61 protein-coding genes, 1 pseudogene and 1 riboswitch (1 of these 63 running past the window's edge) are annotated in these 57,671 nt (G+C 30.7%); of the genes and pseudogenes, 5 read left to right on the forward strand and 57 right to left on the reverse strand.

Features of this window, described 5'->3' with window-relative positions:
• The 3 genes from LGK95_RS10315 to LGK95_RS22385 all read left to right on the forward strand — a co-directional run.
• On the forward strand, window positions 1–1,459 hold a 1,459-nt coding region (locus LGK95_RS10315), incomplete at its 5' end, for an SH3 domain-containing protein (protein ID WP_226124707.1).
• Between the two features lie 36 nt (window positions 1,460–1,495).
• The gene (locus LGK95_RS10320) at window positions 1,496–1,696 is read left to right on the forward strand and encodes a hypothetical protein (RefSeq protein WP_226124708.1); all 201 of its coding nucleotides are present in this window, start codon (window positions 1,496–1,498) and stop codon (window positions 1,694–1,696) included.
• A gap of 287 nt (window positions 1,697–1,983) precedes the next feature.
• Window positions 1,984–2,115 carry a hypothetical protein gene (locus LGK95_RS22385; protein WP_264174526.1) on the forward strand — a complete coding sequence of 44 codons (132 nt, stop codon included), beginning with the start codon at window positions 1,984–1,986 and terminating at the stop codon, window positions 2,113–2,115.
• A 198-nt stretch (window positions 2,116–2,313) separates the two neighbouring features.
• Here LGK95_RS22385 and dprA read toward each other — a convergent pair whose 3' ends face one another.
• The 3 genes from dprA to LGK95_RS10335 are packed head-to-tail and all read right to left on the reverse strand — an operon-like array spanning window position 2,314 to window position 5,525.
• Window positions 2,314–3,411: a DNA-processing protein DprA gene (dprA, locus tag LGK95_RS10325; RefSeq protein ID WP_226124710.1), complete on the reverse strand. Its 1,098-nt coding sequence runs from the start codon at window positions 3,409–3,411 to the stop codon at window positions 2,314–2,316.
• Between the two features lies 1 nt (window position 3,412).
• Window positions 3,413–4,951, reverse strand: a complete 1,539-nt coding sequence (locus tag LGK95_RS10330) for a YifB family Mg chelatase-like AAA ATPase (RefSeq protein WP_226124711.1) — start codon at window positions 4,949–4,951, stop codon at window positions 3,413–3,415.
• Window positions 4,935–5,525, reverse strand: a complete 591-nt coding sequence (locus LGK95_RS10335) for an REP-associated tyrosine transposase (protein WP_226124712.1) — start codon at window positions 5,523–5,525, stop codon at window positions 4,935–4,937. Before LGK95_RS10335 ends, LGK95_RS10330 begins: the two co-directional genes overlap by 17 nt.
• Window positions 5,526–6,160: 635 nt before the next feature.
• On the opposite strand from LGK95_RS10335, the gene LGK95_RS22390 reads away from it, so the two are divergent.
• Window positions 6,161–6,292, forward strand: coding sequence for a hypothetical protein (locus tag LGK95_RS22390; RefSeq protein ID WP_264174527.1), 132 nt, complete (start codon window positions 6,161–6,163; stop codon window positions 6,290–6,292).
• Window positions 6,293–6,487: 195 nt separating this feature from the next.
• On the opposite strand, the gene LGK95_RS22395 is transcribed toward LGK95_RS22390, so the two are convergent.
• The 24 genes and pseudogenes from LGK95_RS22395 to LGK95_RS10455 all read right to left on the reverse strand — a co-directional run bounded on the left by LGK95_RS22395 (window position 6,488) and on the right by LGK95_RS10455 (window position 26,090).
• Window positions 6,488–6,898 carry a DNA-processing protein DprA gene (locus LGK95_RS22395; RefSeq protein ID WP_319001915.1) on the reverse strand — a complete coding sequence of 137 codons (411 nt, stop codon included), beginning with the start codon at window positions 6,896–6,898 and terminating at the stop codon, window positions 6,488–6,490.
• Window positions 6,876–7,268 (reverse strand): annotated as a pseudogene (locus tag LGK95_RS22400) (DNA-processing protein DprA); the annotation flags it as partial. The gene LGK95_RS22395 and the pseudogene LGK95_RS22400, both read right to left, overlap by 23 nt.
• Window positions 7,269–7,337: 69 nt before the next feature.
• Window positions 7,338–7,508, reverse strand: coding sequence for a magnesium chelatase subunit ChlI family protein (locus tag LGK95_RS10345; protein ID WP_226124713.1), 171 nt, complete (start codon window positions 7,506–7,508; stop codon window positions 7,338–7,340).
• Window positions 7,457–8,041, reverse strand: coding sequence for a magnesium chelatase domain-containing protein (locus LGK95_RS10350; protein WP_226124714.1), 585 nt, complete (start codon window positions 8,039–8,041; stop codon window positions 7,457–7,459). The genes LGK95_RS10345 and LGK95_RS10350 overlap by 52 nt, the downstream gene beginning before the upstream one ends.
• Complete coding sequence (locus LGK95_RS10355) at window positions 8,025–8,252, reverse strand: hypothetical protein (RefSeq protein ID WP_226124715.1); 228 nt, start codon at window positions 8,250–8,252, stop codon at window positions 8,025–8,027. The genes LGK95_RS10350 and LGK95_RS10355 overlap by 17 nt, the downstream gene beginning before the upstream one ends.
• Window positions 8,253–8,566: 314 nt before the next feature.
• Window positions 8,567–8,752, reverse strand: coding sequence for a hypothetical protein (locus LGK95_RS10360; RefSeq protein ID WP_226124716.1), 186 nt, complete (start codon window positions 8,750–8,752; stop codon window positions 8,567–8,569).
• Window positions 8,753–8,901: 149 nt separating this feature from the next.
• Window positions 8,902–9,084 carry a hypothetical protein gene (locus LGK95_RS10365; protein ID WP_226124717.1) on the reverse strand — a complete coding sequence of 61 codons (183 nt, stop codon included), beginning with the start codon at window positions 9,082–9,084 and terminating at the stop codon, window positions 8,902–8,904.
• A 98-nt stretch (window positions 9,085–9,182) separates the two neighbouring features.
• On the reverse strand, window positions 9,183–10,601 hold the full coding sequence (locus LGK95_RS10370; RefSeq protein WP_226124718.1) for a lipopolysaccharide biosynthesis protein: 1,419 nt from the start codon (window positions 10,599–10,601) through the stop codon (window positions 9,183–9,185).
• Between the two features lie 14 nt (window positions 10,602–10,615).
• Window positions 10,616–11,248 carry a CatB-related O-acetyltransferase gene (locus LGK95_RS22405; RefSeq protein ID WP_264174528.1) on the reverse strand — a complete coding sequence of 211 codons (633 nt, stop codon included), beginning with the start codon at window positions 11,246–11,248 and terminating at the stop codon, window positions 10,616–10,618.
• A 75-nt stretch (window positions 11,249–11,323) separates the two neighbouring features.
• A complete protein-coding gene (locus tag LGK95_RS22815; protein ID WP_449727678.1) occupies window positions 11,324–11,431 on the reverse strand; it encodes a hypothetical protein in 108 nt (35 codons plus the stop codon).
• 86 nt (window positions 11,432–11,517) lie between these two features.
• Window positions 11,518–11,739 (reverse strand): hypothetical protein, encoded by a 222-nt coding sequence (locus tag LGK95_RS10385; RefSeq protein ID WP_226124719.1) that lies wholly within the window; start codon window positions 11,737–11,739, stop codon window positions 11,518–11,520.
• 124 nt (window positions 11,740–11,863) lie between these two features.
• Window positions 11,864–12,784 (reverse strand): glycosyltransferase, encoded by a 921-nt coding sequence (locus tag LGK95_RS10390; RefSeq protein ID WP_226124720.1) that lies wholly within the window; start codon window positions 12,782–12,784, stop codon window positions 11,864–11,866.
• Between the two features lie 144 nt (window positions 12,785–12,928).
• Window positions 12,929–14,122 (reverse strand): Coenzyme F420 hydrogenase/dehydrogenase, beta subunit C-terminal domain, encoded by a 1,194-nt coding sequence (locus LGK95_RS10395; protein WP_226124721.1) that lies wholly within the window; start codon window positions 14,120–14,122, stop codon window positions 12,929–12,931.
• A gap of 112 nt (window positions 14,123–14,234) precedes the next feature.
• Window positions 14,235–15,296, reverse strand: coding sequence for a polysaccharide pyruvyl transferase family protein (locus LGK95_RS10400; protein WP_226124722.1), 1,062 nt, complete (start codon window positions 15,294–15,296; stop codon window positions 14,235–14,237).
• Window positions 15,297–15,321: 25 nt separating this feature from the next.
• Window positions 15,322–16,305 carry a DUF6625 family protein gene (locus LGK95_RS10405; protein ID WP_226124723.1) on the reverse strand — a complete coding sequence of 328 codons (984 nt, stop codon included), beginning with the start codon at window positions 16,303–16,305 and terminating at the stop codon, window positions 15,322–15,324.
• Window positions 16,306–16,319: 14 nt separating this feature from the next.
• A complete protein-coding gene (locus LGK95_RS10410) occupies window positions 16,320–17,525 on the reverse strand; it encodes a hypothetical protein (protein WP_226124724.1) in 1,206 nt (401 codons plus the stop codon).
• Complete coding sequence (locus LGK95_RS10415; RefSeq protein WP_226124725.1) at window positions 17,522–18,646, reverse strand: glycosyltransferase; 1,125 nt, start codon at window positions 18,644–18,646, stop codon at window positions 17,522–17,524. The genes LGK95_RS10410 and LGK95_RS10415 overlap by 4 nt, the downstream gene beginning before the upstream one ends.
• A 120-nt stretch (window positions 18,647–18,766) precedes the next feature.
• Window positions 18,767–19,369: a DapH/DapD/GlmU-related protein gene (locus tag LGK95_RS22660; RefSeq protein ID WP_319001916.1), complete on the reverse strand. Its 603-nt coding sequence runs from the start codon at window positions 19,367–19,369 to the stop codon at window positions 18,767–18,769.
• Window positions 19,370–20,494 (reverse strand): glycosyltransferase, encoded by a 1,125-nt coding sequence (locus LGK95_RS10430; protein ID WP_226124726.1) that lies wholly within the window; start codon window positions 20,492–20,494, stop codon window positions 19,370–19,372.
• On the reverse strand, window positions 20,491–21,483 hold the full coding sequence (locus LGK95_RS10435) for an NAD-dependent epimerase/dehydratase family protein (protein ID WP_226124727.1): 993 nt from the start codon (window positions 21,481–21,483) through the stop codon (window positions 20,491–20,493). Before LGK95_RS10435 ends, LGK95_RS10430 begins: the two co-directional genes overlap by 4 nt.
• Window positions 21,484–21,505: 22 nt before the next feature.
• Window positions 21,506–23,371, reverse strand: a complete 1,866-nt coding sequence (locus LGK95_RS10440) for a nucleoside-diphosphate sugar epimerase/dehydratase (RefSeq protein ID WP_226124728.1) — start codon at window positions 23,369–23,371, stop codon at window positions 21,506–21,508.
• Window positions 23,372–23,860: 489 nt separating this feature from the next.
• Entirely contained in the window at window positions 23,861–24,532 is a 672-nt protein-coding gene (locus LGK95_RS10445) for a CpsD/CapB family tyrosine-protein kinase (RefSeq protein WP_226124796.1), read from the reverse strand.
• An 86-nt stretch (window positions 24,533–24,618) separates the two neighbouring features.
• Window positions 24,619–25,386, reverse strand: coding sequence for a tyrosine-protein phosphatase (locus LGK95_RS10450; RefSeq protein ID WP_226124729.1), 768 nt, complete (start codon window positions 25,384–25,386; stop codon window positions 24,619–24,621).
• An 11-nt stretch (window positions 25,387–25,397) separates the two neighbouring features.
• A complete protein-coding gene (locus LGK95_RS10455) occupies window positions 25,398–26,090 on the reverse strand; it encodes a YveK family protein (protein WP_226124730.1) in 693 nt (230 codons plus the stop codon).
• Between the two features lie 246 nt (window positions 26,091–26,336).
• Window positions 26,337–26,420, forward strand: a riboswitch (cyclic di-GMP riboswitch).
• Window positions 26,421–26,508: 88 nt separating this feature from the next.
• Between LGK95_RS10455 and LGK95_RS10460 the strand changes: the two genes are divergently transcribed.
• Window positions 26,509–26,784 carry a hypothetical protein gene (locus tag LGK95_RS10460; protein WP_226124731.1) on the forward strand — a complete coding sequence of 92 codons (276 nt, stop codon included), beginning with the start codon at window positions 26,509–26,511 and terminating at the stop codon, window positions 26,782–26,784.
• Between the two features lie 50 nt (window positions 26,785–26,834).
• Here the strand turns inward: LGK95_RS10460 and rfbD are convergent, their stop codons facing one another.
• The 30 genes from rfbD to LGK95_RS10610 form a co-directional block, all read right to left on the reverse strand.
• On the reverse strand, window positions 26,835–27,668 hold the full coding sequence (gene rfbD / locus LGK95_RS10465; protein WP_226124732.1) for a dTDP-4-dehydrorhamnose reductase: 834 nt from the start codon (window positions 27,666–27,668) through the stop codon (window positions 26,835–26,837).
• 224 nt (window positions 27,669–27,892) lie between these two features.
• Window positions 27,893–28,570, reverse strand: a complete 678-nt coding sequence (locus LGK95_RS10470; protein WP_226124797.1) for a CpsD/CapB family tyrosine-protein kinase — start codon at window positions 28,568–28,570, stop codon at window positions 27,893–27,895.
• 21 nt (window positions 28,571–28,591) lie between these two features.
• Window positions 28,592–29,284: a YveK family protein gene (locus LGK95_RS10475; RefSeq protein ID WP_226124733.1), complete on the reverse strand. Its 693-nt coding sequence runs from the start codon at window positions 29,282–29,284 to the stop codon at window positions 28,592–28,594.
• A gap of 25 nt (window positions 29,285–29,309) precedes the next feature.
• The gene (locus LGK95_RS10480) at window positions 29,310–30,191 is read right to left on the reverse strand and encodes a beta-1,6-N-acetylglucosaminyltransferase (RefSeq protein ID WP_226124734.1); all 882 of its coding nucleotides are present in this window, start codon (window positions 30,189–30,191) and stop codon (window positions 29,310–29,312) included.
• Complete coding sequence (locus LGK95_RS10485) at window positions 30,192–31,382, reverse strand: acyltransferase family protein (RefSeq protein WP_226124735.1); 1,191 nt, start codon at window positions 31,380–31,382, stop codon at window positions 30,192–30,194.
• Entirely contained in the window at window positions 31,372–32,295 is a 924-nt protein-coding gene (galU, locus tag LGK95_RS10490; RefSeq protein ID WP_226124736.1) for a UTP--glucose-1-phosphate uridylyltransferase GalU, read from the reverse strand. The genes LGK95_RS10485 and galU (LGK95_RS10490) overlap by 11 nt, the downstream gene beginning before the upstream one ends.
• Window positions 32,296–32,325: 30 nt before the next feature.
• Window positions 32,326–33,414, reverse strand: coding sequence for an acyltransferase (locus LGK95_RS10495; RefSeq protein ID WP_226124737.1), 1,089 nt, complete (start codon window positions 33,412–33,414; stop codon window positions 32,326–32,328).
• 44 nt (window positions 33,415–33,458) lie between these two features.
• Entirely contained in the window at window positions 33,459–34,976 is a 1,518-nt protein-coding gene (locus tag LGK95_RS10500; protein WP_226124738.1) for a lipopolysaccharide biosynthesis protein, read from the reverse strand.
• Window positions 34,977–34,996: 20 nt separating this feature from the next.
• Window positions 34,997–36,184, reverse strand: a complete 1,188-nt coding sequence (locus LGK95_RS10505; RefSeq protein WP_226124739.1) for a polysaccharide pyruvyl transferase family protein — start codon at window positions 36,182–36,184, stop codon at window positions 34,997–34,999.
• Window positions 36,185–36,249: 65 nt separating this feature from the next.
• Window positions 36,250–37,287: a glycosyltransferase family 2 protein gene (locus LGK95_RS10510; protein WP_226124740.1), complete on the reverse strand. Its 1,038-nt coding sequence runs from the start codon at window positions 37,285–37,287 to the stop codon at window positions 36,250–36,252.
• Between the two features lie 5 nt (window positions 37,288–37,292).
• The gene (locus tag LGK95_RS10515) at window positions 37,293–38,333 is read right to left on the reverse strand and encodes a glycosyltransferase (RefSeq protein WP_226124741.1); all 1,041 of its coding nucleotides are present in this window, start codon (window positions 38,331–38,333) and stop codon (window positions 37,293–37,295) included.
• Window positions 38,311–39,654 carry a hypothetical protein gene (locus tag LGK95_RS10520; protein WP_226124742.1) on the reverse strand — a complete coding sequence of 448 codons (1,344 nt, stop codon included), beginning with the start codon at window positions 39,652–39,654 and terminating at the stop codon, window positions 38,311–38,313. The genes LGK95_RS10515 and LGK95_RS10520 overlap by 23 nt, the downstream gene beginning before the upstream one ends.
• A 94-nt stretch (window positions 39,655–39,748) precedes the next feature.
• Window positions 39,749–40,849: a glycosyltransferase family 4 protein gene (locus LGK95_RS10525; RefSeq protein WP_226124743.1), complete on the reverse strand. Its 1,101-nt coding sequence runs from the start codon at window positions 40,847–40,849 to the stop codon at window positions 39,749–39,751.
• Window positions 40,850–42,091, reverse strand: coding sequence for a glycosyltransferase family 4 protein (locus LGK95_RS10530; RefSeq protein ID WP_226124744.1), 1,242 nt, complete (start codon window positions 42,089–42,091; stop codon window positions 40,850–40,852).
• 52 nt (window positions 42,092–42,143) lie between these two features.
• Window positions 42,144–42,713, reverse strand: coding sequence for an acyltransferase (locus tag LGK95_RS10535; RefSeq protein ID WP_226124745.1), 570 nt, complete (start codon window positions 42,711–42,713; stop codon window positions 42,144–42,146).
• Between the two features lie 32 nt (window positions 42,714–42,745).
• Entirely contained in the window at window positions 42,746–43,675 is a 930-nt protein-coding gene (locus LGK95_RS10540) for a GDP-L-fucose synthase family protein (protein ID WP_226124746.1), read from the reverse strand.
• Between the two features lie 120 nt (window positions 43,676–43,795).
• Window positions 43,796–44,878 (reverse strand): GDP-mannose 4,6-dehydratase, encoded by a 1,083-nt coding sequence (gene gmd, locus LGK95_RS10545; RefSeq protein ID WP_226124747.1) that lies wholly within the window; start codon window positions 44,876–44,878, stop codon window positions 43,796–43,798.
• A 97-nt stretch (window positions 44,879–44,975) separates the two neighbouring features.
• Window positions 44,976–46,025: a mannose-1-phosphate guanylyltransferase gene (locus tag LGK95_RS10550; RefSeq protein WP_226124748.1), complete on the reverse strand. Its 1,050-nt coding sequence runs from the start codon at window positions 46,023–46,025 to the stop codon at window positions 44,976–44,978.
• Window positions 46,026–46,064: 39 nt separating this feature from the next.
• Window positions 46,065–46,733 carry a sugar transferase gene (locus LGK95_RS10555; protein WP_226124749.1) on the reverse strand — a complete coding sequence of 223 codons (669 nt, stop codon included), beginning with the start codon at window positions 46,731–46,733 and terminating at the stop codon, window positions 46,065–46,067.
• Window positions 46,734–47,456: 723 nt separating this feature from the next.
• Window positions 47,457–48,614 (reverse strand): polysaccharide pyruvyl transferase family protein, encoded by a 1,158-nt coding sequence (locus LGK95_RS10560; protein WP_226124750.1) that lies wholly within the window; start codon window positions 48,612–48,614, stop codon window positions 47,457–47,459.
• A 64-nt stretch (window positions 48,615–48,678) separates the two neighbouring features.
• On the reverse strand, window positions 48,679–49,869 hold the full coding sequence (locus LGK95_RS22665; protein ID WP_226124751.1) for a Coenzyme F420 hydrogenase/dehydrogenase, beta subunit C-terminal domain: 1,191 nt from the start codon (window positions 49,867–49,869) through the stop codon (window positions 48,679–48,681).
• A gap of 335 nt (window positions 49,870–50,204) precedes the next feature.
• Window positions 50,205–50,573 (reverse strand): hypothetical protein, encoded by a 369-nt coding sequence (locus LGK95_RS10570; protein ID WP_226124752.1) that lies wholly within the window; start codon window positions 50,571–50,573, stop codon window positions 50,205–50,207.
• A 213-nt stretch (window positions 50,574–50,786) separates the two neighbouring features.
• The gene (locus tag LGK95_RS10575; protein ID WP_226124753.1) at window positions 50,787–51,122 is read right to left on the reverse strand and encodes a hypothetical protein; all 336 of its coding nucleotides are present in this window, start codon (window positions 51,120–51,122) and stop codon (window positions 50,787–50,789) included.
• Window positions 51,123–51,158: 36 nt separating this feature from the next.
• Window positions 51,159–51,560 (reverse strand): YtxH domain-containing protein, encoded by a 402-nt coding sequence (locus tag LGK95_RS10580; RefSeq protein WP_226124754.1) that lies wholly within the window; start codon window positions 51,558–51,560, stop codon window positions 51,159–51,161.
• A 137-nt stretch (window positions 51,561–51,697) separates the two neighbouring features.
• Complete coding sequence (locus LGK95_RS10585) at window positions 51,698–53,098, reverse strand: amino acid permease (RefSeq protein ID WP_226124798.1); 1,401 nt, start codon at window positions 53,096–53,098, stop codon at window positions 51,698–51,700.
• Window positions 53,099–53,163: 65 nt separating this feature from the next.
• Window positions 53,164–54,246, reverse strand: a complete 1,083-nt coding sequence (locus tag LGK95_RS10590) for a sensor histidine kinase (RefSeq protein WP_226124755.1) — start codon at window positions 54,244–54,246, stop codon at window positions 53,164–53,166.
• Window positions 54,247–54,324: 78 nt separating this feature from the next.
• Entirely contained in the window at window positions 54,325–54,954 is a 630-nt protein-coding gene (locus LGK95_RS10595) for a hypothetical protein (protein ID WP_226124756.1), read from the reverse strand.
• A 235-nt stretch (window positions 54,955–55,189) separates the two neighbouring features.
• Window positions 55,190–56,188: a glycosyltransferase family 2 protein gene (locus LGK95_RS10600; RefSeq protein WP_226124757.1), complete on the reverse strand. Its 999-nt coding sequence runs from the start codon at window positions 56,186–56,188 to the stop codon at window positions 55,190–55,192.
• Between the two features lie 69 nt (window positions 56,189–56,257).
• Entirely contained in the window at window positions 56,258–57,166 is a 909-nt protein-coding gene (gene galU, locus LGK95_RS10605) for a UTP--glucose-1-phosphate uridylyltransferase GalU (RefSeq protein WP_226124758.1), read from the reverse strand.
• 129 nt (window positions 57,167–57,295) lie between these two features.
• Window positions 57,296–57,671, reverse strand: the 3' portion of a protein-coding gene (locus tag LGK95_RS10610) for a hypothetical protein (RefSeq protein WP_226124759.1). Its footprint extends 1,304 nt past the window's final position; only the last 376 of its 1,680 coding nucleotides appear in the window; the start codon falls outside the window, past its right edge; the stop codon is at window positions 57,296–57,298.

Genomic DNA, 57,671 nt, shown 5'->3' on the forward strand with positions numbered 1-57,671 from the left:
ACAGACAGTAGTATACAAAAAACAAAGTGGGGTAACAACCGCAAATAATGTAAGTATAAGAACTGGAGCTGGAACAAACTATTATGTGCAAGGAAGTTTGAATAATGGGGCCAATGTTACTATTCTTGGTACTGCAAATAACTTTTACAAGATAAGTTACAGTGGTAGAACTGGATATATAAGTGCACAGTATGTAAAAATAGTATCTAAGCCAGTTGCTGTAGTAAACACATCACAGACAGTAGTATACAAAAAACAAAGTGGGGTAACAACCGCAAATAATGTAAGTATAAGAACTGGAGCTGGAACAAACTATTATGTGCAAGGAAGTTTGAATAATGGGGCTAATGTTGCTATTCTTGGTACTGCAAATAACTTTTACAAGATAAGTTACAGTGGTAAAACAGGGTATATAAGTGCACAGTATGTAAAAATAGTATCTAAACCAGTTGTTGTAGCGGTAAAACAGCCCACCGTAGTATACACAACACAGTATGGATTAACAACTGCGAATAGTTTAAATGTAAGATCTGGTGCGGGCACAAATTATTCTACATTAGGCTATATGGGTATAAACACTAATGTTATAATGCTTGGGGAAGAGAATAATTTTTACAAAATACTGTATAATGATAAAACAAGTTATATAAGTGTGATGTACGTAAGAGTAACAGCAAAGCCGACTACAGTAGCACCTGTGATAAATACGTCAACAACAAGCAAAACTTCAACAACTAAAAGCACTTACAACTATTCATTAGACCTTTTAACAAGCATTCAGTATGGACTAAAAAATGCGTTAACAGATGTAACTGGGAAATGGTTATTAGCAGACAAAACGCAAATTAAGTATTATGTAGATCCATTGAACGCACAAAGCACAGAACAAAAGTATCAATTTCTAAAATTAAATTACAGTGATGGAATTTCTGCAAGTGATATTAACAGTGTAGTACAAGGTAAAGGTGTATTAAATCAAAAAGGTCAAGCTTTACTAGATTCATGCAAAGCAAGTGATGTTAATCCGGCTTATTTAATATCACAGGCATTTTTAGAGACTGGTTATGGTAATTCAAATTTAGCAAATGGTATAATAGTAACACAAGTAAACGGTAAGCCTGTAACACCTAAGGTAGTATATAACTTATTTGGTATTGGTGCATTGGATGCAAGTCCTGTAAGGTTAGGGAGTGAGTATGCATATAACAATAGTTGGTTTAGTGTAGACCAGGCAATAGCTGGTGGAGCTAATTGGATTTCTAAATACTATATAAACAATACAACTAACAAACAAAACACTTTATACAAGATGAGGTGGAATCCTTACACTACTGGAACTCACCAATATGCAACTGATATAGGTTGGGCAAGTAAACAAACAAGAAATATAAAAGCAATCATGGATAAGTTTTCAAATGCCAATCTATACTTTGAAGTTCCACAGTATTCACTCAAATAATGTGAGGTAGTCTGGGGAATAAATTCACTAATTATTATGTGTACCCATAGTGATCTTATAGCAATTGCAAAAAGAATTACAGGCAATATGTTAAATGGATATAAAACTGGAGCTGTTTTGATCCTAGTAATATTGATATTAGAATATTTTATAATAACAATAATTAATAATTATATGCCATTTCTGTTAGGGAAAAGAAAAAAACAAATTAAAACATCAAATACTGTAAAATTTTAAATAAATACTACAGTTAGTTCATAATAAAATAAAACTACCAAACGCATATCAGTATGCAGTTCGGTAGTTGCTGTAGCTTAGAATTAGTCTGCAGTTTAAGCAAGTAGAGTAGAATTCATAATATAGCATAAAGAATGGGATTCTTTAGTTCTATCTTTATGCTTTTTTCCTGGTGTATAGACAAAAATATTTTTTTACATCCATTGTGTTTTTTTACATTAAGACATATAATCTATATATAAGCTTATATGAAAATAATCTATTAATTGTGAGAGGATGTAATCGTTATGATGGAATTTATAATTATTGCAATTGTGTTAACTAGTACGTATATTTTATTAGGTAGTTTAATAAAAGTAGCTGGTAAGTCTACCCCTACAATTCCAAATATTAGCCATTATGAACATAGAGCCGTTTAATAAAGCAAAAGACCTAAGGCTATAAGTTCGACTTGAATTTATTTGATCTATTTTACAACATTATTCATTTTTAGTTATTCTTTAAATAAATCTGAAATTTATATATATTTCATTGTTCCCGCTACACGGCTGTCGCTCTTTGATGTTCACTCTCCGTTAACAGCCTGCCGTGGGGGCTTTGCAATTCTGTTTGCTAATTCATTGCTTTTTTAAAAAACCACCCACATTTATTATCCTACCCTTCAATTCCATTATTGATATAGTTTCTAAAATATCCGACTTATTCTTTTTTAAATGGAGTAACAATTCACCTAATGTCATAGGATTATCTTCTATTTTCATAAGTATAGCTTTCTCAAGTGAAGTTAAATCATCACCTATTGATTCTGAATTTTGTATTTTATTATTTACCCTTGGCTTCCTCATAGGATCTAACAATAGTTGGGAAGGATTTAAATATATTTTAGCACCTTTATCGATTAGTTTATTTGTGCCTAAACTTTCTCCACTATAAATACTATTGGGAGCCGCAAACACTTGCCTATTTTGTTCCTTCGCGTAAGCTGCAGTCAAAAGAGAACCACTTTTTTCTCCTGCTTCCACCACTAAAAGTTTTTTACACCAAGCACTTATTAGTCTGTTTCTCATTGGAAAATGTTTAGCGTCTGGTTTTGTCCCCGGTGGATACTCTGAAATAACCGCCCCTTTTTCTATAATTCTCTGCATAAGTTCTACATGCTCCTTTGGATAACATATATCTAAACCACAACCCAGTATAGCTATAGTATATCCATTCGCTTTTAAACAAGCTGTATGCGCATAACCATCTACACCCTTTGCCATTCCACTAATAACTGAGATGTTATTTTCGGCTAAAAACTCCCCTGCTTCTACTGTTAATCTTTTGCCGTAATCAGTACATCTTCGGCTACCAACAATAGCTATTCCCATACTATCTTCTATAATATTTCCTCTATAATATAAAATAACTGGAGCTTTCTTAATGCCCTTTACCTCAAATGGATATAAAGAATCTCCATATGTTAATACATGTATATTTAATTTCCCACATTTCTTTAAAATTTCTTCTGACTCTACTAAAGATTTAGAATTAAAGATTGTATCTGCAGTAACGCTTCCTATCCCTTTTATATCTATAAGTTCAAATTTGGTGGCTTTATAAATGTTTTGTGGATTTTCAAAAACATTCAACAATATTTTTGCAATTACTGGTCCTATGCCATTAATTTGTGATAACCATATCCAATAAACTAAATTGCTATCATATGCATCCATATTAAATCACCACCATATTCACTCGCTCTTTTTCCAAATCTCTACACATTAAGGCCTTGGCAATATGACGTTTACTTAAATTCTCTACACCATCCATATCTGCAAAAGTTCTTGCTACTTTTAAAAATTTATGGAAAGTCCTTGCGCTGTAATTAAATCTATCAAAGGCCATTTGTAAAAGCTTTTTACTTTCATCCTCTAGTACACAAAATTCTTTAATTAACGCAGGTGTCATTTCTGCGTTCGAATTTATCTCTTCAATATTTTTATATCTTTCCCTTTGTATATTTCTAGCAAACTCTACTTTTTGTCTTAATTCACTGGAACTAGTCCCTTTAGAATTATCAGAGAGCTGCATGAAATCTACAGGAAGAACATATTTTTGGATATCTATCCTGTCGAGCATTGGTCCTGATATTTTCTGCCTATATTTTAAAACTTCGTAATCCGTACAATGACATCTTTGTTGCCCATAATAGCCACATGAACAAGGATTCATAGCAGCAATAAGCATGAAACTTGAAGGATAAACATTAGTATACTTAACTCTAGCAATAGTGACACTATTATCTTCCATTGGCTGTCTTAACGCATCTAAAGTTTTCTTATTAAACTCCGCAATTTCATCTAAAAATAATACACCGTTATGAGCAAGTGAAATTTCTCCTGGCATAGCATTGTTTCCACCACCTACAAGAGAATTCATTGACGCATTGTGATGTGGAGCTCTAAAAGGTCTTTCCGTTATTAATGTACCTTTATTTTTTAAAACTCCAGATACACTATATATTTTTGTTACTTCTAAAGCCTCTTTTTCTGTCATTGATGGCAGAATTGATGGTAGTCTTTTAGCTATCATTGATTTGCCACACCCAGGAGCCCCAGACATAATTAAATTATGACCTCCGGCTGCTGTTGCTACAATAAATTCTATAATACCATCTTGACCTTGGACATCCTGGAAATCAAATAAATATGGCCTTTGTATTACATGCTCACATTTCAGATCTTCTAAAGAGGTGTAAGGACTTACCCCTTCTAAAAAGGAAATTACTTCTGTAAGTTTTTCAAATCCAAATATATTTATGCCTTTAACTAAAGAAGCCTCACGTATATTTTCCTTAGGAACAACTAAGTTAGTAATTCCCCTTTTCTTAGCTTCTATCGTCATAGGCAAAATCCCTGAGCATGCTCTTATATCTGCATTTAAAGATAGCTCTCCAATGAACCCAAATGTCTCAATCTCTTCTACATTTATTTGTTTTGATTGTATTAATAGTCCTATTGCCATAGCTAAATCAAAGTGAGATCCACTCTTTTTGATATCCCCTGGCGAAAGATTTATAACAATTTTCATTCTTGGAAACTCATATTTAACATGTATAATGGAAGCCTCAAGCCTCTCCTTCGCTTCTTTTACAGAGGCATCCCCAAGTCCGACAATTGATACAGACGGCTGGCCGTATATTGTGTCTGTTTCTATTTTTACAACATACCCATCTATTCCACTTATAGCGAACCCATTAACTACTGCTGCCATTAACAATACCTCCTTGCACCAAATCAACCTTTATTTTTATATTACTTTCAACAAAATCCCTGTATAACTTATGTTTATTCTCTTCTTTGAAATACAAAAAAATTCTCTCTGATGCAATTAGTTTTTCCTTTTCCTCCCCTACATATATTTTGTAACTAGACCACGGGTATTCTTCTGGATTTTTAACCATGTTAGCTCTTACTGGATTTAAGTGTATGTATCTACTTGTAGAAAGTAATTGTTCGTCAGTTTCAATAACTTCTGAATGATATCTATCTTGAAACAAATGTCCTATATAATTATATGTTTTGTTAAAGTATTGAGCATATATCTGATTAATTCTTTTCATTATCTGCGAAATACTATCATCTAAAGTTTTTATTTGTAAATGTATGTGGTTCGTCATTAAACAGTAACTATATAATTCAAATGGTAATTTCTCCATTACCTCCTTTACTATTGCAAGGAATATTATATAATCTTCTTCAGCTTTAAATAGATCACTTCTTCTATTACCCCTACATGTAATATGATGAATTGACCCTGGATACCAATCACTCTTTTTTCTGACCATATTTTTATTCTCCTACTATATATTTATTTGTTTAAATTATATCCAAATATTTTTTTAATAAACAAAAACTACCCAAATGCATCACTTTGCAGTTCGGTAGTTTTCTATGCTGGCTGTCGCCAAGTCTTTTTGTTTCTATTTTTTTTCTTAAATTTCCTAACTTTTCAACCTAACTTTTTCGACTCTAAATTCGCATCAAATGTTCCATTTTTGCCTAGCTTCCGCTTGCCTAGTTTATGCATTCCCATATACTAGGTGCCTGACACGACCCCTTTCCAATATATGGTTGAACGAAGTGAATCATCCATGTATTGGTTGCTATTTCTTTTTTGTTTTGGTCTATTTCGTATGAAATGACAGAAAGCTTACCACCATTTATTGAAATGCTTTCAAAGTTTTGTATCTGGCTACGTACTGGTCTAGTTGCATCAGTTGGGTCTGGTCCATAAATAGCAGCATGTGATCTTTATTCAATCTTACTTTGCTTAAACTCAACGGTTAAACTTTCCCCTAATATTGGGTGTATAGACAAAAATATTTTTTTACATCCATTGTGTTTTTTTACATTAAGACATATAATCTATATATAAGCTTATATGAAAATAATCTATTAATTGTGAGAGGATGTAATCGTTATGATGGAATTTATAATTATTGCAATTGTGTTAACTAGTACGTATATTTTATTAGGTAGCTTAATAAAAGTAGCTGGTAAGTCTACCCCTACAATGCCAAATATTAGCCATTATGAACATAGAGCCGTTTAATAAAGCAAAAGACCTAAGGCTATAAGTTCGACTTGAATTTATTTGATCTATTTTACAACATTATTCATTTTTAGTTATTCTTTAAATAAATCTGAAATTTATATATATTTCATTGTTCCCGCTACATGGCTGCTCTTTGATGTTCACTCTCCGTTAACAGCCTGCCGTGGGGGCTTTGCAATTCTGTTTGCTAATTCATTGCTTTTTTAAAAACCCACCCACATTTATTTTCCTACCCTTCAATTCCATTATTGATATAGTTTCTAAAATATCCGACTTATTCTTTTTTAAATTGAGTAACAATTCACCTAATGTCATAGGATTATCTTCTATTTTCATAAGTATAGCTTTCTCAAGTGAAGTTAAATCTTCACCTATTGATTTTGAATTTTGTATTTTATTATCTACCCTTGGCTTCCTCATAGGATCTAACAATAGTTGGGAAGGATTTAGATATATTTTAGCACCTTCATCGATTAGTTTATTTGTGCCTAAACTTTCTCTACTATAAATACTATTGGGAGCCCCAAACACTTGTCTATTTTGTTCCTTCGCGTAAGCTGCAGTCAAAAGAGAACCACTTTCACTTTTTTCTCCTGCTTCCACCACTAAAAGTTTTTTTACACCAAGCACCTATTAGTCTGTTTCTTATTGGAAAATCATTACCATTTGGTTTTGTCCCCGGTGGATATTCTGAAATAACTGCACCTTTTTCTATAATTTTCTGCATAAGTTCTACATGCTCCTTTGGATAACATATATCTAAACCACAACCCAGTATAGCTATACTATATCCATTTGCTTTTAAACAAGCTGCATGTGCATACACATCTACACCCTTTGCCATTCCACTAATAACCGAGATGTTATTTTCGGCTAAAAACTCCCCTGCTTCTACTGTTAATCTTTTGCCGTAATTAGTACATCTTCGGCTACCAACAATAGCTATTCCCATACTATCTTCTATAATATTTCCTCTATAATATAATTAACTGGAGCTTTCTTAATGTCCTTTACCTCAATAGTGTATGAAAAATTATCCATGTTAAATCACCACCATATTCACTCGCTCTTTTTCCAAATCTCTACACATTAAGGCCTTGGCAATGTTACGCTTACTTAAATTCTCTACACCATCCATATCTGCAAAAGTTCTTGCTACTTTTAAAAATTTATGAAAAGTCCTTGCGCTATAATTATATCTATCAAATGCCATTTGAAGAAGCTTGTGTAAGGACTTACCCCTTCTAAAAAGGAAATTACTTCTGTGAGTTTTTCAAATCCAAAAATATTTATGCCTTTTACTAAAGAAGCCTCACGTATATTTTCCTTAGGAACAACTAAGTTAGTAATTCCCCTTTTCTTAGCTTCTATTGTCATAGGTAAAATTCCTGAGCATGCTCTTATATCTGCATTTAAAGAGAGCTCGTAGGTAAAGCCAAAGTTCTCAATTTCGACCACATTAATTTGTTTTGATTGTATTAATAGTCCTACTGCCATAGCTAAATCAAAGTGAGATCCGCTCTTTTTTATATCCCCTGGTGAAAGATTTATAACAATTTTCATTCTTGGAAACTCATATTTAACATATAGAATGGCAGCCTCAAGTCTCTCCTTCGCTTCTTTTACAGAGGCATCACCAAGTCCAACAATTGATACGGACGGTTGACCGTATATTGTGTCTGTTTCTATTTTTACAACATACCCATCTATCCCACTTATAGCAAACCCGTTAACTACTGCAGCCATTTACACTACCTCCTTGTACCTCATCAACCTTTGTTTTTATAGCGCTTTCTACAAATTTTCTATATAACTCTTTATCGTTATCTCTTTTAAAGTAAGAAAGTATATTTTGTGAAATCGTAAATCTATCCTTAATTAATCCTATATATATACTATAACTACTCCACTTATACTCTTCTGGTTTATTTACCATATTAGCTCTCACAGTATTCAAATGAATGTATCTACTAGTAGTTAACATCTGTGCATCATTCTCAATAATTTCTGTATGATATCTATCTTGATATAAATGACCTATATATTTGTACTTAGTATTAAAAAATCGCGCATAAATACTGTTAACCCTAGCTATAAAAATACCTATATGTATGTCATCTGTTTTTATAGTATATGAACATGGTTATCCATTAGTCATCACCTGCGGTGCTGCAATATTAACGACTTCAAAAGGTAATTTATGATTACACTGAAGTTCTCTTCTTTGTTATAATATATAACTCACAATTATAAACGTTAGCGACTTTCCTTCTAAAATGTCGTTAAACAGTAACAATATATTTTAAGTTCACCTTTGAAGTACTCTATTGCACTTTCTAAAAAGCTACAATAAACTTGAAAATCTTCTTCATCCCTAAATATATCATTTCTATAATTACCACGTGCTGTAATGTGGAAAGAGGCTCCTGGATAACTTTCTCTTTTTTTGTTGGTCATCTTATTCAACTCCTATAGTACAATTTTTAACATAAATAATTTAATTTAATCACAAAAGAGAAAAAAGTAAAATTTTATAATTTCCACTTTTCTATTTTCAACTTTTAAAACTTCCTTCCACCTAGTAATGTCACATTTTTTAATCCTAACTACTTCTTAGCCATTATATTTATGTCACTAAACGCGAGCTTCACAACAAAAAAACTACCGAAAATATATATTTCTATAAATTTCAGTAGTTCCCATATATGGCTGTCCCCAAGTTTTTTTGTATCTATTCTTTTATTAGTATTCAACTTTTCAGCCCAACTTCTTCGACCATAAATTCGCATCAGATGATCCCTCTTCGCCTAGCTTCGCTCACGTTGCTCACTCCCCGTTCACATCCCCCGGGGGATTTTGGCGGACTGCAGGTTCGCCTTGCTACCTTCTAAGCTTTCATTAGTATCTTTACATTTTTAATTGTGTTAGTAATATCTTTTCGCTTTATAGTTAAGTACATTATATAAGCTACAGCATATATCAAAACTACAAACCAAGAATTTATAAACCATCCTGTTAATATAAAAATTAATGTCATTGTTAATTCTAGAACTACATCTTTATACAAAGAAATTTTAAGGATCTTAGATAAAAACATCTCAGCCAATGCACATCTAAATGCCAAAAGAATAACAATCGCTGCTATTGCTAAATTTAAATTTTTAAGTAATATTGTAGTTACAAAAGTAATCATTAAACTTAAGGCAAGTGCTATTAGATTGATCTTTAGCATCAACTTTTCTTTTCTCAAGGTCTTTAAATATGTATTAATAAGTAAGGACATTTTCCCTTCAAATACACACATTGGAAAAACCAATGCCATATACATTAAACTATCGGCATATTCTGGTAACCATGCTAACAAGACAACTTTAAGCGGATAATATACAATGAGTGCACCTAACAATAGTACCATCAAAAAATCTCTCATCGTAATATATATACTTGGTAGCTTTTTCTCATCAGTCCTTCTTAGAATGGGAAACATAACAATTCCTACAGCATCTATAAATAACATCATAAGATTAGATATGCTAAGCGTAAGAGAAACTTTTCCAAAGGTTGAAACATTCCATGATCGCTCTACTCCAAATCTCACTACGCCTATAATCAACATACTCGCTATATTTGCAAACATTAGCTTTATTCCCACAGTGATATTCTCTATAGTTTCCTTAAAACTAAAATAAAATGTAGAAATCCTACAAAAAACAACATCTCTACAGCAATACATGGCACATACCAAAGAAATGAATTTGCCAACTAAATCAGCTACTATAATCAATTTATATTCTCTAACACCGGCAATCAGTAAAAAAACTGTCAGGCAACAATATAGTATTCTGTCCATCATAGTAATCTGTGCATAATCTTTGATTCGATTTGTCGCCTGTAAAATAAATAATGGCATAGCCCGAACACCCGCAATTATCAGACATAATGCTACCATTATTAATATAAATGACCTTTCTTTTTCATTTGTAATGCTCACTGATGTAACCATTATTATACTTGCAAGTATTAGCTGGGAAATTATCAACATCCAAAACTGTGAGAAAAACAACCTTTTATCTAAATCATTATATTCATTGCCACCATATCTCAAGTATATCCCATCATTCCAACCAAACTGGAAGAAACCCACATATGATGAGTAAAATAAATACAGCTGAAAATAGCCATAGTCTTGGACGCCTATTAGTTTTGGCACTATTATCACAACTAAAGTTGATATTAGTAGTGATGTAATATTTGCCGTTAATGTATATGAAAAGTTCTTTACAAATACTTTTGCTTTACTATTCATTATTCTTACTCCAGTCAGTGCAATAAATTTTTCGAAAAAATATTATCTAACATTTGTATATCTAAATTTGTATATAAAAAATCGATATTATTTTTAATTGTCTCTTCGCTTAAATATTCAAAATTAAATTTCATTAATCGTTTAATAATGTCTTCTGAAAACCTATATTTAATTATTCTTCCATCTGCATAAATAGCATATGGTGGTATATCTTTTACAACTATCGACCCCGCTGCAACTACTACACCTTGTCCAATAGTAACCCCTGATAGTATTAAGCATCTTTCCCCAATCCAAACATCATCTTTCAATACTATTGGCCCTTTTGTTAAAGTATTTTCTTTTAAGCCACATACATGTTTTTTGAATGGATATGTAGATAATGCCTTATACGAATGCTCCCCACCTAACACAAATTTAACTTCCCCACCTATAGAACAATACGACCCAATAGTTAATTTTTCATCAGGATTACCATATGTGCTTATTTGTAAAGCCCCATATGTCTTTTTTCCTACAGATACTTTTCCAATCGGAAAAATATTTCTAACAATCGTATCATTGTGGCTATTTATTTTTCTCCAGGTTATTTTATATATTTCTAATTTAATAACATTCTTAAGCTTTCGAAATGCTGTTTTAATCATTTGACACCTCCTTTAAATACATCATAAATATCTCCTTCCATAAATCTAATCTCTCATACTCGGTTTTATCAAGCTTTACTTAAATAATTTCGAATTAAGCGGCCTCTTAGCTCTAGTGGAATAATCAGATTTTGATATTAAGTTTACTCTAATGTTTATACACGCTTGTTTTAATATTTTCATAGCAAACTCATACCAACTGCAATATACTTCATTTACTTCATGATAGATTCCATGCTTTGTGGTTTAAAACATATCAAAATTAGGACTTACAAATCAGATGTGTATTTTACGGCACCCATATGGTCATTCATACACTTACTTTTTTTATCTGCTACAGTATATGCATCGCAAAGTACTAGCACATCCAACTTACTTTTTATGATATATACTTTGTTCTTTTCTTTGTCAGTTCTGTCAAAATCATTTATTCCAACATTTACGTTTTCTATGTCAAGTGTATTGAACCTTTTTTCAACATCATAGCCCAACTGACCTCCCATTGGTTACAAGAACCTTGAAATAAAATTCCCTTCTCTATAATTTAATTGCAATCCGTTCAAATCCTTATAAAAATTTAATTTCTATCTACTATAATTATTCCTTTCATAATTATTATCTCTTCCTTACATTTTTTATTAGTTTTTTAGTAACTGATATTAGTTCTGTTTCAAAATATATTAGAATATTAAAGCATCTTATTAAAATTTCTTGACGCTTATTGATTTTCATATAATTTTTCATATAACACATTTTGCTTGATAAAAGTATTTTTTTAGTCTTATCAAACGATTTATAAGTCTTACTTATACTTGTTGAATGGTAATGTGTATAGCTTTTATTTAACAATAAAACTGTATCAAATCCAGCTTCCCTTAATTTATGTGCTAGTACTGTCTCCTCACAGTACAAAAAAATATTTTCATCATACATTCCGTAACTCACCATAACTTTTGCATCTACCATAAGCAAGGAACCAGGGACTATATCTACTTTACTGTATTTTTCACCTTTAAAATACTTATTAGTGTATATCATTTTTGAACCAAATATATTATAATACAAACTACTGCCTTTTAGCACATAATCAACAAGGTGTGGCATTCTCCATGCTATAGTCTTTGATACCTTTCCACTAGAATCTTTCATAACTGGTGCCGTTATAGCAACATTTTCATTAAATAAGATGGTCTCTTTCAACTCATTCACACATTCTTCAGTAAATTCAACATCCGGATTAGCAATTAGAATATGTGTGGCTTCTAATTCCTCATATGAATATAATATTCCAACATTGTTTCCATATCCGTACCCTCCATTTTGGGGAGACAAAATGACATAAACCGTGCTTGTCTCGTACTGTTTCAAAATTTCATATGAGTCATCTGTCGATTTATTGTCTACAATCACGATGTAGTCAATACTATTATATTCTCTGATTTTTGATACTAATTTAGCTGTTGTTTGACTATCATTATAATTTAATATTACACAAGAAGTTATCATATTTATAACCATTCCTTTCGATTTGCACAAAACACAAAACGGAATAAAAATTGTGAGGTGGTGACGTTGTTTGGCATTTGTAATTTTTCAATTACATCTCCAATGTATCTGCCCCCTGCAAAATAATAAGGGTAATATCCTCCTAATAAAAAACTGTATTTTTCATTTTCAACCTCAATTATTATTCATAATTTTTTTGAGTTTAATTTTTATAGTGTATGGGATAGACCTTTTGAAGGCAGGGATAATTCTTTTGAGTTTACAATATTTTTTTGCAGTTAATTCAAACCCATTCTTGTTAGTCTCTTTATAAATATAATCTCGCGATATCGGTCTTGGTGTTGGTTTATTTAAATTTCCATTTGTCTCAAGAGCGTTCTTCATTGTAGAAGGAACACTATCGATATAATCATTTACTTTATTAAACCAAAGTAAAGCTTTTTCCGAATTCACTAGCAGCAGTGAAACTCCATTCGGTGGATAAAAATCATCATGGAATTTTTCTATCCTCCAATAATCAGCAACTGTAAAATCTCCTTCTCTTTGTTGTGATGAATATTTACATGAATAACAACTTTCTCTATAGATATTTCCTTGAACATAATAATAATTCATAAAATAGTCTGTAAACGGGGTTAGCTGTTTATTGTACTCACGATTTTTCTTTACATAACTGTATGATCCAAAACTTCCCCAGCCATGCTTTCTTTTATCTCTGAATTTATATTTTTTTATCTTTCCCGACTTTTTTTCTTCCAAATACCCTATGTACTTTTTAAAGAAATCATTACTTGGTACTCCGTGACAAACCAAATCAACTGTAATCAAGTTATTAAAATCATGATTAAGATAAGACTTAAGCCCCGCAATTTGGCAAGGCGTACCTGAATATAAAACCATTCTTCCGGTTATCAAAATAGTTTTTGTTTTTATATATGTTGTATTTACATCGCTTTGAATATACTTTGAACCTCTTAAAATATCTAATTGTGAAATATTATCAACAAAAACATGAGAAGCATTCATTTGCTCATCAAGCATGCAACCCACAACTACTCCTCCAACGTTTAATACATTCTCAGCAAGCGCAGAAAACATTCCACCAGACGAACTTTTTTTTAATGTTATATCATCTTTATTTTTTACCGCATAGACAAGGGGTTCTTCAAGTTTTTTATTATCTCTTGTATTCTTATAAATTGGACAGCGTTGTTTACATATACCACAGTCACTACAAAGCGATTGATTAATTATAGGGTATAAAAAACCTTCCTCATCGTTTTCCATACTAATACTTTTTCTAGGGCATACTAAAGAACATGTACCACAACCACTGCAGTTCTTCTTAAAATCATATGTGTGTATCATTGTCTTCTAACCTCCAATTTAAATGGTTTCTTTATTTGCACACTAATACCTCTTTCCCTTATAAATACGTCCAAAATCTAGTATCTCATATATATTCAATGTAATGCGAGAACTATTTGTTATCTTCAAAATATTCTAACGTTTCTTTCAAATAATTCTTAGATGATTCAATAATCGGTTTTAATCTTACATTTACTTCTTTAAAATTAATTAATTCTAAATTTTTCAAATCAATTTTACTTTGAATAACCCTATCTTCTAAGCCAGCTACTTCAAGTATATTTTCTATTCGTAAAGAATTTTTTTTAGGCACTATTACATAAAACTGTTTATTCAAGATAATCGCTAAAGAAACTCCGTGAAAAGAACTAGTCAAAAATAATTCTGAGTGATAAATCAAATTTATAAAGTCAACAGGACCAGCATTTCTATCAAACATATCGCAATAGCATTTCTTTTTTAGTCCGCCTATTGCTATAACCCTAAGATTTTCTTTTTGGGAAATTTCTTTTGCCCAATCATCTAACAGATCATCTTGATTCACAGCATAAATTAAAATGTATCTCCCATACGTGTTTGCTTTCGTTTCTTCCAGATAATATTCCTTTGGAAAAAGAAATACAGGATCTAGAGTAAACTTTGTATTTATAAGACCAGCTTTAATTAATTGCTCCGCGCTTGCCTTTTCACGTACTGATATATACTTATATGATTTAATTCGTTCTTTAAGTTTTCCTACTGCATATTCGTTTAATTTTGTTCCCAAACTAGATGAATACGTCATCTTATTTACTGAGTTTGTGAATTCAAGATAATACGCGGGGTCATTCCCACGCGGTAGATTAATATTCCATACTTGGTCGCTCCCAAGTAAATAAACATCTGCTTCTGGTGTCATCTTGGACAACTCTTTAAAAGTTGTATATTCCCGAGTCCTCTTACTGTGCTTTTTAAAATAGGTTTCAAATTTTTTGTCTCTAATTATGTAATTCCATATAAAAACTGTATTCACTAATAACCAGCGTATATTCCCAATAAGATTTCTATCGTTAGGATTGTAATCTATTAATTCTACATCATAACCAAGTGATTCTATGTATTCATTTAATGCACAACTCTGTAAAGTTGACCCATAATTATTAATATTATGAATCGTTAATATTAAAATTTTCATTGCTTCACTCCTTTTTTCCTTCATATCAGCTTTTCATCTTTTTCTTTCTATAAAATAATTGCTTTAGAGCACCATTTTTCACTCTTTTTACTATACCTTGTGCTCTTGTTATATGCCAATCAACATAAACCCATTTTAATTTTCCCCATTCATCTAGTTGCGTCTTTGTAATATTTTGGGTATTATCAATAAATTGATTAGGAATAACAACAAACCCCTTAATTAGTTCTTTTGTATTATCTATCATTTTTCTTTTTTGCAGGTGCAAGTATGCAATTTCTTTCTCTTTTATTTCCTCTTCATTATAATAAACACAATTTAATTCTCCGTCTTTCCATCTAAAAGTGATAGTAGAATAACTGTTTTGTTTTCCAGCTAATTCAAATTCAAACTTATTCACTTTAATATCAGCAAAATCAATTTTGTCATAATTCTTAATACCTTCTTTTTCTGCTATCCAACTTATACCCATTCCAAACTTACTATCCCCCCACTCATCGTATCCGCAAGCATGTTGTGTAGAAAAAGCTTCTTTATATGTATAAGCTTGCTTGTAATAATGCTCTTTTAGGAATAAGTTATTCATTTTTTCATTGTTCTTATAAAGTGTTAAATGACCTCTCGAATATATCCTTTCATAGCTATTAAGCACTTCCCCTATCAAAAACTTTCTTAGATTTCCCCAAATTATATCACCATCACAATGTCCCCAAAAATCATACCCTTCAATTATCTCATTAAAAATCAAACCATAGGCCGGTTTATAATCGCATAATTTATAAGGCGAATCCAAGGTAATAATAAAGTTAAAAAGCGACTGTATTTTTTTCTTCACATCTTCAAAACTCATTGGTACTACATGAACATTAGGGGGGTAGTTTAATTCTGTTTTAATATCCGTAATTATATAAAAATCAATACTTGGATTATACCCCGCTGAGAAAAGCCACAGGTTAAAGTAATTCGGATATGCTCCAAAATACGGAATAATAATAGCTATTTTTTCCATGTCAAAAACTCCAATCATTTTTTATAATTATTATTTACAGATTGTTTTAGCTTAAGGCTAGTTACACTCCTCTCTTGATACAAAATAAAAGGAAAGTAAAAACAAATTGTTGTAGCTGTAAATACCGAAGCACCAAAAATCATTATGGTAAATAAAATACAAAGCATTTTCTGAAACATTTTAGCCCTCTTATAAGAATAAATCATTACCCATAATAAAAATATCCCACCTATAACACCAGTACAGTACCCAATGTAAGCAAGGCTATTAAAATATATATTGCTTGGTACATTACCATACCCCATTCCAATTATTTTAAATATAAAAGGCAAATCAAAGTAATATTTATATGCAATCATCCTTGCTAATACTGCATTTCCACCATCCGCATCAGAAAATGCTCTATCTACTATTTGTTGAATAAACCCTATTTGGGGGAGTATAAGAAAAAGAGCAATTACTATTGCTATAATAAATATAACACCCTCTCCTCGTCTTTCATTACTCACTTTCTTTATATCTTTCAAAGCATAAACAATCCATAAAAAAGCTACAAAAATCAATCCTATTCCTGAAGTAGACATAACAATCCCTATTGTAATTAAAATCGAATATAAAACATCTTTTTTATCGTCCTGATAATCAAATTTAAAGATGCAGTACGCTAAATAGATTATGCAAAACTGTGTAAACATTGCTGGTTCTAAAAAAAATGATGAAGGACGATAATAACCCTCTCCTGCTAGCAACGCACTAGTGGCCAGTATACTCATTGCATGTTGATCGCTCGTAACTAAATTAGGTATTATGCCGATTATTCTTATACCCCCAAAACTATAAATGACTGTTTGAATTATTATGAATACTGAAGACACAAGTGTAGCGTTTTTCAACACCTTTATCCCAAATTGAAAATCAAAATATTTCTTGTAACCCACAAATATAACAATAAAAATCAAAAAAACAAATTTGCCCATTCTAAGCAGAGGCAGCATATCAACTGCGCCCTGTAATCCAATAGATAACAATCCTCCTGTCATAATATATGTTAAAAATAAAAATAAGGGTGGGCATAAGGAAATGTTAATCGTGGATCTTAGAATTATAAATGGAGTGATTAACATGAATATAAAAGTTGCTACATCAATTCCTGGTATAGGGCTCTTATACTGAAAAAGTATTGGTGTTAAAACAATAGCTATTGTAAATAATTTTTTCATGATTTACTCCTAGTCTCAGTTTTTCCAAAAAGTACATATAGTAACTCATTCCAATCTTTGCAGTAAGGCTGCTTGGTTTCTTTTTCTTTAACCGGATTATATGACGCACAATATGATATTTCTTTTTCCATTAATTTAGCAAGTTCTTCTGGATTATCCGGGTTAAAAAACCATACTTTTTCATAAGTTCCAATAGTCTCATGCGCATAAGGCACATCTGCCAAAATAATTGGTTTTTCTGTTTTCTTAAACTCCGAAACCGGCAGTCCCCATGTTTCTAATTTTGATGGGAATATCATGCAATCCACAGTTTCATATAAATCAAATAACTTTTTCCTTTCTTGAAGTCCTATAAATTTAATACTTGACAATTTATTAAATCGTATTATCAAATCATTGGAATCCCTATTTTCAGTTCCATCCATAGTTAGCAGTACTTCGTAGCCACTTACATTTTTTTTATCCAATATTTTACACGCCTCGCAAATCACTTCAAAGTTCTTGAAAAATCGAGAATATGAAGGATATATGAATTGATATTTTTCTTTATATTCATTAACTCTATTATTGTTAGCGGTCATTTTAATATTCATAGTTGGTCTTGATACAATAATATCATTGACCTTATACATTTTGATAAACTCACATCTCATCCACTCCTGCTGCACAATAACTGCAGTATTTTTTTTAATATTAATTTTATATAAATACTTATAAAATAGAGAAAACAAAAAATTCTTGTAGCTATATTTTAAATTCTTAAGCTCAGTCTTCATAAATGGTGATGGATTGTGACAATAAACATATCTTTTAGTTGCTTTAACATTTGGTGTTATATCATGCAATGAAAGCCACACATCTATATTTTTATTTTTTGAATAAAAATAAAAATAAATATACTCATACCAAAGCCTATACAAATAATTTTTTCTTCCCTTTGGCAGTTCAATAAGCGTTACCTCATTGGAATATTCAATAAAGATCTCTTTTTTATGTACAAAAGCAATTATTTTATTAGTTTTATTTAATTTACTTTTAATAATATTATCTAAACAATCTTTATACACTGATAAAGGTCCACCCTCAAAAAAATTAATTCCTGATATTACTATCGTCTTCATAACATCTATATCTCCTATCATACAAATAAATAAAAGTAGTTTTGTAGTCTATATCTACAAAGTAATTTAAGTAAAATCCAAAAAATTATGTATAAATACTCAGCAAGTTTACTTTATGATTTATTTAATTTTTGTCCATTGTTTTGCTTTATCATTATATCTTTTAATAATCCCAGCAGGTGAACCAGCAACCATACAGTTATCACGAACATCCCTATTTACTACCGAATTTGCCCCAATAATACAACCATCCCCTATAGTAACCCCAGGCAAAATACAAACATTCTCGCCAATCCAAACATTATTTCCTATTGAAACAGTTCTTGTATATAAAGGTCTGTTATCTGGTGGAGTGTTGGGTGATGTATACTCAACAATACCTGAATAGTCTCCATGATTGATATCACTAATATATATTTTTGATGCCATAAGACAATTGTCACCTATAGTCACTTTCTCCCCTGCTGCAATATGAACATAATCGCCAATCTTGCAATTACTACCTATTATAAGTTTTTTTGTTCCACCGACACCAATATCAAACATTTCTAAACGGCAACTATATCCAGTAGTAAGCCCTCCACCATACCTTAAAAATTTTTTACCTCTAACGTATATTGGTCTACGTATTAACCGTGCGCCTTTATAAAATATTTTCGTATATATAAGTGATATTGCATTCTTAAATATTTCACCTAGCCCGTATCCATTTCTCATAATCATTTACAGCCCCTTAATTACATTTTCCAATTTTTCATTAAACGCCTCAACCGAAAATAGACTACTAAACAATTTATATGTATATTCTCTCATAACTAGCAATTCTTGCATACTTGCATTAGCTATCTCATTAGCTACATTTTCTATACCCTCATCTGTAACATTAATTCCAATCTTATACTTGTCCACTATCTGAGTTGTATCAGCTTGAATACTGTTTATAATCGGAAGCCCAGCTTGAAAATAGTCAACTGACTTCATCGTAAGCCCAACACAAACACTATCTTTCATAATGTTTAACCCAAACTGACATATATTAAATATCTCCTGTTTCTTCTGTGGATCATATATTTTCCCATGATATTCTACAATTGCACCAACACTTTTTGTCTCATCTATTAGAACATCCTTCCGCTCTCCATCTCCAATGATATGAAGTGTTACCGGTCTTATTCTATGTAATAACTCTACCAGTCTTTTTATTTTTGGAATATCAATTATATTATTTATTGATCCCAAGTAGCATAAGTGTATTTCATGTTTACTTAATATAGGTTTTTTTACTATATTAACTTCTTTTTTCGCTAGATATATTGTTGCAGTTTTAATTCCTGTTAATTGTTTTTTCAGTACTTCCTGATATAAATCACATTCTGTTATAACAACATCTGCAAGCCTCAAACCTTTATCCCTCATTAGCCTCCAAAAATTAAATGGGGGCATAGCTTTAATTTTCCCAACCGGCATAGTTTCTGGCCAAAGATCGATTAAATCAAAAATTAATTTTACACCTCTATGTTTTCTTTTATATTTAGCAGCAACTTTTGCTAAAGAGTTTGGTGGTACCATTACATATAGTAAGTCTGGCTGCAAATCTTCTACAAGTTGAAAAGCTTTCTTTGCATAACTATAATGCGATGTCATTCTCGCTACTGACATATTTTTATAATATGGTTTTGATTCAACAAACATAAAATTACGTTTGCTCTCATTGCGTTTAATCTTCTTAAAATGTCTAAAATCCGATTGAATAATTGTAACATCATGACCCTTATTGATAAAAAAATCATGAAGTAAATCTATTCTATCCTCATATGTATCAAAGCAATTGACAATAACTACCTTCACATTGGCACTTCCTTTGTACTAATCACCTTTTTTTTCTTTGTCACTTTCTTCTTCGTAACTTCCTTTGTCGCAGCCACTTCCCCTATGGCATCCACTAACTCAGTCAACAGAACTGACTCTTCTAAACTTCTGACGCAATAGTTTTCTTTATAAATTGACATACTCTTTTCATACACCAGGTTACCGAACGCTTTATTTACCATACTGACTCTCTTTGCAAGTAAGCTTAATAATGGATTTGCGAGCTTTGTTAATCTCACTCTCTTACCATAAGCCTCAGCTATAAGCCTTACCATTTCACTAGTCTTGACGTATTCTGTATTCTGTGGATAAAACACGCCATGCTCCTCATTTTCAATCATCAAACTTATGAACTCACATAAATTATCGATATGAAGCATACTTCGCTCGTTTTCTACATTAGGGAAAACGGGGAGTTTCTGTGCCATCTGTACCAACCGATTATAGTTCCCCTTTGAACCATTACCATAAATCATTGGAGGTCGCAACGCCACAACATTAAAACTGTCACCTTGCAACGCGAATATTCCCTGTTCTGCCTGTAGCTTGCTATTTCCATAAAAATTAGTAGGATGAGGTACGGTATTTTCGTTAATAATCTTTTTTTTGTTGATATCACTACTATCGCCATAGACAATTATACTGCTCATGAATATGAACTGCTTTACACCTTCATTTTTAGCTTTATTAGCAGTCTCTATAGCCAAATCTCGATTAACTTTATAGTAGAGCGCCTCCATTTTCGGATCTGCTGAAACATGAGCAATACCCGCAACGTAGAGAATTGCATCATACTCAGAAAATGATTTTTCTTTCCATGAGTCATCTCTTAAATCAATGGAGCCGAAAGTGTATCTGCCAAGGTACCGCAAACACCAATACTGAAAAGATTTACCTATGTAACTGTGTAAACCCGTTATTAATATTTTCTTTGGTGTAATAACAGATGTTGTTTTATTTTCATTCATTAAATTGCCCCCCCCTATACTTTCATGCAGTTGTAGCCGCACACTCTGCCATACTTCTATTGTACGTTGGAACTATCTCCCCTATTTTTTCAATTAATAATTGCACATCATCCTCCTCAATAATCCCCTTAAGTTCTTTCATTCTCTCCTTCATCTCCCCTAGATCACTAAATGTAGGTCTCCCTATAAAAATTTTCTCGTTTTTAGTATTAGTAAGTCCTTCTTCACTCATTAAAAGCTCTTCATAAAGCTTTTCTCCTGGCCTTAAACCTGTGATTTCTATTTTTATATCTTTATTTGGTTCAAACCCTGAAAGCTTTATTAAATCCCAAGCTAAATCATATATTTTAACAGGTTGTCCCATATCTAGCACGAATATTTCTCCACCTTGGGCATATGCACCAGATTGAAGCACCAATTGTGCTGCTTCTGGTATGGTCATAAAAAACCTAGTTATATTTCTATTAGTAAGTGTAACTGGACCGCCATGAGCTATTTGTTTATTAAATAGCGGTATGACTGACCCATTGCTCCCTAATACATTTCCAAATCTCACTGCTACGAAGTGTGTTTTACTTACCTTATCCATGGATTGTATAATCATTTCACACATTCTCTTAGTAGCTCCCATAACATTGGTTGGGTTTACTGCTTTATCAGTGGATATCATAACGAACTTTTCTACATTAAATTTATGTGCGCAACTTGCCACATTAAAAGTTCCGAATACATTGTTTTTTATGGCTTCCATAGGGCTGTCCTCCATTAGGGGAACATGCTTATGAGCCGCTGCATGAAAAACTATATTTGGTGAATACTTTTCAAAGACATTCTCTAATCTTTGCTTGTCTCGAACAGATCCTATTAATACTTTTAAATCTAATTTCGGATATCTATAATTAAGTTCCATTTTCAAATCATAAGCATTATTTTCATAAATATCAAAAATAACTAATTGTTTTGGTTCAAATTTAGAAATCTGGCGGCACAATTCAGAACCAATAGACCCTCCACCGCCTGTTACTAGTATAGTTTTATTGTGAATATAACTTTCGATACCTTTCATATCAAGTTCTACTGCTTTACGTCCTAGTAAATCCTCAATATTAACTTTTCTAATTTGATTTAGTGAACTTTTCCCGTTTATTATTTCATACATTCCTGGAATAATTTCTATTTTACAATTGGTTTTCTTACATATTTCTAAAATTTGTTTTTTATCCTCGTCCTCTATAGTTGGAATAGCTATAAGTATATTTTCTATAGCTTTTTCACTTGCTAATATAGGAATGTCGCGTCGATTCCCAAGGACCTTTATTCCCATAATACTGTTTCCTTTTTTGCGATTATCATCATCAATTACAACTACAGGCATATATTTACTCTCGTGACTACTTTTCATTTCTTTTATAACCATAGCTGCAGCTTCCCCAGCGCCAATTATCATTACTCTCTTTTTTTCACTTTTACTGGCATTCCAATCAATAATCCTTTCAAATCTGCCAAAAACTCTGTAGGACATTCGGAACCCAACTATAAAAATAATACTAAAAGCACAAGCAATTACACTCGCTCCATACGCAAATCTCTGTCCGAGAAGTCTAGTCGAAATAATGGTTACCATGTTTGCAGTAAGGCAACTACCAATAACCAACATAAATTCATCTATACTTGCATAACTCCAAAGGCTTCCATAAAGCTTGAAGAGATAAAAACAAACTATGTAGATAGCAGTTACAATTAATGCAATTGATTTGTAACTGTTGAAATAAAACGCAAAATCCCTATAATTATATCTAAAATAGAAAGCTAACATATATGCTAAGTTTATTAGTAATACGTCACTTAGTATTAATATTGGTCTTTCCCATTTGCCTAATGCCTTCATAATATCGCCCCATCTTTTATTTTTTCATATTTTTCTTATACTTTGTCCTATTCCCCGTAACCAACTTGTAACTAAACTGTTAATTTTAATTCAGCTAATTTCAACAAAATCTCTGATTATTATTATATTGCTTTGCAAAATTTACTGCAAATTCAATAATTATCAAATTACTTCATTAATATACATAAAGTACAGTATACGTTAAATTTCTAATTATTTCACGGTTTTAAAATTGCGTTTTAAGAATATAAATGCCTTTAAAACGTTGTATATCAACGCTTCATCATTCTACATCTATCGACTTAATATGTCTTTTCTTGTAATTTTCTTTTTTTATATATAGCAAAAATTGGTCATTTTTTTCTTGCGTTCTTTATGTAATTAAAAAAAACATTTAATATACAACCTAACTCATTAAAATCAAAAAGAGATAGAATTTGCTAGTTTAATATCTAAACTATCAAATTCTACCTCTTTATTTCGTATTTATTATTTTGCTTTCTTTCTACTACTATGCCCTTTGCCCTTTTCACCATATTCATATTGATAGTTATAGTAGCCTTTCTTCTTTGAATCCATTTTGTTAATTACTACCCCTAATATTTTTGCATTAACCTTCTCAAGAAGTCCTTTAGCTTTAATAACAGCATCTCGTTCTGCTTCACCTGCAGAAATAACTAGAAGGCATCCATCCGTATACTGTGATAGAATCTGTGCATCTGTAACCAATGTTATGGGAGGTGTATCTAATATTATATAATCATAGGTTTTCTTCAATTCCTCAATAAAATTTTTCATTTTTTCAGAACCTAAAAGCTCTGCTGGGTTTGGAGGTCTTGTTCCTGAAGATAAAACATGAAGGTTGGGTACTACAGTTTTCTGAATACTCACGTTTATGTCTACTTCATTTTCATTCACTAAAATATTAGATAACCCATTTGCATTAGAAAATCCAAAAACCCTATGTACACTTGGCTTTCTTTGATCACAATCTATTAGCAAAGTCTTACTTCCACCTTGAGCCATAACAATGGCTAAATTTGAAGAAGTTGTAGTTTTCCCCTCTCCAGGTCCTGAACTAGTTATCAGAATAGTTTTAATTTTTTTGTCAAAGGATGAGAATTCAATATTAGTCCTAAGTGTTCTATAAGCCTCTGACATTGGCAAATTAGGTTTTTTATATGTTATTAAGTCTAACCCTTTCAAATGCTTCACAACCTTTAATAATTATTTTATTTAAAGAAAAATTAATGCTTAAAAATTTGAAATATAGATTTCTTTTTTATTATTTTTTGATTATTTACTTCTATCTCTTTATCAAGTAATAAAAGCTCTAAATTCCTGGATACTTTTTTTTCTATTTCACTATCTATTTCAGAAGCGACTTTAAATCCTTTTCTAAGACCTGGGCATCTTGTATTTATAGAATGAGCATCTGACGCTATAAAGTTAGCTAATCCATAGCCTACCAACAACTTGGCACATCTTTGAACTTTCTTTCCAAATATACCTTGTAGACTTCCTGTATTAATCTGAAACAAACAATCCTCATCTATAAAGTCATTTATATTAGTTGGTGAGTTATATATATATTCATATCTTTCTGGGTGTGCAATTATAGGTTTAATACCAAGAATCCTTAGCTCATAAATTAAATCCAAGGCATCCTTTGGTAGTTTATCCATAGGAAATTCAATAAGCATATATCTTGTCCCATTTATTCCTCTTAATTTTTTCTGTTTGCACAACTTTAGTGCATGTTTGTTAAGCATTATTTCTTGACCTAAAAGAATTTCTACATTTATTCCTGCTTCCTTAGCAACCACCTTTAACTTCTGATGCAAGTTGAATATATCATCATAGTAATTATCATACATGTTTTTTACATAATGTGGAGTAACTACAATGGTTTTAGTCCCTTCTTTTTCAGCAAGTTTTAACATTTCAATGCTCATTTCCATGTCTTTTGATCCATCATCAATGCCCGGAAGTATATGACTATGAATGTCTATCATCTTAGCACCGCCTATTTTATACTTTCTACCCTTTTAGGTATTACTCCTAAAACTGGTAAGTCTATATATCTTTCCACATCACTTTCGGTCTTTATAGTGTTATCTAAAAATTCAAGAAGTAACACAATTCCCACTGAAACCATTAATCCTAGTAAAAATCCAACTGCCATATTTAATTTCTTATTGGGGCTTACAGGGACAGTTGGCATAATAGCCTTGTCCATAACCTGTATATCTCCACCTGTAGGATAAACCTTTTTTGAAGATTCTATAAATGAGGTCGAAATCGCATTTACAATATTAAAGGCCTCTCCAGAACTTTTACTCTTAGCACTAATTCCTAAAATTTGAGTTTCAGTTTCAGGAGTAACCGTTATGCTCTCTTTAATTTGATTTAAAGTTAGATTACTATGTAGTTTGTTCAAAGCTCCCTGTGCTACTAAATCAGATCCTGCAATTTTACTGTAGGTTTTAACCAAATTTTGATACATCATTGCATCATTTAGTTGTGAAGTCACACTTGCAGTGCTCTGTGGTTTTCCCACGATTATACTTGTTTTTGCTTCATATGTCGGTTTAATAACAAGAAAACTTATTAGACCTGCTATTAAAGTAAACCCTACTGTGATTATAACTATTAACCATAGCTTTTCCCTTATTATTGCAAAAATATCTGTAAGACTAATTTCCATTTCTTCATTCATCTGTATTTCCCCCTAGTAAAAATCATCTGAACATATTGTATCATTATTTGCCATTTGGGTAAATAATAATTTTTTATAAATTATTGTAATTTTAAGATCGATTTTATTTTTTATTATTTTTTCTGAAAATAGAATCTTTTGCTCTTTATTTGTCGAAATAAGATATAAAATAGAATATGATTCTTTCTTTAATTAGAAGGTATTACTCTACATAATATAGAATATATAACCATATGATTATTTGTAATTTTATGGGGAAACGAGGAAGCACGTTCTGTAATTGGGCACCTGGAACGTATGGAGTTTATGGTGCAACCCACCCAATCTACACATGTAGGTTGGTTTTTTTTGTTTTTTATTACTTTGTTAAATAAAAAGCTATGAAAATAAATAAAATAATTATTAGGAGGCGTTAGGAATGTTTTTTAAAGGGCTATTTAGAAGGAAATTATCAATTAAACAAGGTAAAAAATTGCTTACAGAATATTGTAAATTAAATGGATTTACCGATAGTTCATCCCAATGGAAGAATACTACATATGATAAACATTGGTTTCCATATTTTAAGCGTACAAATGTAATGGTAGCAAATAATTGGGTGGCCTATCACCCTACTCGTGGAAATGATAAATACAGTGTATGGATTGATTTAATGACTGAAGAAATAAGAGAAGTTTTAAGAGGACCATCTTAATCCTTTTTATGTAGGAACCATCAGTTTAAATAACCGATGGCTCCTAATTTTTATTCTAAGTATTCTTTGATTGCTTCCTGCCAAGTCCTAGTTATATCCCCAGTAGTTAATTCTAGCATATAATTTCTGAGAACTGAATATTCTGGTCTTTTTGCTGGTCTTGGAAATTCATCCGTTGTGCAAGGAGAAACCTCTGTATCTATGCCCTTTATTCTAAATATTTCTTTAGTAAATTCATACCATGTGCATTCACCCTTGCATGTGCAATGAAATACTCCATAATTCTTATCTTCAATAAGTTTAATTATAACCCTAGCTAAATCTTTTGTGCTTGTAGGTGTTCCTTTTTGGTCATTTACCACTTTCATTGTCTTATGAGTTTTGCTTAAATTTATCATAGTCTTTACAAAGTTATTGCCGTCTCCGTAAAGCCATGCAGTTCTAACTATGTAATGCTTAGGATTGTGGTTTTTAACTAGTATCTCTCCCTCAAGCTTTGTTTTTCCATAAACAGTTTGTGGGTTTACTGGATCAAATTCTGTTAGTGATTTATTAAGATTACCATCAAACACATAATCTGTTGACACTTGTACAATTTCTGCACCAATTTGGTTTGCAGCTGATGCTAAGTTTTTAGGTCCAATCGCATTTATCTTGTATGCCATGTCTTCCTCAGTCTCGCACTTATCAACAGCGGTATGTGCAGCACAGTTGATAATAACATCTGGTTCCATTTCATTTACAAAACTATATACATTATGTACGTTTGTTATATCTAAATCTTCTCTCTTAGCTAGTATTAAATCAATGCCTTTTATCTCCTTATATTGGTTGGCCAGTTCTCTTCCCAGCTGCCCATTAGCTCCTGTGATTAATATCTTCATAATTCATTCTCCTCTTTATATATAATGCACTTACTTGTACAAGTACACCTATAAATTTAACTTAATATAAATTATAACCCATTTTTATAATTAATTGGAGAAAATCTAAAGAATAAAGAGATAGAAATTGCTAATTTTATATCTTAACTAGCAATTTCTACCTCTTATATTGTAATTATTTTTTGTTTTTATTACTACTTTATTTACCTTTTCAATTTTGCGCTTTATTTATATTGATAGTTATAGTTATAGAAGCCTCTCTTTTTAAAATCCATTTTATTAATGACTACTCCTAATATCTTTGCGTTGACTTTATTAAGAAGTCCTTTAGCTTTAATGGCTGCTTCTCGTTCTGCTTCTGCAGACGAAATAACTAACAAACATCCATCCGTATATTGAGCTAGAATTTGTGCATCCGTAACTAAAACAATTGGAGGAGTATCTAAAATTATATAATCATAGGTTTCCTTTAATTGCTCAATAAAATTTTTCATTTTTGTAGAGCCTAAAAGCTCCGCTGGGTTTGGTGGCCTTGTACCTGAAGATAACACATGAAGATTTTTTAATTTTGTTTTATGAATACATTTATCTATGTCTTCTACATTTTCATCCACCAAGATATCAGATAATCCCTTTTCGTTAGAGAATCTAAATACCTTGTGTACACTTGGTTTTCTTTGATCACAATCAATTAATAAGGTCTTGCTTCCACCTTGTGCCATAACTATGGCTAAATTTGAAGACGTGGTAGTCTTCCCCTCTCCTGGTCCGGGACTAGTTACCAATATGGTTCTAATCTTTTCATCAAAGGAGGAGAACTGAATATTAGTCCTAAGAGTTCTGTATGCCTCTGATATTGGTAAATTAGGTTTTTTATATGTTACTAAATCTAACCCTTTCATTTGATTCATCACCTTTCCTAATTATTTTATTTCATCTGTTACTTTTGGTATTATTCCTAGTATTGGTAAGTCTAAATATTTTTCTACATCACTTTCGGTCACTATGGTGCTATTGGAATATTCAAGAAATAACACAACTCCCGCTGAAATCATGAGTCCTAAAATTAATCCAATTAACAGGTTGAGATTTTTGTCAGGGCTAATAGGGCTTGTTGGCATAACCGCCTTATCCATAACTTGTATGACTCCATTTGTGGGATAAATAGTTTTTGAGGATTTTATAAAGGAAGATGCTACTGCACTTGCAATATCAAATGCTTCTTTAGGATTGTCACCCTTGGCATCAAATTCTAAAATTTGGGTTCCGGGTTTAGTAGTTACCGTAATCCCACCTTTTATCTTACCTATGGTTGTGCTGCCCTTTAGCTTATCCACTGCCCCTTGTGCTACTAGATCAGATGTAGCAATTTCGCTATATGTTTTAACTAAATCCTGATACATTTTTATATCATTACTTTGCTCAACACCACTGGTACTCCCGGATGGCTTGCCAACTATAATACTTGTTTTTGCTTCGTATACTGGTTTAATAACAACAAAACTAATTATCCCAGCTATTATAACAGTTCCTACAGTTATAGAAATTATTAACAATAACCTTTGTTTTATTATTAATAAAATTTGTTTTATACTAATATCCATTTCTTCATTCATCTAAATTTCCTCCTAATATAAAATATTACTTTATGTTAAACGACTTTTTATAATTATCTATATCTATATCTTCATTAAATTTTCTAGCAAAAATGCAATCAGAGTTTTGCTTCATTTTAATGTTTTCAAAATCATCTATTGTTAATATCTTAGGATACTGCGGACCACTATTCCAATCAATATATCTAAGAGCCATGTGGTTATCATCATAGTTGACCTCATACTTATATATTTTATCCTTATATTTAGAATTCATTATTATAGTTTGGAAAAACACTTCATCTGCACAGAAAGATTTTTCAAAAGCAGTCTGGTACCATTTATTCTTTTCTAAAAACTCCAGTATATAGTTACATAATCCTCCACTTAAACAAAACCAATTAGGACCTTTATACAACTTGGGAAGCATTTTGGATCCTTTGCTCCTTCTGAGTGGTATAATCTTACTTTGTATTTTAAAAACTATAGATTGGAGAACACTTTTATTTCTTTTAAAACATAAACCCTTATGTTCATATTTAATATTATTTTCTAACTCATTCCTATTACATTCTTTTTGTATTCCTACAAATTCTTTCCCATTGTTTTTAGAGAAAAAATCTTTGATTTCATTATTATTTTTTAGAGGTAAACAATCTCCAGATAACAAGCATATATAATCATACTTCTTTCGGGATGCCTCCCTTAGTAAAAGGAGCATACATTCTATTTGAGAATAGCTAGCCCATGTAACATCTATATTACCTTCAATAAAATTAACTTTATTTTTATACTCATTAAAATCTTTAATATCTGCTTTTTTATCTACATGTAAATATATGTTGTTATTGCCATTTGATAAAATACCAATGGTTGTTCTTAAAATCTTTGTATTCCTATGACAAATTATGCAATAAGCTATCTCCATTTAAGTTAGTACCTCCTTTTCTTTCTTCTTTTGATTTCTATCCTGTAGGACCTTTGATGTCCATTTTATTATAAAATTAATAGTCATAGACGATTCAAGGCATAAAACAGTTAACCAAATTACAATCAATATAGATAACTTCGGAAAGAATACTAATGTTTGAAAGTAATAAAAGATAAAGAAACTCTGAACTAACCATATATTTGTGGAATGTTTCCCCAAAGCTAAAAATATATTTTCACTCCAATTGTGGCAAATTCTATTTCGGCATATTTTATTTGAACTTTCATTTTTATAAACAAGATTCGCACAAAATAATACGAATATTGGTGCTAATATAAAATCAACATATGAAGAATTCCCTTTTCCGATTATTTCAAATGCATATGAGAACCCAACTCTAATTATCATGATAACTAAAATCATAATAATATAAAATGATTTTCTATCTAACTTCTTACTAGATAACCATTTTGTTATAAGACTAAATAAGTTATACTTCGAGGCTAAACATCCTAAACAGAATGTCATTTGCCAGAACAAAATTTGTTGTATATCATTATATATAAAATTTTTCTCCAAAAATGATAATCCTGGTTGAATCTTTGGCATTGCTTCCATTCCGATTGACACAAGATACAACCCTAAAGATAACATAAGTGAAGATTTAATTTGTTTTTTTAACAAACGTTTTATAAGTGGAAAAAGCAATAATAACTCTATATACAAGCGAACGAACCACCACTCATAGTTATATGAATAACTTAAAGTGAATAAGTTTTTCATAAATATAATTATGTTAAAGTGATATGCTGGCTTATCACTAAACCACACTAGACCTACTGGAACGAATATTATAAAAATCACCCAATAGTTTATCAAAAACTTCATCATCTTATGGACTGAATCCTTAAATGTAAAATTCTCTTTTTTAGTGGAACTTATGTACAGTCCATATCCGCTTAGAAATAGGTACATTGCTACACATATCTTTCCAAAGTCACCTAACAAAAACTCAATACTATTCCCTGGCAAAACACTTGGTGTAAAAAGTGGCATCATAGATACATATGACACATTTTGTATTCTATCCGGGAATGCAAATAAGTGATGAATCATCATTAGGATAATTGCAATTCCTTTGGCTATTTGAGTATGTGTTTTGGTAAATTCAAAGTTCTTAGTCTCCATATATTACATTTTTCGCAGCTACTTTCTTATATAAATCACTAAACTTATCGTTGTCTTTCAAAGTCTGAAGATACGCCATAAATGGTTCTTTTAACTCATCTCTTTTTAAAGCAAACTCTACAGTAGCTTCAAGAAATCCTTGTTTATCACCTACATCATATCTACGTCCCTCGAATATATATGCATACATATCTTGCCTTGCTATTAATGTCTTTAGAGCATCCGTTAACTGAATTTCTCCGCCCTTACCAGGTTTCGTATTATCCAATATATCAAATATCTCTGGAGTTATTATATATCTACCAAGTATGGCTACGTTTGACGGTGCTACATCTACTCCTGGTTTTTCAACAAGGTTATTTACCTTATAAACCCTATCACTAAGTTGTACTCCATCAACTATTCCATATTTATCTACATTTTTTCTCTCTACTTCTTGAACTCCTACGATTGTTGCATTCTTTTCCTCGAAACAATCCATAAGCTGTTTTAAGCAAGGAGTTTCAGCATCAACTATGTCATCACCTAGCATTACAGCAAATGGTTCATTACCTACAAATGCTCGTGCACAGTTGATAGCATGTCCAAGTCCTTTAGGTTCCTTTTGTCTTATAAAGTGTATATTTACCATGTTTGATATTTCTCTAACCTGTTTAAGTAGGCCATCTTTATGCTTATTTTCAAGTTCTAACTCAAGCTCTACTGATTTATCAAAGTGATCTTCAATAGACTTTTTATTTCTTCCTGTAATAATTAATATTTCCTCAATTCCTGCCTCTATAGCTTCTTCTATAATATACTGCATTGTAGGTTTATCAACTATAGGTAACATTTCTTTTGGTAATGCCTTCGTTGCTGGTAAAAACCTTGTTCCTAGTCCTGCTGCTGGTATAATTGCTTTCTTTACTTTCATATAATACATCCCCTTTTAATCAATTTCATGCTAAAACCCTAAATATTTACTCGCTAGTTTGTTCCCAATAATTTTATTTGTTACTATTATGCTAAGCATGCTTAGTACTAAAATTGCTGATAGTTCAATTAGCTGATAAACCGGTAAAATATTATGAATGGATGGTATATATGACATCCCCTTACTAACAATCAAAATCCAGAAACAGTGCACATAAAAGATTCCATATGAGTAATTACCGATCCTTGTAACAAAATTTACTTTTGTAATAATCTTGTTCCCTTTCACTGCAAAAATAAGATTTATTAATGAAAAAGAATATAAAAACGATGATATTTTAACTTGACTCGATGCAAATCCCACTGGGAATTTCAAATATAACATACCATAACATTCAATTATGCTAAATAGTAAAGCACATCCCATTATAATCAAAGCTTTGGAAACATTTTTAGATCCTGCTCCATCTTTTTTTCTTGATTTAAATCCATTGAGTTTTACGTGCAATCCTATGTAGTAAAACAAAAACCAACCAGGAAAAACAGTTGCATAAAACGGTATTTGATCCTTTGTAATGTATGTGTATGCGTACATTATAATTAAAAAAGTTGGCGTTATGCACAATGCCACTAGATTCAAATACTTGTTTCTTAAACATTTTATAAGTAAAGGCGTAATTATTACTAATTGAATCAAAACAACAATGTAGTATAGCGGCGTTGATGCTTGCCCTGTTACTATATTAAAAATAATCTTTGTAACATCTACGTTAAAGCCACCCTTTGCTATATTAATAATAGAATAAAGTATAGACCAAACGAGAAAAGGAATTACTAGACGCCTCACTCTACTCCCATAATACTTTAATGGCTTTTGTTCTACTTTTGTAATATTCGTAAAATATGCTGTTAGAAACACAAAAACCGCAACAGGGAAATTGACAAATTGCCGAAATATTAACCAGTAATCATAATTAAATGAAAACAGCGGTGAATCTTCATATTCAATTCCGTTCTGACAGTGAATGAGCATAACGCATATTATACAAATAGCTCTTATAATCTCAAAATAGTTATCCTTCTGTTTAGTTTTAACTATTATTTCATCTATAGTTGACACCTCATTTTAGTTACTATTTTTTCTTATCTATTATATCAATCATATTACCTCTTCTTTTTAACTTTGCTAAATATACCCGCAAATATATTTTTCTCATAGTCGTTAAGACCCATATACCACATTAGCACGGAGTATATACATACATATGCTATTATCTTAACTCCCAAAATTAAAAGGTTTGATGATGCTATAAAATGATTTGTAATTATTCCAATAGCCATGACTATTGCTATTGGTGGCGTCATCGCAAAAATTTCTTTTGCAAATGCTTTTATGTCAATTCCAATTACCTTATGATAATAAATATTTATTACAAACCAATTACCAATAACAAGCCCTACGCCTGTACCAATAGCACATCCAATTCCTCCATACATTTTAGCAAGTGGTATTGATAATGCAACATTAAATAATGCAATAGCAAAATACATTTTCGATCTAAATGCATGTTTGTTTTTTGCTTGTATTATTACAATTCCCATACTTTGAATTAATGGTACAAGCAGTGGAACCATAACTATTAACGACATATAGTAGGCATTTTTAAAATCCGGTCCTGCCCAAAACACTATGAAACTTTCGCCGTATATTATAAATCCTGATAGAAGCATTGCCATAATGGCATACTGTATACGACCTACTTTATTAAACATGCTATTTATCTCAGTCATATCCTCAGTTTTTGCAGAAATCGCTGCTATTCGAGGCAAGAATACGCTATTAACACTTGAGGAAAAGTTTATGTAGTACTGATCCAATTGAGATGCTATAGAATATACCGCTACAACTGATGTTCCAGCTACGATTCCTAAGATTATCTGATCTGTTTTAAAATAAATTTGATCTATAACCATATTTAAGAAAATGAAGAATGAAAATATCGTCATTTCTTTTACAAGAACTTTGTTCCAGCAATATAGTTTTATTTTCGCTTTTATCTTGAACATTGCATAGTAAATTTTAATAAGTATTGTACCAATATTAAATACTGATATTACTATAACAAGTCCTATTACATCTGCTTTATAATACATAACAGCAATTACAACAAATGGCTGAAGCACAGTTTGAAGAATTGACAATCCACGAACAAATATAAATCTTTCATGCGAATTTATAACCGCAGTAAATATATTTGAAGGAATTGTTATAGCTATATTTACCATCTGTATAATATAAATTTGTTTAGCTTTTACAAGCTCATCTACTGTTAATGATTTTCCAAATATATCACCTAACTTAAAATATATAATAACACCTGCGATTAGTACAACCACTGTTATGATGCCATATATAATACATGATATAGCTAAAACATTTGATTGATTCTCCTCGTCTTTCAAGGCCAGGTACCTTGAATAATATCTTGTTATGGTATTCGATAATCCAAAATCCATAACTGCCATATATGCAATTAAAGATCCCATTAATTGATACAATCCGTATTGTTCTTTACCTAAAAAGTGTAGTAGCATAGGTACATATATAAGTCCTATAACTATACTAAAGAACATTGATACATAAGATAAAACTATTCCTGCTCTTCTTTGATTAACTGCCAAATCTATCTACCCCAATTCCCCTAAAAATTAGTTCCTGAAATTTCCTTTAATGTCTTCATAATAGTTTCATTTGCTAATTTATTTTTTTCACTCATTTTTTTCTGTATTTTGTCATATTGTGAATCAATAACATTTAATAATTCAACAAATTTTGATTTCATTTCATCATAAGTTAAATGTCTAACGTCTATTATATAATCCCCTAAACCATATCTTTCTCCAATAATGCCCCAATACTTAGAACTATATGATAATGCTATAGCTGGTGTTTCACACTGAATGGACGAAACCACTGGATGCATTCTGCTTGATATAGTAATTAAAGATTGTTGTATATAGTTTCTTACTTGATATGGGAACATCTCACCTGATTCAATAATGATTCTGTTTTTATATTTATTCTTAACTAAAGCAAAAAGTTCATTTGCAATAATTCTATCGTCTACAGTTTCTGGCTTTATAACATGAGCAAGTATAACAACTTTTTTATCTGGATACTTCTCCATTATCTTATCAATCATAAACAAATTAAAATCGATCCATTCCGGTCTTTTGCCTTCCTTTGAAAATCTATATATTAGCTCACTTGGGCAATATGTTATGAATTCTTTAGTTCGCTTTTTCTCTTCTTGTTTAGATAGGGTTAAAAGAGCTAAATCATCTGTAATTGCTATATTCTTTAATCCGAGCTCATCAAGGTATTTATATGTAATTGGATCCCTTGGATATATTTTATCTATTTTACTTAAAAGATATTTCATCACTGGTTTTCTAAAAGATTCATAAGGTCCCATAGTTTGTCCTAGCATTACAACTTTCAAACCTTCTCTTTTTAATATGTTAAATCTTATTCCATTAACTATAGGTCTTTTCCATCCATAATCCTCGGTAAAATCATCTCCACCAAGTACAACTACTAAATCTATCTTTTTAATGAAATCCGAAATTATATTTTTCATTCTTAAATAACCACAGATATAGTCTTTTTTACTTGTTCCCTCTTTAAAAAGAGAATTCTGAAGCACTGGATAAATTTCATTAATTTCTGTAGCTTCTCGTAACCTTGTTATATTCACTTCATCATCAGTTTCAACAAAATAATTATTTTTTTCACCTGTTATTTTATTGAAGTAACTTACAAAGTTTTCTCCCATCATCATAGATCCGTAATTAAATGTGTTAGGACAGTTATATACATATATATTCATATTTTAACCTCGCTTAATTTATCTATTTTTTGTTAATATTTTTTTATCTTTATTCCTTTATTTCTTTATTTCTTTATTTTATTCTTCAATTTAAATATTCCACTATACAATTGTGGTGATGTTAAAAACATTTTAACCTTAAATAATATTTTAATGTTCTTTCCACTATATTTTTTCATGATAGAAATTACTTCTCTGTTTAATGTAGGATAATCTCTCTCAATATCATCATATAATTTTTTAAAACTATCTTTATTAAATGCACCGTTTTTATAAATACAATCTAAGCAACAGTCAAAATTATATATATAGTTGTCCACCATATGTTCATTCTTCATTTTTGCAGATATTATTTCTAATTCACTATCTCCTAATTTATCAATGTATTTGTACGTTCTTTGCATTGCAAACATTGCATCGAACCGTTTTATATTATAACTGTTAGATATAGATGTTCCCCTCATCACATAACACGTAAGAGTTTTATCTATAAAAGCTACTGTTTTTGCTCTGGATAATGATTTAATTGTAAATTCTTGATCTTCTCCATTAGCACAGCCTTCTTTATATCTTAAATTATAAAGGCTTAAGAATTCTTTTCTGTAAACTGCACTTCCTGTATATAACCACATATTCTTATAGTTAATCATATTATTTAATGCTTCTGTGCCAGTCATATTTTTTTGCTTTAACTTATAAACATCAGAATAGTTTTGTAAGACAGATCCATTCTCATCAACTATATTACATCCCCAAAACAGAACATCTTTTCCAACTTCATCAATGTTTTTGTATATGTGCTCTACTGTATCTTTATCTACATAATCGTCTCCATCTAAAAACATTATGTATTTACCTTTTGCTGCTTCTATTCCTTCATTTCTAGCTGTGCTTACTCCACCATTTGCCTTTTGGATTACTTTACAATAATCTAAGTTATTTTCTTCTATACATTCGGAAATTACTTTTAAAGTATTATCTGTGGAACCATCATCAACTATGATAATTTCGAACCCTTTTTTAGTTTGGGCAATAAGAGAATTTATTGTTTTTTTTATATATTTCTCTACATTGTATGCCGGGATAATAATACTTAATTTCATTTTAATCAACCCTCCATGGATGGTTTGTTTTTTGCTTTAAGTAAAAGTTCCTTCATTGAAACTACAAAACATAAAGAACGCGTTTTCAAAAGCATATACTTTAACTTATCTCCATTACTTAAATATTTATTAAGCAAAATCGACTTAAGACTTAACTGTTTTATCTTAATGGAAACTAAACTTTTGAATTTTTCTAATTCAATCTTATCCTTTGTTTTGAAATACCATTTATAAAATAACACATTAGCTAGAAATACATATTTCAAGCTAAAGTTTTGAAAAACTTCTTCATATTTATAATATAATTTACTTTCTTCTAAACTACTTTTTATATCATCTATCGTTTTTATTATATCAAAGCCTGCTTTAAATGACGGTACTTTTGTAATAGCTCCACCACGTTGAACATAAAAATAAAGTGGTTTATCTATAAATCCTACTTTAACTGCTTTAGATAATAATTCAAATGTTGGCTTGATATCTTCATAAAGCCGACCCTCGGGATAGGTAATTTCATATTTATCAAATAATTCTTTCTTATATAACTTATTCCAGGCATAAGACGGAATGTTGTTTAATAAGTATTCACCAATAACTTCATGTTTATCATAAGTATGATCATACTTCAATGTGTTCTTCTCAATTCCAAGAACCTTTCCACTTAAATCCACCTTTGTTAGATCACACGATACAATGTCCAGGTTGTTCGCCTCTGCGCTATTATACAATTGCTGGAGCATTGTTTCATCTATATAATCGTCGCTATCAATAAAAGCAACATATTTACCGCTGGCAACTTTAAGTCCTCTATTTCTTGCTGAACTAAGCCCACCATTTTTCTTATTTATAATGTGAATATTTGAATGCTCATCTTCAAAACTTCCTACTATTTTCATGCTTTGATCAGTTGAACCATCATTAACAATGATAATTTCAATATCCTTAAGTGTCTGACTCAATACACTCCTTAAACATTTTTCAATATAATCTTCTACATTATAAACAGGTATTATTAAGCTAACCTTAATCGACTGCATTATCTTCATTTGGACCTCCGTTACTCTTTTCGCAAATAACCTTTTTCATATTCATTTCTTCTAGTTGGCTTTGCTCTTTTAACTCTTTTCGTTCTTTTCGCCTTCTGTAAGCTCTATAATCAATAATAAATAAATATAGTGGGAATGTGTAATATGCATAACTATCAAATTGTACATACAAATATATAATAATTAACAAATCAAATATATTTTCTTTGTTTTTGATTGTCTTAAAAAATATAAGAAACATAATAATTGAAAACCATACTACTCCCATTTCACTTATTATTCTTATAGGCATACAGAATAATTGATTTGTTTTTTGATCCGCGAGTCCTGCAACTTCATCAATATAACTATTTTTAAATTCCGCTAATGCATCATCATAACCATATTGCAGAAAGTAATATGAATTTCCAAGTCCTGCTCCAAATAATGCTTTGTATGGTTCATTGAGGTATCCATGTATAGAACTATTTATTCTAAAATATCTTGCTGACAATGATGGATCACTATATATCATTTCTTCGTATGAATCTCCATTTAACATTTTGGTAACCCTTGTATTTCCCTTTATTTGAAATAACAAAGCACCAGACATTATTACAATCAACGTACAAATCATAATTTTCTTTGAGAGTTTTACCTTTCTTCCTACTAAAAATTTCATAACTACTAGTGAAAAAACAATTATAAAATCAACTAAGAATCTAGCACTATCCCCTGAAATTATTGTTAGTGCGCAAAATAAGCAAACTAACTGGAGTAATTTCTTTTTATATAATTTATCTTTGATTGATACATAAAGCAAGTACATTACACCCGCTACATGTATAGAAATAAAGGATGGTTCAGTAAAAGTAAAAGCGAGCCTCGGATAATATCTTCTTTCTACTAGTTGAAATGCACTTAATATAAATCCTACGTTGCCTTTTATTGCTACGAATTTAACTACTCCATAAAAAAAGGAGATCGTATATGCAAAAATCAATATTTTCAAGTCTTTCTTCATGTCATTTTTATAAATTATATATCTTATATATAATGATAAATATAAGAAAATACCAAATGATAATGTGGTTATTGTATCAAAAGTATTTGCTATATCGGGTTCATAAAATAAATATAACCCCGTTGAATAAATTACCATCACTATAATCAAAAAAGCATAGTTTTTAGTCGCCCTAATGCTTTGTTTTAATTCCTTAAAATTGCTAATGGCGTATAATGCAAATAATATAGGTGAAATAGTTGCCCATCCTGCTGATGGTGCAAATTTCAAGTTATCAAAAGGAATAAAAAGAACTGCTAATCTAAATAAAATTTCCATTAATCTCTCTCCTTTCATACACCAATATGTATTATTAAAAATTTGAAATCTACTTGGCATGATACTACTAAAAGAGTTCTAATAGATTCTTAAATCAACTTTCACACTCTAGCACTTCAGTAAATACCTTATCCATCTTGTTTATATACTTTGCCTCAGTAAACATATTTAGTACTTTTTTCCTGTTGTTTATTATTAACTTCTTTTGTAGATCACGGCTTCTTTCAATCCCTAATAATCTTTTAAATATTTCCTTGTGTTCCTTATAATCTACGAAATAACCATTCTCGTTTTCTTCTATTAAATCTGGTATTCCAGCATAATTCGTTGTTATAACAGACATTCCATTTGCCATACCCTCTATAATTGATATAGGCTGGCCTTCTTTAGGATATCTTGTTAAAAGCATAAATACATCACCATGCTGAAGCATATTTAGTTTTTCATTTCCCTGAACTATACCTCTATAATCAACAATATCTTGTAATTTATTTTCATTTATAAAGTCATTAAACTCATTTTTATCTTCATAGTTGTAAAACTTGCCTGCAAATATAAAATTGAACTTTTTCACATTGTTATCTTTACATATTTTAGCAATTTCTAATATATCTTTATACCCTTTGCTTTCAATAAAATTACTAAGATACACTATATTTAACCGTTTTTTGGTTTCTAACTCTTTAATCTTTAGATTAAATTTTTCTTCACTAATTAGGTATTGTTCATCAACACAGTTTTCTACAACATGTATCTTCTCTTCTGCTACAATATCTTTAAATATATATTTAAGGGACTTACCGAGCACTATGGCTCCATTAAGTTTTTTAAAGAGTTTCAAATTAATGTTTTTTATAATGTTTTTACAATCACTGTCTATCATAGTCCTGTAATAACCACCATGAAGGTGAACCATTATCTTTTTCTTTTTCATAAGTAAAAGCTTAATTACTATTAAGTCTCTTAAATTTCCACCAGTAGTCTGTGCAATTGTTAGATAATATAAGTCAGCGTTATTTTTAATTATCTTAAAAATATTTGAAATTATCTTCTTGTTATTTGTAATATCAACTGAGCTAAATTCATATTTATCTTTAAGCTTTGAATTATATAAGGTATCAATTGCCTTAGATAATCCATGTATTGGAGGTGGGAATTGAGCTATAAAACATATCTTCTTTTTAATGACAATCACCTACCCTCTATTAATTAACATCTCTGCATATTTATCTATTGCACTATTCTTTTTAAGTTTGTCCTCAATAGTCTTTCTGCCATGTGCACCTAACTTTTTAAAACTTACCTGATGATCAATGATTTCACTTATTAATGATTTTATTTTTTTATAATCACCTGGACATACACATTTCCCGCAATTAGAATTTTCGATTAAGAGTCTAGCTTCTGATCCTTCTTCTAATACACCTAAAACCGATTTTCCTGATGCCATTACTCCATAAATTTTACTAGGAACCGAAATCCCCTTTATTCCTTTAGCATTAGTAACTATATGTGCATCTGCAGCGTTCAGTGAGTAAATTAAATCTTCCTTATCTTGATAAGGTATAAATTTAACATTGTCCATACCATTTTCCTCAACATAATCAACTAAAGTCTGCTTCATAGTACCATCACCCACAAAGGCAAAAACAACATCCTCTTTATGTTTAAACTCACCAATAACTTTAATGATGTTTTCTAAATCATAATAAAGCCCTATATTGCCTGAACACATAAATACAAATTTATCTTGTAACCCATGTTTCTCTTTAAAGGATACAACCTTAGCATTTTCTGCCTTGAGTGGATATATCTGTTTTTCATCTATCCAGTTGTTTATAACAACATTAGTAGGAATAGCTTTCCCTTTGAATCTATTTTTTAAAGTTTGTTGCATATCTCTTCCTACTACCACAACAGTGTCAGATACCCTGCAACTATATTTATCTAAAGCTCTTGCGAAATTCAATATAAATTTATTTTTCGAATAACCTACAGCTTCAGTTTGTTCTGGATTAAAATCTTGAATATTATATATATATCTGGCCCTTTTTATCTTCTTACCTATGACTCCAAGTAATCCACCTAAAACTGGTGGTTGAGATATACTAAAAACCAAATCTTGTTTTCCTGCTTTAAAAGTAGCATAAATTGCATTGAAAAAATACCCTAAAATATTTTTCACTCTGCTAATTTTATTACTCTTCTGAAATTCGGGTACTCTTACACGTATTAGATCCATATTTTTATAAGTTTCTTTATATATTCTCTTCGTCTTATACTTTTCCTCTACCGTGCCATCGTAACTAGGCACAACGCATATTACCGTTATATGCATATCTTCACTGAGACCTTCACATAATTCTGTTAATATTTGTCCAGTCGATGCTACATCCGGATAAAAATAATGAGCATAAACTAATAGTTTTTTCTTCATAAATTACTCCTTTTTAAAGCTTGTTTTTTAAAAGCCTTTTCTTTCATATGGTCTATTTCGTGATATTTAATTCTTTAATTACTCTAGCAGGGTTACCTGCAATAACAACGTTCGCTGGAAATTTACCACTTACAACACTACCAGCTCCAACTACAGAGTTGTCACCTATTTCAGTTCCTTTGAGTATTATTGAATTACATCCTACAAAAACATTCTGGCCTATCTTAATAGGTCTTTTTCGAACCATTTTCATATCATTCATTTTTCTAGCTTCAGCTTCAATAGGATGGAAATCATGATCTAATATCTTTACATTTCCTCCAATATTAGTATAATCTCCTATTTCTATAAGCGCCTTAGAATAAATTGTTGCACCTGAAATCCCAACATTGTTACCAATATGTATTTTTCCCTCTTCCCGGGCTACAATTATTGTTCTCTGATATAACCCGACTAAATTAGATAGAAAATCACTTTTTATAGTACAATTATTGCCTATGCTAAGCTCTGCATTTTTCTGCTTGAAAATAACAGGCAATCCAATCATATTTAAATCTTTTCCGTATTGCACTTTATTTAATTTCATAAATACTTTAAAGTAATTACTTTTAAATTTAAGCATTTTATCTCCTTAAGCATCTTAATGCTATCTACTTATTTATAGTTTTCTTCAAACCAAGCATAAGCCTTTTCTATTCCTTCTTCTAGATCAACCTTATACGACCATCCTAAGCCATAAAGCTTACTAACATCTAATAGCTTTCTCATAGTCCCATCTGGCTTCTCAGTGTTGAATCTTAACTCACCAGTGAATCCAACAACCTTTTTAATCATCTCTGCCATTTCGCCTATGGTAAGCTCTTTTCCTGTTCCCACATTAACATGTTCTTCTCCCTCATAATTTTCAAGAAGAAACACGCAAGCATCGGCCATATCATCTACATATAAAAATTCTCTTAGTGGTTTACCTGTTCCCCAAACTTCAACTGAAGCTTCATTATTAACCTTAGCCTCATGAAATTTTCTAATAAGTGCAGGCATAACATGAGAATTATTTAAGTCAAAATTATCATTAGGTCCATAAAGATTTGTTGGCATACAACTTATAAAATTATCACCATATTGTTTTTTGAAAAACTGACACATCTTAAGTCCCGCAATTTTAGCTAATGCATAACCCTCATTTGTTGGTTCAAGATATCCTGATAGTAAATATTCCTCTTTGATTGGTTGAGGACAGTTTTTTGGATATATGCATGAACTCCCTAGGAACAAAAGCTTCGTAACTTTATAATCATGTGCTGCCTTTATAATGTTATTTTGCATTTGCATATTCTCATATATAAAGTCAGCTGGATATATACTGTTAGCTCCAATTCCACCAACTTTAGCTGCAGCTAAAACAACATATTCTGGTTTCTCTTCTTCAAAAAAACTTATAACAGCTTGTTGACTCATTAAATCTAATTCACTATGAGTTCTTCCTATTATGTTTGTATATCCTTTTTCTTTTAGATTACGAACTATAGCGGAGCCTACAAGCCCCCTATGTCCAGCTACATAAATCTTACTATTCTTATTCATAACAACACTTCCTTAATTAGTTGTAGCAGTTGCTGCTACCTAGTTGTAGCAACTGCTACCTTTTTCTAACGACTTTGTACATTTGTTATATATTTTCTACTCTACTTGTAGTTACTTTCTCTATTTAGTTATAGCTGCTTGTGCCTTAGCTATAAATTCTTCTGTTCCTATTCCAGCTATTTCTTTCATATCAGAATCTACCATCATCTTAACTAGCTCCCTAAAGCTAACTTTTCTTTCCCATCCAAGTTCTTTTTCAGCCTTTGTCGAGTCTCCCCAAAGTAGTTCAACCTCTGCTGGTCTAAAGTATTTAGGATTTATATCCACTAGCAGTTGTCTTGTTGCTTTGTTGTATCCTTTTTCCTCTACTCCTGTGCCAATCCATTCTATATCTATTCCAATTTCTTTAAATGATAATTCTACAAATTCTCTAACTGTATGAGTCTCATTTGTTGCTATAACGCAGTCACGAGGTTCATCTTGTTGAAGTAATAACCACATAGCTTCTACATAGTCTCCGGCAAAACCCCAATCTCTTTTTGCATCCATATTACCAAGAGATAATTTTTCTTGTTTTCCTGACATAATGCTTGCAATTGCTCTTGTTATTTTTCTTGTAACAAATGTCTCGCCACGTCTTGGTGATTCGTGGTTAAATAATATTCCATTACATGCAAATAAATCATATGATTCTCTGTAGTTTACAGTTATCCAATATGAGTATAACTTTGCTACTCCATAAGGACTCTTTGGGTAAAAAGATGTTTTTTCGCTTTGTGGTGCAGTACCTGGTAATCCTCCAAAAAGCTCTGAAGTTGATGCTTGATAGAACTTGCATTTCAAACCACTTTCTCGTATAGCATCTAATAATCTAAGTGTACCTATTCCGTCTGTTTCTGCTGTATACTCAGGCACTTCAAAAGAAACCTGTACATGACTTTGAGCTCCTAAGTTGTATATTTCGTCTGGTTTAACTCGCTCGATAATTCTATTTAGATTACTTGAATCCGTTAAATCTCCGTGATGAAGAAATAATGAAACATTTCCTATTTTAGGATCTTCAAATAAATGATCTATCCTCTTTGTATTAAAAGAACTTGCACGTCGTATTATTCCGTGTACCTCATAACCTTTTTCTAATAATAATTCTGTTAAATAAGACCCATCTTGACCTGTAATGCCTGTTATTAATGCTTTTTTCATTTACAAAACTCCCTTCAATACTAAATAATTTTTTTATATATTTTCAATTTAATTTTTTTATTTTTGTTAATTTTAGTGTTAACTAATTTCATTTTAATTAACTAATTTTACTTTTTAATTCTTTTATATTTTCAATCTCATCTTTATTACCAACAAATATCGTATCGTCATTTTCAACTACAAATATATCATCAAGTCCAGATATAACTATTTGTTTACCATTACTAATAATAATGTTATTACTGCACTCAAAGTTTTGTACATCACCCATACAAACGTTATTGTCGCAGTCTTTCTCAGAAAACCTCTCTACTGCCTCCCAGCTACCAACATCATCCCATCCAAAGTTTCCTGGAATAACGAATATTTCTTTTACTTTCTCCATAATTCCAAAATCTACAGATATGCCCTCTATTTTACGATACTTTTTTTCAAGTACTCTATGGTAATCTTCTTTGCTGGTTGATGCTATTTCACTTAACAATTTATATGTTTCTTTCATATGAAGTCTTGTAAGTCTTAAAATATTAGCAGCCTTCCAAATAAACATTCCACCATTCCAAAGATAATTTCCATCTTCTAAATACTCCTTAGCCGTATCTAAGTCTGGTTTTTCTACAAACTTGTTAACGCATCTAACTTCGAAACCATTCATTTCACTATCCATATCGCTGTAATTTATATATCCATAGCCCGTTTCCGGTCTATCTGGTTTCATTCCTATGGTTACTATTGCATCGCAATTTTTATTTACAAATTCATCAGCAGTATTTAACACTTTAAGAAAGCTGTCTTCGTTCTGAATAATATGATCTGATGGAAGTACTGCTATTGTAGCGTCTTCATATATTTTATTAATATGAAAAGCAGAAAGTGCTATGCAAGGTGCTGTGTTTTTCCCTACTGGTTCTGCGATAATGTTTCTGTGAGGCAAATCAGGTATCTGCTCCTTAACTAAATCCATGTATCGATTTCCTGTTACTATAAATATTCTTTCTATAGGAATAAGTTTTTCTAACCTTTTAACACTCATTTGAATCATTGTATCCTCGCCAGTAAGATTTAAAAACTGCTTGGGTTTATCTTCAGTGGACAAAGGCCAGAATCTAGTTCCTTTCCCCCCTGCCATTATTAACGCACATAACATGTACATAACCTCCCCTTATAAATTGTAATTGAACTCTGCTTAACTAGCCTTATCATCACCGAATAGTACTCCCACCGTTTTAAAAATAAGTATTATGTCCACTATTGTGTTCCTATTCATTAAATACTCAACGTCCATTTCCATCCATTCTTCAAAACTAACATCGCTCCGTCCATTTACCTGCCAATAACAAGTTAAACCTGGTTTTGCAACTAATCTTTGTTTTTGAAAGGACGTAAACTGCGCCACTTCTTTGGGAAGACTTGGCCTTGGTCCAACTAGTGACATTTCTCCCTTTAATATATTAATAAGTTGAGGTAACTCATCTAAGCTTGTCTTTCTTATGAACTTTCCTATCTTAGTTATTCTTGGATCTTCTTTTATTTTAAACATAGGTCCTGACATTTCATTCTCCTCTTCAAGCTTATGTAGAAGACCCTCTGCATTTGTACACATGGATCTAAATTTATACATCATAAATCTATTACCATCTTGTCCAACTCTACTCTGCGCAAAAAAAATAGGTCCCTTTGAATCTATCTTAATCCAAATGGCCACCACAATCATCACTGGGCTTACTAATATGATTCCACATAAAGCGCCTATAATATCAATTAATCTTTTCACTATAAAATACCCTAAGTTCTTCTCGTTTTTTGAATAAACCTCATTTTGTCTTACGTTTGAATCTTCTCTTGTCTTTTGCATTCATATCCCTCCCTTATTTTTATAATATGCAAATTTCGACTTGTCTATAAATGTGTTAGTAATGTGTATACCATAGTATGTACATTAAATACTTATTTACATTTTTAATCAAATTTTAATATTTTTCAATTTAATACCATATTTTTTTGTAAATAAATATACCTTGAAATATTACATACAAGGGGTCAGCCATTATACATTTATTGACTTAATGTTGTATTTTGTATAATTGTTGTTTTATATATAATAGAACATTAACGTTCTATCTATTTTTTTTATACAACTATAGCTTTAATTAAATATTCAATTCAATAAGTTAAATATAATATAATTTTTAGTATATAGAGAGTATACCATAATTCTACATAATGTGTGTTAAGATTTTATTAAGTTTGTTATACACGACACAAATATGCATATTTGTTGTATTTTTTTATGCATCTTTTTATATATATTTTACATTTTTATTTTTTATATTCTTATCAAACTAAAGTTTTTGAAAAAATACGTTAAAACTCGGTTAATTAAAGTAAATCTTATACCTATATTAAAAAAACTTAACGCGAATAAACTTAATCTCATAATTAGTTAAATGTTAACACTTTATATTACACTGTATAACTTAATCCTATTAAAAAAGCACACTCCCATTAGTATAGGAATGTGTTTTTTAATAACTTTGTTTATATATATATCTTTTTAAGGGTATAGTGCATAAGTTAATTAAGCAACATCTTTGACATTTAATGCTTCTTTTAAATAATCCATTGCCTTTTTACGTTCAACTTCTAAAATTTTTGAAACATGTGTATAATCAGCTTCAAAGATTTGCTCCTTTGTACTAATGTTTTTCGCTAATCGTGATTCAAGGTTTAATGTTGAAAGTAATGTATCTATTCTTGAATTCATTGATGGCATTGCTCCTTCTCTATCAAATACCATAAACGGTGTACCCATTAATACCGAGAATATAACACCATGAAAGGAATCAGTACAAAAGATACTTGCTGAATTTATATAATCTATATATTCACTAGGAGAGACCTTATATGTTTCTCCATCTGTTATGTCTGCCAAATTAACAATTTGCAATTCATTGTCCTTAGCTATTGTTCTTATTCTTTTCATATTAACTTCTGATATTCTCTCCATAAAGTATGTTAATAGATATTTTTTTTCTGGCTTGCTTACTGCCTTATCCGAAATAGCTATCCATTTTTCTTTTGAAAGCATTAATGTTGGGTCAATTAAAACACTGGCTTCTCTACCTGTTAATTCTTTAATAATATCTGCTCCTGCTTCTTCTCTAACAGATAAACACGACATTTGTGATAACCAGGCTTTATAACTTTTTTTATAATACTGAGGTATTTCCGCTATCCCGAAACTTGGAGAATATGTTATCCTCTTACTTGGAGAAGCGAAAGTTAAAAAGTCAATTCCAGAACCATATCTAAAATTAGGATTCCAAACTTGGTCACTTCCCGTTACAAAATAGTCGAATCTACTTGATAAATCCTTTGGAATATTATTATCTGATATACTATAATCTGTTTCTGATATATTCACTTTAGTAAAGTTTTTAAATCTCTCTACTCTTTTAGTTATATTTGTATGTATTTTATTTTTATTTATATTTTTCCATATAATAAATTTAACTCTAGTGAAAAGTCCTTTTATTCCTAGTCCCATTAATCTTTTTATTCTTCCTACTGCTCCAATATCCTCTTGAGTTGCACCTGTATGTTTCGTGTTGTTAACAAGTGTTTCCACAGAAAATCCTAATGATTTTAACACTTCTTGTGAAGCATAATTTTGCAATCTATTACCATAGTTTTTATAATCGTTTATTGTTAATATTGCTATCTTTTTCTTTTTCAATTTATTTCTCCTTAGTACTTATTTTTGATTAAGTTTTCTTTTAATCAAATTTTCTTCTTTGTTATTATCTGACTAACTTAACAATCTTTCTTTTTACAAATCTAAGTGCTCTCTTACTAAATGTAACTTTTCTTTGGAACCATGATGGTGGACTCATGTACTTTTTGATTACAAAGTTAAAATTTATATCATTTAGATCTTTAAAAAACTTATCTCTGCAACTTGGTATATCTACAGAACTAACTATAGACGGATTTCCTTGTATAGCTTGTCCTAAATCACATTTCTGCGAGAAGATGTTATCTTTGCAGCCTTCTAACATTGTATTACCTTTATCAGTATTTATAAATATTAGTGAAGTTCCTTTATCATCATCAAGTTCAGGGTATTTACCGGCTATTCCCCAAAAGTCTCCAAGGGTAATATCACTAACTCTTGGAATACCCACATACGAGCATTTATAGCAGGAAGGCCTTAAATAGTAATTCCTTAAGAAACCCATCATATATGCATCCATTCCAAATGTTTTACTATATTCCAAATCTTTATCAAAATGGATTGATACAGAGTAATTCTTCCATCCAGTTTTCTTATCTCTAAAAGTTACTTCTTTAATACTAGAATCATATTGAAGTTCTAGATTTTCCTTATACTTTTCAAATACAATAGGGGATGGTACACCATGGCATACTATATCACAAGTATATAACTGCTCATATTCGATTTGAAGAAAACTATATATACCTGCTATTTGACAAGGTGTTCCTACAAACAACACTTTTTTGCCTTCTTTAAGGTAATCCTTAGCTTTCTTAAAAGTATCGTTAATGTCGCTTTGAACGTATTTAGAACCCCTTAATTGTTTTAAGCCCTCTAATGTATTAGCCTCTTTATGAATTACATTAAGATCACTATTATATCCTGCTCCAAACACCACTCCATCATTTGATATTATACTCTCTGCTATGCTTGTGAATACACCACCAGATGAACTGTCACCACGGATGTCTTTGTTTGTATTCCAGGCTGCATAACAAGTTGGCGAATCATAGGATCTTACATTAGAATAGATTTTGAGTTCAGGACATACCTTTTCACATAATCCACAGCTAATACAATCATCTTTATTAACTTTTGGATACCAAAAACCCTCGACATCAGTAACCATCTTAATGCAATTTTGGGGACATATATTGTAACATGCCTTGCATCCTGAGCAATTTTCTTTATTTATAATGTTAACGATATAAGTCACGCCCTTTTCTTCATTTTTAGATATTATATTAAATATATTTACTCTAATTATTTATCTTAATATATTCTATAGCAAAATCCATTGTTCTACTAAATTTATTGTGTTATTATACATAATATTAAAAGTTACTTTAACAGTGTACCTTAATTATATCATGATACTACAAATTATGTAGATAGTTCTTATATTCTTAACATCTTTAATTTTCATAAACTACTATATTTTTTCTTTTAATTACTCTATGCAAAAAAACCAGGAGATAAACTCCCGGTTTCTGTATTTTCTAGAAAATATTTTTTTTAAAATATTATCAGAAGATTTTACTATTATAAAAATTATTTATTTGCAAAGGACCCTACTCTTTTTAATGTTTTTTTCTTTGCAAACTTCTTGGCAATTCTTTTATCATATAATAGTTTTGCTTCTTCAAAAACTTTTTCATCTATTTCTGTTTTACCTAATTTTTCAAGTGCTTGAAGTAAAATTTCCTCCGCTACCGCTGAAATCACTGTAGTATTTCCTGCTTTATATTCTTTATATTCTTTATCATGTTTCTTATAAATATCATCTCTAAATGACTTTCTCTTTTCAGCCATTTCCTTTTTTATTATCTTTTCTGCTTCTGAAAGAATTTCATCATCCACTACGGTTTTACCGTTGTTTTTAAGTATGTCTTGTATAAAGGTTCCTGTAAGCGTAGCCATATTAAATCCCCCCCCTTAATTATTTTCAAATACCTCTTCCAAATAAATTTTTACATAAATGTCATCAAACTACATTATACTCCTATTTACCTTTTTTAGCTTTATTATATGGTAAAAAAAAATGATTTCTGTACAATTCAGAAATCACTTCTCGGTTTACTAATATCCTTTTTTAGAATGTCCTTATCTTAACATAGATCTAGATCAATTCTTCTATCTTTTTGTTGAGAATATGTTTTTTATAATATGTGAAATATCTACCATATACACTAAATATCTTTGAAATGATTCTGTTGACCTAAGTGAACTGGCGGTTGCCTTAACTACTACTTCACTAACATCTTTTACATTGTCAGTTATTTCAAACCAATTTTTAAATGTTTTGGGTAAAGTAGACAATATTTCATTGATGTTATTTTCATTCTTTTTAATAATTAAATTCACACTTGATAAAGTTTTAATAAGTTTTAACAATCCTATTATAAGTAGAATTAAAATTGTTAAACCAAGAAAAACCAATATGCCTTGTCCTAATTTAAATATGTCCACATACATTAATAACACCACTATTCTTTAATGATTTTGTTATTTGTTATTTTCGTTTTTATCAACTATATTGGTTTGTCCCTCAATTGAAGATAAATCTTCGTTTTGACTTACAGTATCCTTTGAAGGTTTTTTTTCATTTAAGTATTCAGAAATTTTCACTTTAGCATCTGTAACACTTTCCTTGACGTCAGTAACTTTATTGTCAATAGTTTCCTTAAGTTCTGTAGTTTTTTCTTTAATATTGTTTGTAAGGTCCTTTGACGAACTAACAATATCTTCTCTAGTTTCTTTACCAGATTTAGGTGAAAAAAGTAATCCCCCTAGTAACCCACTAAGACTTCCAGCTGCAGTACCGAAAAGTACCTTTTTAGCAGTTTTGATTTTTGACTTTCTTTGTATTGCTTTTTTTTGTTTTTCAAACAAATTTAAAAATTTCATAATTTTTTCCTCCTTTAAAGTTAAACCCTATATGTACTTTATTCAATATATGTATTCTATACAATATATTGGTTTTTGTCAATGTATTAATCGTAATACATTGACAAATAATTTTAATAAGGTAGTTTATTTCAATTTTAAGACTTTGGTTCACTATATTGTCTTGGTTTACTATGTTGGAGTATACTATGGTGCCTACCATATACAAAGTATATTGCTAGTCCAATTGCTAACCAAATTATAAATCTAATCCATGTTTCTAAAGGCAATGCTGACATTAAATAAAAACAAGCAAGTATAGTAAGAATAGGTATAAGTGGTACCCAAGGACATCTAAACTTTCTCTCAGCATTTGGCATAGTTTTTCTGAGTACTATAACACCAATTGAGACTAAGACGAAGGCAAATAATGTACCTATATTACATAGTTTTATTATCTCCTGTAATGGTAAAAGTCCTGACATAATCGCAGCTATACAACCTGTGATTATTGTACAAAGTGTAGGTGTTTTGTGAACTGGGTGCACCTTTGAAAACGCCTTTGGAAGTAGTCCATCTCTTGACATTACCATAAATACTCTTATCTGTCCATAAAGCATTACAAGCAGTGTTGAAATCATTCCTATGACTGCACCGGTTCCAACCAAGGCTGCACCCCAGTTAATACCAAAACGAGTCAATGCATCTGGAATAGCGTTATTCTGACTAATTTCTTTAAATGGAACCATACCCGTTATAACAACTGCAACTGCAACGTAAAGTACAATTACAACTCCTAGGCATATAGCTAGTCCCCTTGGTACATCTCTCTTTGGATTTATAGTTTCCTCTGCCGCTGTTGAAACTGCATCAAACCCAATATAAGCAAAGAACATAATTGAAGCACCTGCCATGACACCTGTCCATCCGAAAGGAGCAAATGGCTTATAGTGAGCTACACTAATATGAAATACGCCAAGTACTATGAATAAAATAATTACGCCAATTTTAATTAAAACTATGACGTTATTTAATTTTGCACTTTCTTTTATACCTATATATAATATGTAAGTTACAAGTGCAACTATAAGAACGGCCGGTAAATCAATAATGCCACCTGATGCTGGCCCTGTCGTTATTGCTGCAGGCAAATTAAGCCCAGCAGATTTTAACAGCCCTACAAATGTTCCTGACCACCCTGATGCAACTGCAGCTGAGGATACTAAATATTCAAGCATTAGATCCCATCCTATAATCCAGGCTATTATTTCACCAAAAGCAATATAGGAGTATGTATATGTACTACCTGCAACTGGGAACATTGTGGCAAGTTCCGCATAAGTAAGAGCACAAAGTCCGCTTGTTATTGCGGCTACAATAAATGATAAAACTACTGCCGGGCCTGCCATATGAGCACCAACACCTGTTGAAACAAAGATTCCTGTACCAAGTACTGCACCTATTCCAAGTGCTGCAAGGTCAAATGCTGTAAGATTCTTTTTTAAATCAGTTTTTTTGGCGGCATGAAGCTCCATTTTTAGTGATTTTTTCTTCCACATTCTCTTCCAAATATTCTTCAATTTGTTTTTCTCCTCGCGTAAATTAATCTTTAGATTAAATTTTTTTATTTATTTTTATTTACATCTGAAAATTCCACCCGTATATTTTCAGCACTGCTTCTCACATTGCTTTTATATAGCATATTTTCCTGAAGTACCTTTACTGAAGGAATCCTTACTGTGAACTTACTTCCTTTTCCATATTCACTTTCAGCAAATATACTACCCCCTTGTAACTCTACGATAGATTTGACTAAACTTAAGCCTATACCCATACCTTCTGCATTTCTTGATAATGATTCGTCAACCTGCTTAAATCTATCGAAAATCATTTCCAAGTGGTCCGCTTTAATACCGATACCATTATCTTTGACTGATATTTCAACAAATTCATCCTTGTCTTTAAGTTCTACAAATATTTCGTCACCATTATTTGAAAATTTAATTGCATTTGATAAAAGATTCAATACTATTCTCTCTATCTTCTCTGGGTCACAAGCAATATTTTTTTCTTCTATATCTGTATCAAAAATAATATTTAGGCCTTTGGTTTCAGTTAAGCTAGTTACAGACATCACTACTTCTTCGACAATTGATACTATATTGTTATTTGATAAATTAAGTTGAAATAATCCTGCCTTAATTTTTGATGAATCTACTATATTGTTTATAAGTTTAGACAACCTATAAGAATTTATTTTCATTGAGTCAATATATTTAATAATAGTTTCACGTCGATCATCTAATGAACCATTATAGCAATACATTTGAAATAATTGTACAGCTGAACAAATTACATTTAATGGTGTTTTAAGTTCATGTGAAACATTTGCAATAAACTCTTCTTGGGAAATTAATGTTTTTTGTAATTCTTTGTTGATTTCATCCTTTTTTTCAATTTCTTCAATTTCTTCATATATGCGAGTATAAATATACCTGCTAATTATAAAATTACATAAAATAAGTATAACTCCTAAAAAAATAAATAAATGCTGTTGAATTATTTGAATATCCGCAACTTCGTTACTTACCTGTAAATCAATATTATTTAATAGCATATAAACACTAAATAATATTATAACTGCTGATAAAACAACGATTGGCAGATTTACTAATACCATAGTTCGGTGACTTATACTCTTCCCCATAATAATCTATACCTTCTTCTCAAAAAATTACTACCAAATATAATTGAAAATTAGTTATTTAAGCAAACCATTGAAAATTTACTCATATTTCTGTAGCAATCTAAGCACTTCAACAGATGCATTAAATCTTCTCTGAACATCATCACAGTCCATAGCATTTTTTATATTTTCTATAGCCTTTGGCAACATTTTTTTCAAATTTTCCTGTAAATTAATATTCTCACTGGCAGGTTCAGTTTCAAACAAAAATGACTTAAATTCATCTATACCATGTCTTAAATGTGCAACATAATTTTGTGCACCTAAGGATTTTCGAACAGCATCTGGCAAACTAGTCCTGCTAATAGGCTTCTCCTTATTAATAAATTCAACTTTCCTTTGATGAGGATAACCATCTTCTACCTTTGTTGCATCATAATAGTATGGACCTGTAACTTTCGCTATGTATATTTTATCTCCATAGGGTATGATACATAGATCGTCAACCTGAATATTATTTACAAAATGGTTTATAACACCAAGCGTTACATTTGAGCAAGAATAGTTATTTCTAGAAAGCTCTGTAAAGATTTCGCTTTTTGGCATGCTTGTTAAGTCAAGTAATTTGCCCCACCCTATTGCAATTATGTCGTTTTCTAAATACTCTTTTAACCGATTAGTGTTATCAGGATTAGTTCGTACTAACCATAAATTATTAAAATCTAACATTATAACCCCCATAATATTTAGTTGTATAAAGATGCTGTAGTTCTATATTTTATTAATATACTAATATTATACAACTAAATAGACTAAAAGTCAACTAATAGTCAACTAATAGTCAACTAAAATTGACTAAATCGACTCAATAGTTAATTTTAGTTAAATTTTAGTTGGTAAAACTTCTGTATAGTTAAAAGTATTTAATGCGTAAAAAAAACAGGAGCTAGAACTCCTGGTTTTTTTATTTACGTGAAACTAATTTTATATAGATATTAAAAGATTTAACTATTAAACTTGGATCAAAATCATTTATTTTACTAAGGAACCTATCTTTTTTAATAATCCTATTAAAATACCGATTTTTTCTATAGTCATTAAAATTGACCCTCATGTAATCTCTAATTTCATATAAACGATCAATTTGAGGTATATCATAATTAGCTAAACATATCTTTATTGTATTAATGTAGTACAGCTCTGAGAATCTAAATTCAACCTCTTCTTTAAACTCTTCATACAACCCATCTTTTTTAAATCCTTCTAATAAAATAATTGAAGTTCTTAACCTGTCAAAATGATGGGGTGAATTTTTCGTTGTTGTGGTTGATACAAGATTTTTAAAATAATAGTATAAAGGCTCGTTAACCTTCTCAAGTTTCTTTGCGTGTACAAGAAGTAGTGGAACTACAGGATTATCTTCATAAGATAATTTTTCTGGAAACCTTATATTATTATCTATAAATAATGACGTTTTAAATATCTTAGTCCACATTCTCCCACTATGAAGTATTAAACCTTTCTTTTGCATACTAGTTAATTCACCTAGTTGATCAGGCATATTACTTGTAACAGTAGTTAATACATTATTGCCGTCTGAGACATGATAGTCACTATCTACAACATCGCTCTTGGTAACACTAGCTTTAGAGTATAGCTTTTCGTACATTTCTAGATGTACCCAATCATCCGAATCAACAAATCCTATGTATTCACCTTTTGCTATATCAATTCCTAAATTTCTTGCTCCACCTTGCTTTAGATTTATAGGTGAATCTATTACTTTTATTGTATTATATTTATTTTCATATTCTCTCATTACTTTAAGACTATTATCAGTTGATGCATCATTAATTATAATAATTTCAATATCTTTTAAACTTTGATTAACTAAAGAATCTAGACATCTATTTAAATATTTTTCTACATTATAAACAGGAACAATAACACTTACTTTTGGCATATAAAAAGCCTCCCTTACATGCATTATTATATCATACAAAAGGGAGGCTTTTTAAATTATAATGATATATTATTTAGTACAAGCAACTTCATCATATAGGCCACTAAAGTTATCATTGCTTTTTAAAGTTTGAAGATATTCCATGAATGGAACTTTTAACTCATCTCTTTTCAAAGCGAATTCAACTGTTGCCTGTAAAAATCCTAATTTATCACCTACATCATATCTACGGCCTTCAAATATATATGCGTACATATCTTGTCTTGCTATTAATGTCTTAAGAGCATCAGTTAATTGAATTTCGCCGCCTTTGCCAGGTTTTGTATTATCCAATATATCAAATATCTCAGGGGTTATTATATATCTACCAAGTATAGCTACATTTGATGGTGCTATATCTACTCCAGGTTTTTCAACAAGATTATTTACTTTATAAACCCTATCACTAATTTGAACTCCATCAACTATGCCATATTTATCAACATTTTCCTTTGCTACTTCTTGAACTCCTAAGATTGTTGTATTCTTTTCTTCAAAACAATCCATAAGTTGCTTTAAACATGGAGTTTTAGCATCAACTATATCATCACCTAGCATAACAGCAAAAGGTTCATTACCTACAAAAGCCCTAGCACAATTAATAGCATGTCCAAGTCCTTTAGGTTCCTTTTGTCTTATAAAGTATATATTTACCATGTTTGATATATCTCTAACCTGTTTAAGTAGATTATCCTTATGTTTATTTTCAAGCTCTAGTTCAAGTTCTAATGATTTATCAAAGTGATCTTCAATAGATTTTTTATTTCTCCCTGTAATTATTAATATTTCCTCTATACCAGCCGCAATAGCTTCCTCGATAATATATTGCATTGTAGGCTTATCAACTATAGGTAACATTTCTTTAGGTAGTGCCTTTGTTGCAGGTAAAAAACGTGTTCCAAGTCCTGCTGCTGGTATAATTGCTTTCTTAACTTTCATAATTAAAAATCTCCTCTTATGTTATATGTCTTTTTACTCTCAGTATATTACGTACTTTCCTATAAATTCTATTATAACATTAAATTCCAACAAAATTAGTAAATGTTTGTAAAAATATTGTAAAAATATCTACTTTCTCATTTTAAGGAGTACTTTACCATTCTTTTTCTGCACATAATAAAGCGTATCATGTTTTATAGATTTAATTCCACCTTCAAATATTTTTCCATAAGTTTTATTAAAGACATCATTTGTTCTAAATATATACACATAAGTGTATTGGCTTCTTAGTTGCTCCTCCCATCCCTTTAAATCAACATCTTTAGTCCAAATATCGCCCTTATAATAAGGTTTCCCAATACTTGATGTGGATGGGGCGTTAGTTCTTATAGGGGTTATAAGATATCTACTCACCCAATAATTATATCCGTTGTTTGCTACAGAAATAATATACATCTTATCTGTTTTAAGCTTCAGAGGCCGCTTTATCTTTGTTATAGGCACA

It is taken from the genome of Clostridium algoriphilum (genome assembly GCF_020443705.1).
Taxonomy (GTDB): domain Bacteria; phylum Bacillota; class Clostridia; order Clostridiales; family Clostridiaceae; genus Clostridium_AD; species Clostridium_AD algoriphilum.

Bases quoted from the DNA above. Each gene is read 5' to 3' on its own strand.
- LGK95_RS10550 (WP_226124748.1), bottom strand. From the start codon at position 46,025: ATGTTATGTGCGTTAATAATGGCAGGGGGGAAAGGAACTAGATTCTGG.
- LGK95_RS10460 (WP_226124731.1), top strand. From the start codon at position 26,509: ATGTTTTTTAAAGGGCTATTTAGAAGGAAATTATCAATTAAACAAGGT.
- LGK95_RS10330 (WP_226124711.1), bottom strand. From the start codon at position 4,951: ATGGCAGCAGTAGTTAATGGGTTCGCTATAAGTGGAATAGATGGGTAT.
- LGK95_RS10470 (WP_226124797.1), bottom strand. From the start codon at position 28,570: ATGAAAGGGTTAGATTTAGTAACATATAAAAAACCTAATTTACCAATA.
- LGK95_RS10360 (WP_226124716.1), bottom strand. From the start codon at position 8,752: ATGACCAACAAAAAAAGAGAAAGTTATCCAGGAGCCTCTTTCCACATT.
- LGK95_RS10370 (WP_226124718.1), bottom strand. From the start codon at position 10,601: ATGAATAGTAAAGCAAAAGTATTTGTAAAGAACTTTTCATATACATTA.
- LGK95_RS10520 (WP_226124742.1), bottom strand. From the start codon at position 39,654: ATGGAAATTTTATTTAGATTAGCAGTTCTTTTTATTCCTTTTGATAAC.
- LGK95_RS10435 (WP_226124727.1), bottom strand. From the start codon at position 21,483: ATGAATGAAAATAAAACAACATCTGTTATTACACCAAAGAAAATATTA.
- LGK95_RS10585 (WP_226124798.1), bottom strand. From the start codon at position 53,098: ATGTGGAAGAAAAAATCACTAAAAATGGAGCTTCATGCCGCCAAAAAA.
- LGK95_RS10590 (WP_226124755.1), bottom strand. From the start codon at position 54,246: ATGGGGAAGAGTATAAGTCACCGAACTATGGTATTAGTAAATCTGCCA.
- galU (WP_226124736.1), bottom strand. From the start codon at position 32,295: ATGAAAGTAAAGAAAGCAATTATACCAGCAGCAGGACTAGGAACAAGG.
- LGK95_RS10530 (WP_226124744.1), bottom strand. From the start codon at position 42,091: ATGAAGAAAAAACTATTAGTTTATGCTCATTATTTTTATCCGGATGTA.
- LGK95_RS10570 (WP_226124752.1), bottom strand. From the start codon at position 50,573: ATGGCTACGCTTACAGGAACCTTTATACAAGACATACTTAAAAACAAC.
- LGK95_RS10600 (WP_226124757.1), bottom strand. From the start codon at position 56,188: ATGCCAAAAGTAAGTGTTATTGTTCCTGTTTATAATGTAGAAAAATAT.
- LGK95_RS10335 (WP_226124712.1), bottom strand. From the start codon at position 5,525: ATGGTCAGAAAAAAGAGTGATTGGTATCCAGGGTCAATTCATCATATT.
- LGK95_RS10450 (WP_226124729.1), bottom strand. From the start codon at position 25,386: ATGATAGACATTCATAGTCATATACTTCCGGGCATTGATGATGGATCA.
- LGK95_RS10555 (WP_226124749.1), bottom strand. From the start codon at position 46,733: ATGCAAAAGACAAGAGAAGATTCAAACGTAAGACAAAATGAGGTTTAT.
- LGK95_RS22390 (WP_264174527.1), top strand. From the start codon at position 6,161: ATGATGGAATTTATAATTATTGCAATTGTGTTAACTAGTACGTATATT.
- dprA (WP_226124710.1), bottom strand. From the start codon at position 3,411: ATGGATGCATATGATAGCAATTTAGTTTATTGGATATGGTTATCACAA.
- LGK95_RS10595 (WP_226124756.1), bottom strand. From the start codon at position 54,954: ATGTTAGATTTTAATAATTTATGGTTAGTACGAACTAATCCTGATAAC.
- galU (WP_226124758.1), bottom strand. From the start codon at position 57,166: ATGAAAGTTAAGAAAGCAATTATACCAGCAGCAGGACTTGGAACACGT.
- LGK95_RS10480 (WP_226124734.1), bottom strand. From the start codon at position 30,191: ATGGAGATAGCTTATTGCATAATTTGTCATAGGAATACAAAGATTTTA.
- LGK95_RS10535 (WP_226124745.1), bottom strand. From the start codon at position 42,713: ATGCTTAAATTTAAAAGTAATTACTTTAAAGTATTTATGAAATTAAAT.
- rfbD (WP_226124732.1), bottom strand. From the start codon at position 27,668: ATGAAGATATTAATCACAGGAGCTAATGGGCAGCTGGGAAGAGAACTG.
- LGK95_RS10365 (WP_226124717.1), bottom strand. From the start codon at position 9,084: ATGCGAATTTATGGTCGAAGAAGTTGGGCTGAAAAGTTGAATACTAAT.
- LGK95_RS10345 (WP_226124713.1), bottom strand. From the start codon at position 7,508: ATGGCATTTGATAGATATAATTATAGCGCAAGGACTTTTCATAAATTT.
- gmd (WP_226124747.1), bottom strand. From the start codon at position 44,878: ATGAAAAAAGCATTAATAACAGGCATTACAGGTCAAGATGGGTCTTAT.
- LGK95_RS22660 (WP_319001916.1), bottom strand. From the start codon at position 19,369: ATGATTATGAGAAATGGATACGGGCTAGGTGAAATATTTAAGAATGCA.
- LGK95_RS10350 (WP_226124714.1), bottom strand. From the start codon at position 8,041: ATGGCTGCAGTAGTTAACGGGTTTGCTATAAGTGGGATAGATGGGTAT.
- LGK95_RS10405 (WP_226124723.1), bottom strand. From the start codon at position 16,305: ATGGAAAAAATAGCTATTATTATTCCGTATTTTGGAGCATATCCGAAT.
- LGK95_RS10510 (WP_226124740.1), bottom strand. From the start codon at position 37,287: ATGAAATTAAGTATTATTATCCCGGCATACAATGTAGAGAAATATATA.
- LGK95_RS10515 (WP_226124741.1), bottom strand. From the start codon at position 38,333: ATGAAGATAATGCAGTCGATTAAGGTTAGCTTAATAATACCTGTTTAT.
- LGK95_RS10415 (WP_226124725.1), bottom strand. From the start codon at position 18,646: ATGAAGACGATAGTAATATCAGGAATTAATTTTTTTGAGGGTGGACCT.
- LGK95_RS10440 (WP_226124728.1), bottom strand. From the start codon at position 23,371: ATGAAGGCATTAGGCAAATGGGAAAGACCAATATTAATACTAAGTGAC.
- LGK95_RS10485 (WP_226124735.1), bottom strand. From the start codon at position 31,382: ATGGAGACTAAGAACTTTGAATTTACCAAAACACATACTCAAATAGCC.
- LGK95_RS10580 (WP_226124754.1), bottom strand. From the start codon at position 51,560: ATGAAATTTTTAAATTTGTTTGAAAAACAAAAAAAAGCAATACAAAGA.
- LGK95_RS10410 (WP_226124724.1), bottom strand. From the start codon at position 17,525: ATGAAAAAATTATTTACAATAGCTATTGTTTTAACACCAATACTTTTT.
- LGK95_RS10445 (WP_226124796.1), bottom strand. From the start codon at position 24,532: ATGTCAGAGGCTTATAGAACACTTAGGACTAATATTGAATTCTCATCC.
- LGK95_RS10320 (WP_226124708.1), top strand. From the start codon at position 1,496: ATGTGTACCCATAGTGATCTTATAGCAATTGCAAAAAGAATTACAGGC.
- LGK95_RS10395 (WP_226124721.1), bottom strand. From the start codon at position 14,122: ATGATACACACATATGATTTTAAGAAGAACTGCAGTGGTTGTGGTACA.
- LGK95_RS10455 (WP_226124730.1), bottom strand. From the start codon at position 26,090: ATGAATGAAGAAATGGAAATTAGTCTTACAGATATTTTTGCAATAATA.
- LGK95_RS22385 (WP_264174526.1), top strand. From the start codon at position 1,984: ATGATGGAATTTATAATTATTGCAATTGTGTTAACTAGTACGTATATT.
- LGK95_RS22815 (WP_449727678.1), bottom strand. From the start codon at position 11,431: ATGAAAATATTAAAACAAGCGTGTATAAACATTAGAGTAAACTTAATA.
- LGK95_RS10540 (WP_226124746.1), bottom strand. From the start codon at position 43,675: ATGAATAAGAATAGTAAGATTTATGTAGCTGGACATAGGGGGCTTGTA.
- LGK95_RS10475 (WP_226124733.1), bottom strand. From the start codon at position 29,284: ATGAATGAAGAAATGGATATTAGTATAAAACAAATTTTATTAATAATA.
- LGK95_RS10505 (WP_226124739.1), bottom strand. From the start codon at position 36,184: ATGAATATATATGTATATAACTGTCCTAACACATTTAATTACGGATCT.
- LGK95_RS22405 (WP_264174528.1), bottom strand. From the start codon at position 11,248: ATGATTAAAACAGCATTTCGAAAGCTTAAGAATGTTATTAAATTAGAA.
- LGK95_RS10400 (WP_226124722.1), bottom strand. From the start codon at position 15,296: ATGAAAATTTTAATATTAACGATTCATAATATTAATAATTATGGGTCA.